Genomic DNA, 55,910 nt, shown 5'->3' with positions numbered 1-55,910 from the left:
GACGCTGAAGCCGATGACGGCATCAAGGTGCTCGTCTTCAGCAGTGCCGATCCCGACTATTTCATCTCGCACGTGGATGTGACGAAGGTCAAGGAGTATCGCGAGGAAGCCGCAAAGTTGACCGGCGAACCTTCAATCGCGCTGCTGTTTCGCCATCTGAGCGCCAGCCGGCTTGTCTCGATCGCGCAGATCGAAGGACGTGTGCGCGGCGCGGGCAGCGAATTCGTGCTGGCGTGCGATATGCGCTTTGCCGCGCGGGAATCGGCGGTGTTCAGCCAGATGGAACCCGCCTTCGGATTGGTTCCTGGCGGCGGCGCCGCCCAGTTCCTCACCCGCCTGATGGGCCGCGGCCGTGCGCTTGAAGTGATGCTGAGTGCGTTGGACTATGACGCCGACATCGCGGAACGGTATGGATGGATCAATCGGGCGCTCCCCGCCGGGTCGCTCGGCGACTTCGTCGCATCGCTTGCGCGGCGCATCTCGCGCTTTCCGGCGGCCGGACACGCTGTGGTCAAGGAACGCGTCAATGCCATCGCGTTGGCTCCCGTCGAAGATTTTCGCCGCGATTCGAGTCTCTTCGGGGAAAACGTGCGGTCGCTGCCGGCGCAACGCCGGATGGAAGCCGCTATGGCGCGCGGGTTTCAGACGCGCGAAGCGGAACTTGACCTGAGCCGGCTGCTTGGCGATCTCGATGATTAACAACCAGGAGTGCATTCATGTATCAGAAGCATCACGTACGATTCCCTGTCGATGGTGGCATCGATTTGTCGGCATGGCTGTTCGTGCCCGAGCACCACGACGCGCCATTGCCGGCCGTTACCATGGCGCACGGTTTTGCGGGGACGAAATATCATGGTATCGAGCCGTTTGCCGGCGCTTTCGCTGAAGCCGGTTTTGTTGTCCTCGTACACGATCACCGCAACTTTGGCGAAAGCGGCGGCGTGCCAAGGCAAGACATCAATCCCTGGCAACAGATCGAGGACTGGCGCCGTGCTGTCTCCTATCTGCAGGCGCGCCCGGAAGTGGACGAGAACCGCATCGGCATCTGGGGGACGAGCTTTGCTGGCGGGCATGCCATCGTGCTCGGTGCGACGGATCGGCGCCTGAAGGCAGTGGTCGCGCAGGCGCCCACAGTCGACGGTCATGCCACCGGTCTGCGACGGATTCCGCCGGAGGCCGTTGCCGCCTTCGAGGCGAGGTTGGTGGCCGACGAGCGCGCGCAACTCGATGGCGAACCGCCGGCGACACAGCAGATCGTCAGCGGCGATCCCGCGGTGCCGGCCGCCTACAAGGCCGCGGATGCCGTGAGCTTCTACCTTCAGCCGGTGCCGGACGGTGTCTGGGAAAACAGGCTCACGCTGCGTTCGACGCGCTGGGCGCGCATGTATTCGCCAGGCGTGTTCATCGATCGTGTATCACCGACTCCGCTCCTGATGCTGGTGGCACAACATGACCACATCGCCGTCACCGATCTGGCGCTCAAGGCGTACGAGCAGGCACTGGAACCGAAGCGGCTGGTCATGCTCAAGGGCGGTCACTTCGACCCCTACCTGGCGGAATTTCCGACCTCCTCGCGCGAGGCCGTCGACTGGTTCAGGATGCACGTCTGATGGCGCGCGGGCGGCTCTCCACGAGAGCTTCCCTGCATCGCTCAAGTTCTGTCGTTTTATCTTTGATCGTTAAGATTACTAAAGTTAAGGAGTTGGATGTGTCAGATGTTATCGATTCCAACGCACCGTCGCGGCGTCGCTTTATTGGCGTGGCAGCGGCGTCCGTTGCTGCGGCCTCCTTAGGTCAGCTCGCTTTTGCGGAAACGACGCAATCAGTGACTGAAGTTGCACCGCCCCCGGCGGGCAGCGACAAGGCCGCTATCCGTTCACTTAGTGTGCACGTGCCTGAGTCGCAACTCGCCGATTTGCGTAGACGCATCAAGTCGACACGTTGGCCGGAACGCGAAACGGTGACGGACGCGTCGCAAGGCGTGCAGCTTGCTACGATGCAGAAACTCGCGCGCTATTGGTCGACAAATTACAACTGGCGTACGGTCGAAGCGAAACTGAACGCGTTACCGCAATTCGTCACCGAAATCGACGGGCTCGACATCCATTTCATCCACGTTCGATCGAAACATCAGAGTGCGTTACCCGTCATCGTCACGCATGGGTGGCCCGGCTCGATCATCGAACAGTTGAAGATCATCGATCCACTGACCAACCCGACGGCTCACGGCGCGAATGCAGCCGATGCTTTCGACGTGGTGATTCCGTCGCTGCCGGGCTACGGTTTCTCAGGCAAGCCGAATACGACTGGCTGGGATCCTGCGCGAATCGCGCGAGCGTGGGTCGCATTGATGAAGCGTCTTGGATACACGCGCTACGTGGCGCAAGGAGGCGACTGGGGCAATGCGGTCACCGAGCAGATGGCGCTCATAGCGCCGCCGGAACTGCTCGGCATTCATACCAACATGCCAGCTACCGTACCGGACGACATTGCCAATGCATTGAAATACGGAAACCCGCCGCCAGCCGGCCTCTCGCCGGATGAGAAGCATGCTTTCGATCAACTCGACCACTTCTACAAGCATGGTCTAGGGTATGCGCAGGAGATGGCGAACCGTCCGCAGACGCTGTATGGAATCGAAGATTCGCCTATCGGCCTCGCCGCATGGATGCTGGATCACGACGCCGCGAGTCAGGCAATGATCGCGCGCGTGTTTGACGGGCAGACCGAGGGACTGACACGGGACGACGTGCTCGACAACGTCACGCTCTACTGGTTGACGAATACGGGCGTTTCGTCCGCGCGGCTTTACTGGGAAAACAAGCTCAACTTCTTCGCACCGAAGCACGTTGCAATTCCTGTTGCCGTGAGCGTGTTTCCGGATGAGATCTATGCGGCTCCGCAGAGTTGGGCGGAGAACGCGTATCCGAAGCTGATCCATTACAACCGTCTTGCGAAAGGCGGCCATTTCGCGGCATGGGAGCAGCCGCAGGCGTTCGTGGATGAAGTTCGCTTGAGCTTCCGGACGCTGCGTTGACCGCCCTCGCGTACCAGTTCAGAAATCGCGGACAGGCCAGTCAGTCGATAACGTGACCTCGTCCGCATCTTTCAGCATGGCGCGGCGCCTTGAGCACCGATGTGGACAAGCGCTTCAGTGCATCCATGAAGGGTGGCGAGCACGCCACCCTTCATGCGTCTGTTCACACGGTTTCGTCTAGCAGCGGGTAGTCGTTGTACCCGGCTTCATCGTCCGTGTAGATGGTTTCCGGGTTGACCGCATAGAGCGGCGCACCGCGTCGAAAGCGCTCCACCAGATCAGGGTTGGCGATAAAAGGGCGCCCAAACGCTGCCAGGTCTGCATCGCCGCGTTCGATGGCCAACTCCGCACTCTACTTCGTCTGCCCCTCATTGAGAATATAGGCTCCTTTGAAGATGCGCCGCACTGCGCAAGGCAACGCGCCGGCTCTCGCTGCTTTACGACACGGCGCTGGCGCCCTGCTGGCTCAGTACGGCGCAGCGATCGGTCCTCGTCCATATCGAACGGGCGGGCAGCCCTACCATGACCGAACTCGCATATGCGATGGTGCTCGACCGGTCGGCGCTCGCGCGCAACATCAAGCCACTTGAGCGAGACGGTTATCTCGTGCAGAGACCCGACAATGGAGATGGCCGGAGCCGCCGCGTTGAGCTTACGCCGGCCGGACGAGCCAAACTCACCGAATCCAATCGCCTGTGGCGCAAGGCTCAGAACCGATTTGAAGCGGTGTATGGCGAAGAACGTGCGGCGGCATTGCGCGTCGCGTTGGCTGAAATCTACTCAGACGAATTTGCGGCGGCATTCGGGCAGCCGTGACCGGCGGCGGCCGTTGAAGATCGCAGACGCTCGCGCCCTGATGTGCGCGTCGCGATATCAGACGGCGGGGGTGCATGCGCGTCGGAGGCGGTAATACGCATGCTTCGTTTGCAGGAGAGTTTTGGTTGATTGATGCGGCGGGAAGAGATGCGGCGTTGCTTGCTCTTGCGGCCAGGCTCGAAGCGCAAGGCGTGTTGCAGCGCATCGATTGAATAATTCTGGCGCCGGTTCGGCAGGCGCTGGCGCGTTTGCCGGTCAGTAGGTCCTATCGGCGATAACACGGGCCACTACTTCCAGCGATCGCCTGAGCGTGGCCAGATCCACAGACCCGATTGCCAACCGGATGGCATGAGGCACATGAGCCGACGTCGAGAATGGCTGGGCTGTCGATACTGAAATCCGCTCGCGGATCAGCGCCATCGCAATCTCGTCCGCGCGCAGCTCCTGCGCGAGAGGCAGCCACACGAAGTAGGAACTGGGATGGCTGACCCTTGTAAGCCGGCTAAGAATGTCTGCGACGAGGCCCTGACGCATCGCGGCATCCCGTCGCTTATCTCCTTCAAGCCGTGCCACCGTGCCATCTTCCATCCAGCCGCAGGCGATGCCCGTCATGATCGCCGGGGTGTGCCAGACCGTGGCCCGGATCGCCCGTTCGAGTTTGGGAACCCATTCGCTCGGCGCGCAGACGAAGCCGACGCGTAGCCCCGTAGCGACACTCTTCGACAGGCTCGATACATAGACCGTCGTCTCCGGCGCAAGCGATGCTAACGGCGGCGGAGCATCTTCAGCCAGGAAGGCGTAAGCGCCGTCCTCGATGATGATCAGTCCCTGTTGCCGGGCGATGGCAACAAGCTCCCGACGTCGCGTCGCGCTCATTACCCAGCCAAGCGGATTGTGTAGCGTCGGCATGGTGTAGACGGCGCGGACTCGCCGTTGCTTGCACAGGGCCGCCAATGCGTCCAGATCTGGGCCGTGCCCAGCGGCCGGGATCGGCGCAAGTTCCAGTCGACTGGCCTCGGCGGCCAGCTTGAATCCTGGGTAAGTCAGCGTGTCCACGGCCACCACGTCGCCGGGCTCGAGTAACGCCATGGCGGTCGTCGTCAGCCCGTGCTGCGCGCCGCTGACGAGCAAAGTCATTTCGGCCGTTGCTGCCAGCCCCCGGCTGCCGAGGTGGGCCGCGGCCGTTGCGCGCTCATGCTCGCGCCCGCCGTGGGGCTGATATCGAAGTAACGACTCCAGATCTCCCGCTGCCGCAAGCTGGCGCAGCGCCGCCCGCAGAAGATCAGTCTGGTCCGGCGAAGCCGGATAGTTGAAGCTGAGGTCGACCGTCTCCGCGCTCCAGGCATGCAGGTCGATGCCCTGTCCGCGTGGAAGGGCCTCCTTGACGAATGTGCCGCGGCCGGTTTCGCCGCTCACCAAACCCATATCCTGCAGCTCCGAGTAGACACGCGAGGCCGTGACCAACGCCAGGCCTTCGCGAGCAGCGAGGTCGCGGTGCGTTGGCAGACGCGTCCCGGGACGCAGACGGCCGGCGCGGATGTCGGCCGCGAGGCGGTCGACCAGCTGTTTGTAGCGTGGTTGTGGCATGTCTAAATGTATCCATGACAATTATTTGATTGTATTGATTATCGGGCCTACGATGGCATAACACAACGTCTCCACCTCTCCGAGGGCGCCATGCACATTGCCATTCTGACCTTTGAAGGCTTCAACGAACTCGACTCGCTGGTCGCGCTCAACATCCTTAACCGGGTCAAGAAGCCTGGCTGGAAAGTTTCGATCGCCAGTCCGACGGACAAAGTGCGTTCAATGAACGGCGTGGTGATAGAGCGGCAAGCGTCGCTCGCGGAGGCATGCGAAGCGGACGCCGTGCTGGTGGGTAGCGGGATAGGGACCCGTAACGTCGTCGCGGATGCCGCGTTGATGGCGCAACTCAGGCTCGACCCGACGCGCCAACTGCTCGGCGCGCAGTGCTCGGGCACGCTGATACTCGCGAAGCTAGGCCTGCTGAACGACGTTCCGGCCTGTACGGACGTGACCACCAAACCGTGGGTCGAGGAGGCAGGTGTGGCGGTGCTCAACCAGCCGTTCGTGGCGAAGCAGAACGTCGCGACCGCCGGTGGTTGCCTGGCATCGCAGTATCTGGCGGCCTGGGTTATCGCGCGTCTGGAGAGCGTCGAGGCCGCACGCAACGCGCTTAACCATGTCGCCCCGGTGGGGGAGAAGGAGACCTACGTGACGCGCGCATTGGCGAACATTTCGCCTTTCCTCTAAGACGCGACGCGTTGGCGCGTCCTTCAAAGTTGTCATTTCCGAAGTGGTACCGCTAATCATGGATCTTGTTTTCAAGCTCGTCATTACACCGCTGCTGCTGTTGGCTGCAACCCTTGCAGTTCGCCGCTGGGGCGAGGCGATCGGCGGGTTGCTCGTGGGGCTGCCGCTCACGTCGGGGCCGATCTCGGTGTTCCTCGCACTGGAGCATGGATCTGCATTTGCGGCGCAGGCTACGGCGGGGTCGCTTGTCGCCACGGCTGCGCAAGCGGCCTTTTGCGTTGTTTACTGCAAACTGGCGACGCGGGGATGGCCCACGGCCTTCGCCGGCGCAGGTGCGACGTTTTCGTTGGTGGCGGGCTTTCTGCAGTGGAGCGCGCTGCCGCAAAGGGGCCTGTTTCTAATCGCCCTGCTAGCCATCGCCCTTGCGCTCAACCTCATCCCCAGCGAAGCGGTCAGAACCGGCCGGCTGGCGACGCCGCGGTGGGACTTGCCCTCGCGTATGGCGCTCATTGCCGGCCTCGTGGTCGGTGTGACGCTCTTTGCGCCTTATGTCGGGCCCAAAGCGAGCGGCGTGATTGCTTCGTTTCCGTTCATGGCGATCATTCTTGCAGTGTTCTCTCATCGCATGATCGGCCATGCAGCTGCACAGCAGGTGTTGCGCGGCATGGTGACAGGACTGCCGGCCTTCGCCACTTTTTTCTATGTGCTGAGCCTCGCGTTGATGCGGTTGGACTTGCCTGCTGCTTACGGCGGCGCGATTCTCTGCGCGCTCGCGATACAGGCTATCTCGCTATACCGGATGCGCTTACCAGTGGCCCTTTCAACAAAGTAAGTCCATCCGTGTTCGTGTGAACCTTCCGTGCATCTTGAAACTTGACTTGCCGCGCTCAGAACGTCCCGTTACTACGGGCTGTCATTTTGAGTGGCTGGTTGAAAACCTCCGCGCTCCTATCAGGACCGGCAAAAAGTTGTCTTGCCATCCCTGAGTCAATCACGTCTCTCCCGGCAAGATACCTAGCTCCTCCGTCAATAGCCGTTTCCGCAAAGTCGCTGTAAAGGATGCGCGGCGGACAGGGATGCCCCTTGGGAGGTCGGTTCGCTGCAGATCATGCTCGACAAAGGCAAGGACCTCGACTGGTTCAATTCGCCGGTGATCATTGCGCTGACGGTGTTCGCGATTATCAGCTTCGTGTTCTTCCTGATCTGGGAGTTCACCGAAAAGAATCCGATCATCGACATCCGCCTGTTCGCGGGGCGCAATTTCCTCGGCGGTACCGTGGCGATCTCCATTGCCTATGCGGTGTTTTTCTCGAACCTCGTGATCCTGCCGCAGTGGATGCAAGGCTTCCTCGACTATCGCTCGGTGGACGCCGGTTTGGCGACCGCGCCGCTCGGCATCTTCGCCGTGCTTCTCGCGCCGGTGATGGCGAAGCTCATGCCGAAGTCCGACGCCCGTGTGCTGGCCACGCTTGCGTTCGTCGGCTTTGCGGCGGTGTTCTTCATGCGCTCGCACTATACAACCGGCGTGGATACGTGGACGCTCGTTTTGCCCACGCTTTTGCAAGGCATTCCCACCGCACTGTTCTTCGTGCCGCTCACCGCGATCATTCTGTCGGGTCTCGCACCGAACAGGATACCGGCTGCGGCCGGCCTGTCGAACTTCGTGCGGGTGTTTGCCGGCGCCGTGGGCACCTCGCTCGTGAGCACGGGCTGGAACAACCGGACCATCCTGCATCATTCGCAACTTGCCGAGCAGACCAGTGTGAATAACCCGGTGTTCACTCAAGGACTCGATGCATTGCAGGCTACCTTGGGCGGAAGTCCGGATCAGGCGATGGCGTATTTCGAGCATTCGTTGAACGCGCAAGCGGCGATGCTCGGATTGAACGATATCTTCTGGATATCGAGCGTGATCTTCATTGCGATCGTGCCGCTGATCTGGGTCACGAAACCGTCGAAGGACGCCTCTGCGGCGGCCGCCGGTGCGGGCGGGCACTGATGGCGAGCGCCGGCTACAGATGCAATCTGATCCGTGCCGCGAAGGCGTCGATCACGGCTTCGTTGCGTGTCAGAAACACCCATTGACCGACGCGGGTGGCGACCAGCAGTTCCGCATCGACCAATGCCGCGACATGCGCCGAGACGTTCGATTGCGACAGTCCGCTGCGCGCCTGAATCGCATTGACGGGCACACCGCGACCCAGATCGATGCAGCCTCGCGCGAAGTGTCGGTCGGGCGTCTTCAACCAACGCAACACGTCGCGCCGGAACGGATTGGCGAGCGCCTTGTGAATCAGATTTTCGTCGACCGTGGACATAAGCGGGTACCTCGATGGAAGCCGAACGTTTCAACTTGGGGAGCGGCACTTGTGGCCGCGCCCATGGAAGCCAAGTCTAAACAGCGGGGGTGAGAGGGGAAACCGCTGAATCCGACCATGTCGGGCCAATCAGCACGAGATTTGGGCCAACGGCGTCGCGGCGGGCCGACGCCTGGCTGGATGAAAAAGACTCTTGCCGGCTACCGTATGCCCGTTTTCAGGCGAGTGGGGTAAGCTCGGCTGTCGCTTGGAAATAGCGGCCGGCCGGGCCGCTCCGGTCGTTCGGGGCGGTCGGTCGGACACGCCGCTATCGGCAACGGGCTAATCCACTCCACGAAGGTCACGGCATGAAAGTCGCCATTGTTATATTCGACGGTGCGCAGGCTCTCGACGTTGCGGGCCCGCTGGACGTGTTCGCCGAAGCGAATACGATCCTGTCCAAAGAGCAACGGTATGAAGTGTCTCTTGTGGGGATGCGCGCCGGCTCGGTGACCTGTTCGAACGGCATGCAGCTTGCCGTGTCGTTCGGCTATGCGGACACCGACACGCAATGGGACCTGCTGCTGGTCGCGGGCGGTCCGCAATTGCCCGACGCCCGACCGTCCGCCGAGTTTCTGACGTGGCTGCAACATCAGGCGCACCACGCGACACGCTTCGGCTCGGTCTGCAACGGTGCATTCGTGCTGGCCCATGCGGGACTACTCGACGGCAAGGACGTGACGACGCATTGGGCGGACGCGGGACGGTTGGCTCACGAATTCCCGCAAGCCAGCGTGCAACCCGACAAGATTTTCGTTCGCGACGGGCGTCTGTTCACCTCGGCGGGCGTGACGGCGGGGATCGATCTGTGTTTGTCGCTGGTCGCCGAAGACTGGGGGCACGAACTGGCGGTGCGGGTTGCCAAACGTCTGGTGGTTTATATCCAGCGGGAAGGCGGCCAGTCGCAATACAGCCCGTACGTCGGCGCGGGCCGTGACGAAGATCCGATCATCGGCAAGGTGTATCGGTACGTGACGGAGCATCTCACCGATGCGCTGTCGATCGAACAACTCGCGGGCGCGGTGGCCGTGAGTCGGCGGACCTTCTCGCGCGTGTTCGCGAAGTATGCCAGGGTGACGCCGTCCGCGTTCGTCGAACAGGTTCGTGTGGACAGTGCGCGAAAGTTGCTCGAAGACTCCGACGCGCCGCTGAAGACCGTGGCATTCAATTGCGGTTTCCGCAGCGCCACGCATATGCGCACGACCTTCGCCCGACGCCTCGACGTCACGCCGAAACAATACCGGCAGCGATTTCGCGGCGACGCAGGTACGCGGGCCCGAACAGATAGCGGAGCCGCGAAACATGCCGCTGTTCAGGGGCTCTCCGCGCTGTGAACGACGTGGGCCTTCTCCCTGCGCTCCCCGCGCTTCCCGATCTGCTCGCACCGGGTTTGTCGCTCGTATTTTGCGGCATCAACCCGGGTTTGCGCGCTGCGTCGACCGGTCACCACTTCGAGGGCCGTGGTAACCGCTTCTGGCGCGTCCTGCATCTGGCCGGCTTCACGCCCGAACAGATTCGTCCCGAAGACGACCACACGCTGCTCCGCTATGGATACGGTCTCACCACCGTCGTCCCGAGGGCGACCGCGCAGGCCGCGGACTTGTCGCGTTCGGAGATCGAATTGGCGGCCGGCGCTTTTCAGCGGAAGATCGAACAGTGCGCGCCACGTCACGTTGCCTTCCTCGGGAAGATGGCGTTCTCGGCCATCTCAGGCGCGCCGACTTTGGAGTGGGGGCGGCAGGCCGCGCGATTCGGCGGCGCGTGCGCGTGGGTCTTGCCCAATCCCAGCGGACTGAACCGGGGCTTCAGCCTCGACGCGCTGGTCGCCGCCTATCGCGAAGCGCGGATGGCGGTAGCGTCCACGCCCTGAAGATACGCGTTGTTGCGCAACGTCTCGGTCGCGAATTCCACGAAAGCGCGAATCTTGCCGCTGGTGCTTCGCCGCTCCACATGAAGCAGGCTGACCGGGGTCGACTCGGGTTCGAACGCGGCGAGGATCGGCTGGAGCTTGCCATTCTCCACTTCCGGTGCCGCCTGGTAAGACAGGAACTGAACGATCCCCACGCCGTCCACGGCCGCGAGAATGGCGGCGGGTCCGAGATCCACGATCATCCGCGGCTGAAGTCGGACCGGCAGCCGCGTGCCGTTTTCGTTAAAGACCCATTCGAGCGGCGCCGAGACGCCGGTGAAAGAGACGCAGTGATGCTGAACCAGATCCTTCGGGTGAAGCGGCTCGCCATGCGCGGCCAGATAGGCGGGCGCGGCGTACGTCCGGCGCCGCACGAAACCCAACGGCATGGCGAAGGTCGACGAGTCGCCGAGATGCCCGATGCGGATCGCGATATCCACGCCTTCCTCCAGAAGCCGCGTGGTTCGATCGTTGTACACCGCGTTGACGCTGATGTCCGGATAGCGCAGCAGGAAGGCGTTGACCAGCGGGGCAACAAACCGCTGGCCGAACAGGACCGGCGCGGAAATGGTCAGCGTGCCGACGGGGTTGGCTGAGTCGGCCGCGACGGTGGCTTCCGCATCCGTGATGACGTCGAGCACTTTTCGACAGGCTTCGAGGTAGGTCAGGCCGGCATCCGTCGGACGGACCGAGCGTGTGGTCCGGGCCAGCAGCGGCGTGCCGAGCCGCGACTCCAGCGAATTGACCGCCCGCGAGACCGCCGGCGCCGACAGGCCGAGTTTCTCGCACGCGCCGGTAAAGCTGCCCTGGTCGACGATAGCGACGAAAACTTCCATCTCCCGCAATTTGTCCATTTCGCTTCCCCACCTTTTTCAACGGATTCACACGCGCTGATTTTATGCGCTGCGCTCGGCGCTGATGAATCTCGCGCCCATACGCCGACTTTACCCGTTCGAAAAAGACTCTTTCGGCCGGTGATGGTGATCGACGCATCGATCGACCGGTTGGCAAAAATCCCTCACTCATTGGCCCAATACCGACTCGCTTGGACGCCTGCAAATTCAATCGATCCAACACAATTAAGCCAGTCGCAAGGTCTCGGTGATACGGCGACCAACCCAATGAAAGAGGTGCCCCATGTTTTCCGCAATGCTCGAAGTCAATCCTATCCCCGAACAGTTCGACGCTTATCTCGGCATGGCCAGAATGCTGCGCCCCGAACTCGAAAAGATCGACGGTTTTATCGACAACACCCGTTATGCCAGTTTGACCCGCGCCGGCTGGCTGCTTTCGCTGTCGAGCTGGCGGGACGAGAAATCGCTGGTGCGCTGGCGGACCACGACGACGCATCACAAGATTCAGCAGGCCGCGCGTGACCGGGTGTTTGCCGACTATCGCCTGCGCATTGGTCAGGTGGTCAGCGATACGCAGATTCCCGCAGGCCAGGTCCTGCTCGAGCAGCGCCTCGATGTGACGGAGACGGGTCAGGGCACGGCGGTGATGCTGCTCGACGCAAAGTGCTCGCCCGCGTGGCTCAAGGAAGCCGGCGCGGCACAGGTGGCGAAATCGCTCGGCGTCGACATCGGCGCGCCGGGTCTCGTTTCATGGGACGTGTTCGACGCGCTGCTGACGCCCGGCGACGTGATCGTGGTGGCGACGTGGCGCGACCAGGCCGCCTTCGAAGCGTTCGAACAGACCGGTTCGATGACGGGCGACTCGCGTCTGCGCAGCGTACGCATCGTTCGGGAATACGGCATGTTCGATCGCCGTGAAGCGCCGCAGTACTTCGCCGAAGTACAGCCCAGGGCTTGAGCGGGGCGCATCGCTATCGAGACTCGATCCTCACGAAACACGAGCAGCAACAGGAGTTCCCATGACTACCGGCAACCTTCTGACCACGGGTACACAAGCGCGGGCCGCCGCACAGCCGGCGGTAGCCGCGCCGGCGCTTGCGGCCGGAACCGGAGCGCCCGCACCGTCTGCCGCCCAACAGCCCGCGCTGACCCCTCGTCTCGCGTCCGGTCTGGTCGGCATGCTGCTCGCGTCATTGCTGGCCATTCTCAACGAACAGGTCACCGCCCAGTCGCTGGCGGACATTCAGGGCGCGCTCTCGATCGGCCATGACGACGGCACCTGGCTGACCACGCTGTTCGAGGCGGCCAACGTGACCGCGATGGTGTTCGCACCGTGGTTCGGGATCACCTTCACGCTCAAGCGATTCACGATCGGCGCGGTGCTCGCGACGATGCTCCTGGGGATTCTTTGCCCGTTCGCGCCGAACCTGCTGATGCTCTACCTGTTGCGTGCGATGCAGGGGATCGCCGGCGGGTGTCTGCCGCCCATGCTGATCATCGTGGCGCTGCGTTACCTGCCGCCCAAAGTGAAGCTGTACGGGCTCGCCGGTTACGCGCTGACGGCGACCTTCGGGCCGGCGCTCGGCACACCGCTTGCCGCGCTGTGGACCGAGTACGCCGGCTGGCAAATGGCGTTCTGGCAAATCGTGCCGCTCGGCGTTATCAGTTGCGTGGCGATCCAGTGGGGACTGCCGTCCGATCCGCTCAAACTGGAACGACTCGGCGCCTTCAACTGGACCGGATTGCTGACCGGATTTCCCGCCGTGGCCATGCTCGTGACCGGCCTGTTGCAATGCGATCGTCTGGACGGGCTCAATTCCGAATTCATTCGTGTCATGTTCGTCGGCGGTGGGTTGTTGCTCGTGACGTTCCTCGTCAACGAGTGGTTTCATCCGCTGCCTTTTTTCAAGCTGCAATTGCTGTCGCGTAGAAACTTCGCACATGGACTGACGACGCTCGCCGGGGCGGTGATCCTGCTGGTTGGTGTGGCGGCGATACCCGGCCAGTATCTTGCCAAAGTGCATGGCTACCGGCCGCTGCAAACCGCGCCCCTGTCTTTGCTCGTCGCGATTCCGCTATTGATCGTGCTGCCGCTGACGGCGGCCGTGCTGAACCTGCGGCGGGCCGATCACCGCTGGGTGATGGCGATCGGACTGTGTCTCATGACCACCACCTGCGTGCTGGGAAGCTTCATGACGTCGGACTGGATTCGCGACAACTTCTACTGGCTGCAATCCATCCAGATCGTCGCGCAGCCCATGGTGATCCTGGCGATCCTGATGGGCGTCACGACCGGCTTGCCGCCCACCGAAGGTCCCTTCGCTTCGGCCATGTTCAACTCGCTCAAGACGTTCTCCGCCGCCGTGGCGACCTGGCTGATCGAAGGTTTGGGAACACGCCGTGAACGTCTGCATTCGACCATGCTCGTGGACCACCTCGGCAATCATGCGCTGGTGACGAGTCAGAACATCGACGCGGCGCACGGTCTCGGCGAACTGGCCCACCGCATCCACGTGCAGGCGCTGGTGCTGACCTCGGCGGATCTTTATCGCGTGATGGCGGGTGTTGCCATCGTGCTTCTTTTCCTCGTGCCCGTGTTACCTGTGCGTATTTATCCGCCGTGGTGCAGCACGCCTTCTGCTCCCACCAAGGGATGAAAATCATGTCGACCATTGCCCGTTCTCCTCTCAAGATGATTCGTATTGCCGCGCTGGCCGTTGCCGTCGGCGTGGGTGCATGGGCCTGTACAGGATTGGTCCACGGCTCGACTAGCGAATCCACCAACGACGCCTATGTCGAGGCCGATTTCACGCTCGTCGCGCCGCGTGTCGCCGGGCAGATTGCCGAGGTATTGGTCGACGACAACCAGTCGGTCAAAGCCGGCCAATTGCTGGTGCGGATCGACGACCGCGACTTCCGGTCCGCGTTGATGAGTGCGCAAGCCGATGTGACTGCGGCGAACGCCGCCGTCGCAAACTACGACGCCGAGATCGCGCGGCAACCGTCGCTCGTCGACCAGTCGCGCGCCACGCTCAAGGCCGACGACGCGTCGATCCAGTTTGCCCGCGCCAACGCGGCGCGCTACCAGAATCTCTCGGATGCGGGCGCGGGCACGGCGCAGGAGCAGCAGCACGCGTCGAGCGCGCTCGCCGGGCAGCTTGCGCAACAGGCGCACGACCAGGCCGCGCTGGCGTCGACCGAACAGAACCTGGCGGTATTACGCACCCAGCGCGACAAAGCGGCCGGCGCGCTCGCGCGCGCCGAGGCGGCGCTGGAGCAGGCCAGACTCAACCTCTCCTACACGGAGATTCACGCGCCGGTCGATGGCAAGGTGGGGCGCCGTTCCGCACGGGTCGGGGCATTCGTGACGCCCGGTGCGCCGGTTCTGGCGATCGTGCCGCTGTCGGACGCCTACGTCGTCGCCAACTTCCAGGAGAACCAGATCACCCATATGCGGCCTGGCGAAAGCGTGCGGATCAAGGTCGACAGCTTTCCCGGCGTGGTGATTCACGGCCATGTGGATAGTCTCGCTCCCGCAACCGGGGTGAGCTTCGCGCCGATCGCACCGGACAACGCGACAGGCAACTTCACGAAGGTCGTGCAGCGCGTGCCGGTCAAGATCGCCATCGACCGCGGACAGGCGGCGGCCTCGGCGCTGAGCGTGGGGCTTTCCGTGGAAGCGGAAGTGGCCGTTGGCGGCCATGTGGAACCCTTGGCTGAAACGGGAGAAGCAAAATGAACACGAGCGAACTTTCTCTGCGCGCGTTGCTGTTGGAGATTCTCGCGTGCCTCGTCATGACGGGCTGCACCGTCGGGCCGAATTTCGAACCGCCCACGTCGGCCACGCCGCCGCAAGTCTTCGAGCGCACCGAATCCGCGCAAGCACCGAGCAAGGCCGTCGAAGCAGGCTTCAATCAGGATTGGTGGACGCTGTTCAACGACCCCACGTTGAACACGCTCGAACAGCAACTGGCCGACGCGAATCTCGATGTCGCCGCAGCGTCAGCGCGACTTCGCCAGAGCCGTGCCGAGCGGCGTGTGGCCGGGGCGGCGGAATATCCCACGCTGGACGGCGCCGCCTCGTACGACCGGGAACGCGGCAGCCCGAACGGCATTCTGGGCCTGCTCGGCGTCAGCCCGACCAGCGCGCAATCGCAATCCGCTTCGGGCGCGACGCCGCTGGGCGTCGCGCCGTTGCCGGGTTCCACGGGCTCGCCTGCTTACAACCTCTATCAGGCGGGTTTCGACGCCTCGTGGGAACTCGACATCTGGGGGCGTGTGCGGCGCGGCGTGGAAGCGGCGTCGGCTTTGACCGATGCATCTTATGAAGATCGAAACGCCGTGTTGTTGTCCGCCCGTGCCGAACTCGCGCGAGACTATATCGAGTTGCGCGATACCCAGGCGCTGCTGCGTATCGCGCGGCAAAACCTGGAGATCGCTCGCAACACGGCAAAGCTCACGCAGGTCCGCGCCCACGAAGGCGTGACGACCGATCTCGACGTGGCCAACGCATCGGCGCAGGCGGCGTCGATTGAAAGTCTGATCCCGACGCTCGAAGCGCGCTGCGCGACCACGATCAATGCGATCGGCGTGTTGCTCGCCGAGGAGCCGGGCGCGCTTCAGTCAACGCTCGGCGAAGCGCACGACGTGCCTGAACTGCCGGGCCAGGTGCCGATCGGCTTTCCGTCGGAGCTGGTGCAACGCCGGCCCGACATCAGAAAGGCGGAGGCGGAACTGCACGCGGCGACGGCTTCGATCGGCATGGCGAAGGCCGACTTTTATCCGCGTATCTCGCTCAACGGCAGCGCGGGTCTGCAGAGCCTGCAACTGTCGAGTCTCGCCAGTTGGGCGTCGGGGCAGTTCGTCGTCGGACCCTCGATCACGCTGCCGATCTTCGAGGGCGGACGCCTCAAGGGCACCTTGAATCTGCGCGAAGCGCAACAGCAGGAAGCCGCGATCGTCTACAGGCGCACCGTGCTCAATGCCTGGCGCGAGGTGGACGATGCGCTGCTTGCCTACGATGCCGAGCAACAGCGCCGCGACAAGCTCGCGGAGGTGGTGACGCTGAACCAGCGCGCGCTGGCGGTCGCGCAGCAACGCTACAAGGCCGGCGCGCTCGACTATCTCGACGTGTTGAACGTGCAGAAGCAGTTGCTCGACGCGCAGAGCAACATGCAACAAAGCCGGGCAACGGCGGATGCGAATCTGATCACGCTGTGTAAAGCGCTCGGCGGTGGCTGGGAGTCGTCGTACGCGAATCGCGCCACCGCGTCGCGTTGACGGACGGAGCGGGCGCTGCGAAGTGGTGGGGGCGGGCGGCGGGAGCGTAGTGGGGGAATGTTGTAAACTCAGCGTCCGCATAAATTTGCCGAGACGCTCACGCACGGTTTTTTTTGGATCGTGCGTTCGCGTTTTGACTCGATGCCCCCGCAACGATCGGCCATGCTTCGCCGCGCCCCGCATTTTCTGGCTTCGATTCCCCTAGATGAAGATTGAAACTTTCCACGAGCAGTGGTTCTCCGATATCAGGCAGAACGTACTGGCGGGCCTGACGTCCTCGTTCGCACTGGTTCCCGAGTGCATTGCGTTTGCACTGGTCGCTCAGGTCAACCCCTTGATGGGCCTTTACGGGGCCTTCATTATTTGCGCGCTGACGGCGATTTTTGGCGGCCGGCCCGGCATGATCTCGGGCGCGGCCGGGTCGATGGCCGTGGTGATCGTCGCACTAGTCGTGCAGCACGGTGTGCAGTATTTACTCGCCACGGTGGTGCTCGGTGGCCTGCTGATGGTGCTGTTCGGCATGCTACGGCTCGGTAAACTGATTCGCATGGTGCCTCACCCGGTCATGCTCGGCTTCGTCAATGGGCTGGCCATCATCATCGCGATGGCGCAGCTGGAGCATTTCAAGGCGGCGACGCCGTCGGGCGTGCAGTGGCTGCACGGCACGCCGCTAGCCGTAATGTGCGCGCTGGTCGTGCTGACGATGCTGATCGTCTATCTGCTGCCGCGCGTCACCAGGGCCGTGCCGCCCGCGCTCGTCGCGATTGTCAGCGTGGGCGTACTGAGCCAATCGATGCACTTGCCGACGCGCAATCTCGGCGATATGGCGCACATTGCGGGCAGTCTGCCCGTGTTTCATCTGCCGGCCGTTCCGTGGAACCTCGAAACACTGCGTATCGTATTGCCTTATGCAGTGTTGATGTCGATCGTTGGCTTGCTGGAGACATTGCTCACGTTCAATCTGACCGACGACATCACGGAAACCGTTGGGCAACCCAATCGCGAATGCGTGGCGCTCGGCGTGGCGAATATCGTGTCCGGTGTTCTGGGTGGATTAGGGGGCTGCGCGATGATCGGCCAGACCATGATCAACCTGAGTTCGGGCGGACGGTCGCGGCTCTCGGGTGCGACGAGCGGCGTGATGATTCTGCTGTTTATCCTGTTTCTGTCGCCGTTGATCGAACGCATTCCGCTTGCCGCGCTGGTGGGCGTGATGTTCGTCGTCGCGCAGCAGACGTTCGCGTGGAGTTCGCTGCGGAGCTTGCGCAAAGTCCCTCGCAATGACGCGCTGGTCGTGGTGGCTGTGACGGTGATCACCGTCTTCACGGACCTGGCGATTGCTGTCTTGTGCGGAATCGTGATTGCCGCGCTCAATTTTGCGTGGCAACACGCGCGCGAGATCCGCACGGACGTCGATGAAACGCACCGCGGTAAAAAGACGTACAGACCGCACGGCACGCTGTTCTTTGCGTCGACCGCGAACTTCGCGGCGTTGTTCACGCCGCAGCACGATCCGGCTGATGTGACGATCGATTGCAGGTATCTCCGTGTCGCGGATCATTCCGCGATCGACGCGCTCGAAACCCTCGCTGAACGCTACGGGAAATCCGGCAAGACGCTCAGGTTCGACAACCTCTCCGACCGCTGTGCCGACCTGCTGCAACGAGCTGGCGCCGCGATCGAGCATGCGTGATATCGGCGGGCGCGATACGATGGCTACGGTCATGTGAAGGCCGCGAGTGTCTTCACGACGTAACGTCGTCAAGGAGCTGAATTGAACGCGAATCTGAAGATGTTCGATCTGTCGGGGCGTCGCGCGCTGATTACCGGTTCGAGTACCGGTATTGGGTTCGCGTTGGCAAAGGGCCTGGCCGGCGCGGGAGCCGAAGTCATTCTGAACGGGCGCAGCGAAGCACGTTTGGCGGAAGCCGAGAGCCGCTTGCGTGACGATGGCGCTACCGTTCATACGGCGAGTTTCGACGTGACCTCCGCCGACGAGGTGGAAAAGGCGATTGCCCGGATCGAAGATGAAATAGGCGCGGTCGACATTCTCGTGAACAACGCCGGCATGCAGCGCCGCGCGCCGCTCGAGCAGTTTTCCCATACGCAATGGGAAGAGTTGATGAAGACCAATGTGGACAGTGTGTTTCTGGTCGGCCAGGCGGTCGCGCGGCACATGATTGCTCGCAAGCGCGGCAAGATCGTCAACATCTGCTCGGTGCAAAGCGAGCTAGGCCGGCCGAACATCGCGGCTTACACGGCGAGCAAAGGCGCGGTGAAGATGCTGACCAAAGGCATGGCGATCGACTGGGGGCAGCACGGGATTCAGGTCAATGGCCTGGGCCCCGGCTACTTCAAGACGGAATTGACCGAGGCGCTGGTCAACGACGAGACCTTCAGTAACTGGCTGATCGGGCGCACGCCGTCAAAGCGCTGGGGTGAGGTGGAAGATCTGGTGGGCGCGGTGGTGTTTCTGTCGAGCGACGCGTCGAACTTCGTGAACGGCCATATTCTTTACGTGGACGGCGGCGTGACGGCGACGCTATAGCCCACCCCTAACGAAAAATCTCCGCGATCAGATTCGCTACGGTCCTGATGCGCTCGCTATCGCGCAGCGCCGGATGCAACACCATCCACACGTCCTGATCGAGCGCCTTGATGTGTTTCTCCACGCAAACGAGGTCGCTCGTCGTATCGCCCGCCAGTTGCGCGAGCACACCGAGTCCCGAACCACCCAGCACGCCGTCGAACACGCCCATGCCGTAGCTGCTGCGCAGCGACGGCGCCGGCGCGCCGGGCAGCGTTTTTAGCCATTGCATGGCGGGATGGTCGGGCTGCCGGTCGTCGTAACCGACGAACGACAGCTTGTCCCACTCCTTCTTCGCGATCGCCGCCTTGTGGCGCAGATAGTAGTCGCGCGAGCCGAACAGCCCAAAGCGGATCCGGCCGATCCGCCGCACGTAGAGATCGCCCTCTTCGGGGCATTCCGACCATAGCGCGATGTCCGCTTCGCGCCGTGCGAGGCTATACGGGCGACGCGAAGTCAGCACTTCGATCGCGAGTCCGGGCAGCCGGTCCTGAAACGAGCCCAACAGTTTCAGCAGGATGTAGGACGGCCATTCGACCGCATTGATCCTCACCGTGCCGTGAGCGGCCGCGCCGCCGTTCACGTCCGCGGCGCGTTCGATCTTGTGAGCCAGGTCCTCCATCTGCTCCGCCCAGGCCAGCACGCGGGCGCCGAACGCCGTCATGGTGCACCCCGACGGCACCCGGTCGACTAGCGGCTCGCCCAGCTTTCGTTCGAGTTCGGTGAGCCGGCGCGACAGGGTCGGCGCGCTCAGATCGCAGGCGGTAGCGGCCGCCCGCATGGTCCCACCACGGGCGATCGCCACCAGAATCCGCAGGTCATCCCAATCGACGTGTTCCATTTTTGAAACGCTAGGTTTTGAAATTTGGCATAGCATAACCCACTTCCCAAGGATAGGATTAGTTTTGCCATGCTTGTCGGTTATCGTGCGCAAAGCCATGTGGGCTTTTGCAGGCGGCGGCAAGCGCGGCGTTCCTGCACAACACACGACTCAAGGGCTCGCAGTAGAGCGAATGAGCGACACGGAGACACTAATGATTCGCCAATTCCAACCGGCGCGCCGTCGCGCCATCGTAGCCAGCGCAGCTTTCCTCGCCGTGTCGATTTTGCCGATGCAGTCGGCATTCGCTCAGGCCGCCCATAAGCCGAAGGTCGCGCTGGTCATGAAGTCTCTCGCCAACGAATTCTTCCTGACCATGGAAACCGGCGCGAAGGATTATCAGAAGCAGAATCCCACGAAGTTCGATCTCGTCACGAACGGCATCAAGGACGAGACGGACACGGCTAACCAGATTCGTATCGTCGAACAGATGATCGTCTCGAAGGTCGACGCGCTGGTGATCGCGCCGGCCGATTCGAAGGCACTGGTGCCGGTCCTGAAGAAGGCCGTGGACGCCGGCATCATCGTCGTCAATATCGACAACAAGCTGGACACGGACGTGCTCAAGTCGAAAGACCTGAACATCCCGTTCGTCGGTCCGGATAACGCGAAGGGCGCGCAGAAAGTCGGCGACTATCTCGCGAAGCACCTGAAGTCGGGCGACAACGTCGCGATTATCGAAGGCGTGTCGACCACCACCAACGCGCAGCAACGTAGCGCCGGCTTCAAGCAGGCCATGGCAACGGGCGGCATGAAGGTGGTGTCGCTGCAATCGGGCGAGTGGGAGATCGACAAGGGCAACGCGGTGGCGAGCCAGATCCTCAACGCGAATCCGGACGTCAAGGCCCTGCTGTGCGGCAACGACAACATGGCGATCGGCGCGGTGTCTGCGGTGCGCGCGGCCGGCAAGGCGGGCAAGGTGCAGGTGGTGGGCTACGACGACATCAACGCGATCAAGCCGATGCTGGCCGACGGCCGCGTGCTCGCGACCGCCAATCAGTACGCCGCGAAACAGGCTGTGTTCGGTATCGACACCGCTTTGAAGGCGCTCGCCGAACACAAGAAGCAATCCGAGTTGTCGGGCGTCGTCGAAACGCCGGTCGATCTGGTTACCAAATAAGACTGGCATTGCGCGTGGCGGCTCCGTCGAGCGGCCACGCCGGCTGGTATCTGTCGGTTTTATCACTCTGATGTCTACTCCGATCCCCTCCGTCGCCGAAGCCGCGCCCGTGTTACGGGTGCATGGCGTCGGTAAGACCTATGCCGAGCCCGTGCTGGCCGATGTCTCGCTCGATCTGTACGCGGGCGAAGTGCTCGCGCTGACCGGCGAAAACGGCGCGGGCAAGAGCACGCTGTCCAAAATCGTCGGCGGCCTCGTTACGCCGACTGCCGGCTCGATGTCGCTGGCGGGCGCGGCGTATGCGCCCGCCAGCCGCAAGGACGCCGAAGCGCTCGGTGTGCGCATGGTCATGCAGGAGCTGAACCTTCTGCCGACCCTCTCGGTCGCCGAGAATCTGTTTCTGAATCGCTTGCCGCGACGCGGCCCGTTCGGCTGGATCGACCGCGCTAAATTGCGCGAGGACGCGCGCCATGCCATGGCGCAGGTCGGGCTCGACGCGATCGATCCCGACACGCTGGTGGGCACCCTGGGCATCGGGCATCAGCAGATGGTCGAGATCGCCCGCAATCTGATCGGCGATTGCCGCGTGCTGATTCTCGACGAACCCACCGCCATGCTGACCGCTCGCGAAGTGGATCTGCTGTTCGAGCAGGTCGAGCGGCTCAAGGCGCAGGGCGTGGCGCTGGTGTATATCTCGCACCGGCTCGAAGAATTGAAGCGGATCTCGCGGCGTGCCGCCGTGTTGCGCGACGGCCGGCTGGTGCATGTCGACGAAATGACGAATCTATCGACCGATCGCCTCGTCACGCTGATGGTCGGGCGCGATATCGGCGAGCGGATCGACCTGGGCGAGCGGCGTATCGGCGAGGTGGCGTTCAAGGTCAGCGGGATGACCCGCAAACCGGTGGTGCGCGATGTCTCGTTCGAGGTCAAGGCGGGCGAAATCTTCGGCATCAGCGGATTGATCGGCGCGGGGCGCACGGAATTGCTGCGGCTCGTCTACGGCGCGGATCGCGCGGACGCCGGCACGGTGTCGATTGGGCGCCAGGGCAATGCACCCGTTCCCGTGGCGATCTCGTCGCCGGCGGATGCCGTGAAGCACGGCATCGCCTTGATTACGGAAGACCGCAAAGGCGAGGGGTTGTTACTGAGCCAGCCGATCGCGGCCAACATTTCGCTGGGGCATTTACGCTCGGTGTCGAGCAAGGGCGTGGTGGACGGCCGCCGCGAGGCGGCGCTGGCCACCCGGCAGATCGACGCCATGCGCATTCGTAGCGCGGGACCGGCGCAGCCCGTGTCGGAGTTGTCCGGCGGCAATCAGCAGAAGGTGGTGATCGGCCGCTGGCTCGCGCGCCACTGTTCGGTGCTGCTGTTCGACGAACCGACGCGCGGCATCGACGTCGGCGCGAAGTTCGACATCTATGCCTTGATGGGCGCGTTGGCGCGGGAAGGCCGCGCCCTCGTGGTGGTGTCGAGCGATCTGCGCGAATTGATGTCGATTTGCGACCGGATCGGCGTGATGTCGGCCGGCCGCATGACCGGTCTGTTCGAGCGCGGCGCCTGGACCCAGGACGCGCTGCTGGCCGCGGCGTTCGCGGGCTACGCGAAGCGTGACGACATGCTGCACGCGGCTATCGAACCCGACGCGAAAGCGCCCGACGAAAGAAAATTAGTGGAGTATTAAGCATGACCGCACCAACCAGCCTGCCCACGCTGCAAGACGAACCGCCGAAGAAAGCGCCGATCGGCACCCGTCTCGGCTTCTCGAACTACCTCGGACTGCTCGGCGCGCTCCTTGGCATGATCGTGCTGTTCTCGCTGCTGAGTTCGCACTTCCTGAGCTACGACACGTTCAGCACGATTGCAAACCAGATTCCCGACCTCGTCGTGATGTCGGTCGGCATGACCTTCGTGCTGATCATCGCGGGCATCGATCTGTCGGTCGGCTCCGTGCTGGCGCTCGGCGCGGCCCTGACCAGCGTCGCGGCCTTGCTGTGGCATTGGCCGCCGCTGCCGTCGGCGCTGCTCGGCATGGCCGGCGCCACGCTGACCGGTTGCGTGACCGGCGCGATCACCGTCGCCTGGCGGATTCCGTCGTTCATCGTGTCGCTCGGTGTGCTCGAAGCGGCGCGTGGCGTCGCGTATCAACTCACGAATTCGCGCACCGCTTATATCGGCGACGCCTTCGATTTTCTGTCGAACCCGATCGCGTTCGGCATTTCGCCGGCGTTCCTGATCGCGATCGCTGTGATGGTGGCCGCCCAGTTTTTGCTGACGCGCACGGTGTTTGGGCGCTACCTCGTCGGTATCGGCACGAACGAAGAGGCGGTGCGTCTCGCCGGTGTCGATCCGCGGCCCTACAAGATTGCCGTGTTCGCCATGATGGGCCTGCTGGCGGGTCTCGCCGCGCTGTTCCAGATTTCCCGGCTGGAAGCCGCGGACCCGAATGCCGGGCAAGGCATCGAGTTGCAGGTGATCGCGGCGGTCGTGATCGGCGGCACGAGTTTGATGGGCGGGCGCGGTTCGGTGACGAGCACCTTTTTCGGCGTATTGATCATTTCGGTTCTGGCCGCGGGCCTTGCCCAGATCGGTGCGACCGAGCCGACCAAACGCATCATCACGGGGGCCGTCATCGTGGTGGCGGTCGTGCTGGATACTTATCGAAGCCGGCGTCGCGCCGCATAAATCGACCATTCGCGCAATGGTGAGCAGGAGAATGAACGTGTCAAAAGAGACGAAACCGGGCCGCGTCCTGGTGGTGGGCAGTATCAATACCGATCTGGTCGCGCGCGCGCCGCATTTGCCGCGTCCCGGCGAGACCATCGGCGGGCATGAGTTTTCGCAGGTGGCCGGCGGCAAAGGTGGCAACCAGGCCGTCGCGGCCGCGCGGATGGGCGCGCAGGTGGCGATGGTCGGCTGCGTCGGCAAAGACGCGAATGGGGCCCAACGGGTCAAGGATCTGGAAGCGGAGGGCATCGACTGCAGCGGGATCGAGGTGCATGCTAGCCAGCCAACCGGTGTCGCGATGGTGACGGTGTCGGACGACGGGCAGAACACCATCGTAGTGGTGGCGGGCAGTAATGGCGAACTGACGCCTGAGGGTATCGCTCGTCACGAAGCCGCGATCAAGGCTTGCGACATCGTGGTGTGCCAGCTGGAAACGCCGCCGGAAGCCGTTCACGCGACCCTCGCGCTGGCTCGCCGGCTGGGCAAGATCACCGTGCTGAACCCGGCGCCGGCCACCGGACCGCTGCCGGCGGAATGGCTGCCGTTGGTCGATTTTCTCGTGCCGAACGAGGTCGAGGCCGCTATCCTGGCCGGCCTGCCGGTCGAATCGGAAAGCGGCGCGCGACGGGCCGCGACCGAATTGCAACGTGGCGGCGCGCGCAATGTGATCGTCACGCTGGGCGCGCAGGGCGCCTATCTGCTGGTGGACGGCGGTGAAGGCCAGCATTTTCCCGCGCCGCAAGTCCAGGCAGTCGACACGACCGCGGCCGGCGATACCTTTATCGGCGTGTTTGCCGCGCAGCTCGCCGCACGCCAGCCTCTCGAAGGCGCCATCAGCCTCGCGCAACGCGCGGCATCGATCTCCGTGACGCGCGCCGGTGCGCAGCCGTCCATTCCGAATCGCGCTGAAGTGGATAGCGCAGCCTGACACGGGCGCCTGTTGTGTGATGTGAGGCTGTCCGTACCGCCACCCTGCCCGGGTGGCTCGACGTCGATTTATCGACACCGTCTCGCGATGGTGTCGCTTCGATAATCACGCTCTAAACTGGACGAAAAACATGAAATCACAATGTCTAGGTATCCTGATGATGTCCACGGTTCTGGCCAGTTGCGGAGGGAGCGTAACGGCTACCGATCCGCTGGCCGGCGCGCCGAAAATCATCATCGACTCGGACTTCAACACAATGGGCGACGACGGCCAGCTCTTCGCCATGACCACGCAGTTGATGGGGCAAGGCAAGGTCAATCTGCTCGGGCTCACGGTCGTCACCGGCAACGACTGGCTGCTGCAGGAAGAATCGGATGCGTTGAAAGCCGTGGAACGCATGGGCGTGCAGAACGTGGTGGGCGTCTACGGCGGCGCGGACTATCCGCTGCAATACGACGTGGCGGCCATACGCGCGCAGCAGGCGGCCAATCCGCAAGGCTATTTCGGCGCATGGAGCCGGCCCGAGCCGACGCAACAGTCGCAACTCGTCCCGCCGCCGGACGGCTTCGCGGTGTCGACCAGGCTGCAGACGCAAAGCGCCGCCGACTTCATGATCCAGACCATCAAGGGCTACCCGAATCAGGTGACGATTCTCGAAGTCGGGCCACCGACCAATCTCGCCACGGCCATCATGAAGGCGCCGGAGATCGTGCCGCTGATCAAACAGATCGTTTACATGGGCGGTGCGATGGCGGTGCCGGGCAACGCGAACGCCGTGGCCGAGCTTAACTGGTGGTTCGATCCGCTTGCCGTGCGCACTGTGTTGCAGACCACGATTCCGCAAGCCGTGATTCCGCTCGACGTGACGAACACGGTGCCGCTCACGCAAAGCGTGTACGACCAGATCGTCAACAACCCGACCAAGCAGACCGCAGTGACGAAGGCCTACGGCATTGCGAATGCGGGCGCGTTTGCCGACAACACCGACCTGTTCGACACGTTGACGATTGCCTACTTCCTCGATCCGACGTATGCCACGCAGACCAAAAGCGCTTACCTCGATATCGACACCACGAGCAGCGAAAATCAAGGGCATGTGACGGTCTATCCGGATCAGCCTGCGTCCGGCGCTTCGCCGAACAAGATTACGTATGTCACACAGTTCGATAACAACCGGTTCTTTAGCCTCTATGTCGATCTGCTGACGCGCCCGGTGCCGATTACGCTGCCGTGACACGGCGCTGTCGAAGCGGAGCAGAAGCCCATTAGCCTTGAAAAGACGAGATCTGCCGCAGCAGGAAGAAAAGCAGTAAGGTAGCGTCGGTGACGACGAATGACCTAAGTAGCTTCTCTTCAAACTCGTGCAGATAAAGTCTTTCAAAAGGCATATGAACAATAAGAACCTGCTCCGCATTGGATTGTTTTTCTGCGCGCTAACGCTCGCGCTATGGCGATGTTCCGCTATCGCGGGAGAATTGGACCCGACGGCGACGGACCTGCATGAAACCGTCGTGTCGGTGCCGACGACCGAAAAAGGATTCTTCGGCATGGGCCAGCGCGAGCTCGTCGCGACGACCTATATGCCCGACGGCGCGGGTCCATTCCCGCTCATCGTTCTCAGTCACGGCAATCCGCCGAACGCCCGTGACCGTGTGAAGGTCGGCCGCTATCGCAAGCTTGCGCAGATTCGCGAGTTCGTCCGGATGGGCTTTGCGGTCATCGTGCCGATACGCCGCGGTTATGGCGCGACGGGCGGCACGTTCGCCGAAGACGCCGGCTCGTGCAAGCGGCCCGACTTCGTGGCGGCCGGTAACGCGGCGGCCCAGGATCTGCTGGCCACGATCGCGTTTGCCGACACATTGCCGCAAATCGACAAAAATCATGTGATCCTGGTGGGGCAGTCGGCGGGGGGATTCGCGTCTCTCGCGGCCGCCAGTTTTTCTCCGCCGGGCGTTATCGCCGTGGTCAACTTCTCCGGTGGACGTGGCGGCCGCCCCGCCACCCATCCCGGCGATCCATGCGCGCCGGAGAGAATGGCCGAGACGATTGGGCATTACGCGTCGACAACGCATGTTCCGGTTTTCTGGCACTACGTCCAGAACGATATGTTTTTCGCACCCGATGTCGTGCGTAGCTGGTTCAGCGCATTTCAGGCGGCGGGCGGTCAGGGGCAGTTGGTGATCGAGCAACCGTTTGGCCGGGATGGCCACGGCATGTTCGCGGTCGACAGTGCGATTCCGATCTGGGAGCCGGGTTTCCAGACCTTTGTTTCTTCCGTGCTGCACACGACCAACGCGGGAAACGACAGCACGCTGGACGCGGTGAAATCGAAGCAGTAGGCTAGACGTGCTGGATGACGTAGCTTGATGCTGCTGGCCCTAACCGACAACGTGGAGCCGAAACATGCAAGTAAGCACGGAAACGCTCGTTGAGATGCTGCGAGAGGTCGAAGCCGACGACCCGATCGATTACGCGGACCTTCCATTCGGAGAGCAGGAACTCAGGCAGCTCGTGATGAGTTCTCTGGTTGAGCGTCACCACCAGGTCGAAGCGGGCAACATGGCCGTGTCCGATATCCACGCGCTTTACCTGTTGAGTACCGCGAAGCTGGTGCTGGAAAACACGGTGCTTCACGCGCGGCTGCTTCTGCTTCAGGGGCAACGGGTGGATGTGCAGGCACTGCTGGCTCCGTTCACGCTTAAAGGCAAGCCGTAGGCGGCGTACGGCCGCCGTGAATTCTGTCGTGAATAGGGCAGCCACGTAAAGCAGCCACCTGAAGCCGGAGCGGACCGCTATTTGCGGACCGTCCGCCTGGCTGGTGCGCTGCCCTTTCTGCATTCGACACACAAACCGGCTAACACCAGGCGTCGCCCCGACACCGCGAATTCGAATTGCTCCGCGACAGCTTGCTGCCGCGCCTCGATTTCAGCATCGAAGAATTCCTGAACGCCGCCGCATGCATTGCAAACGATGTGATCGTGCGGATTGCCGTCATCCAGTTCATAGACCATGCGGCCGTCGCCGAAGGCTACGTTGGACAATAACCGCGTGTCCACCAGTTGAGCCAGAACCCGGTAGACGGTTGCCAGACTCATGTTGCGCGAATCTTCGTTGAGACGCAGGTAAACCGCTTCGGCAGCGAGATGTTCATGAGCGTGTTCCTGAAAAAATTCCAGCACCAGGACACGAGGAAACGTGGGTCGCAAACCGGCTCGCTCAAGAATTCTGTGAGTGTTCATGGATTGGGTGGAAACGGAGGGCGGCGGGGCGGCGCGCCTGAAGCGACGCCTTCAGGGGCATCGTCGAGTCGAGGAGTTCGGGGAATGCCTTCGCTTCGCGGGTGCAGGGCGAGCCACCCGTGGCGCGAACTATGCGTTCGAGCTCCTTGAGGGAACCTTAAGCGAGCGTTTCGAACGTGGGAAAGCCGCGCGCATTGAACAGGGCATCAAGTCTTGCCGCGCATTCTGTCCGTGATCGCCAGAAGATCGGCAAGGGACTGTTTGCATTCGACTGCATTCGACTGCGTTCGGCGTGCTCGCGCGCAATGCGCTCAACGCGCGGTCGATGGCTTTGTCGACGGTGTGCCAGTCCGCGGCGGCACATGGCTTCAACGACGGCTCGGCGTCGTCCCATGCGAGTTCGAGATCCTTGATACGTGCTTTGCCAACCGCGAGATCGCCTTTATCGACCAGCGCCCTGGTGTGCCTTATGTTCGCAATGGCGAGTCTGGCGTCACTTCTGGGCGGCCGCCGACGGGCTTTGATACGCTATGAGGCCATGCGCCGCCTGCGCGCCTTATGGTCGACAATCGCTATTAACGCGCCGCACGAGATTGCTTAGACTGCGTCTTTAACGCTAATCACTTTCCCATTCCACTCGCCGCATGCCTCGACAGTCCAATTCGTCGCCGGTTAAACCGCGCAGGGCGCCCAGCCAGGCCCGCTCCGAACGCATGGTCGCCACCCTGCTCGAAGCCGCCGCCCAGGTCCTCGAAAACAAGGGGCTCGAAGGTTTCAACACGAACGCGGTGGCGGAGCGCGCCGGTGTCAGCATCGGCTCGCTATACCAGTACTTTCCCAGCAAGGACGCGCTCACGTTCGCGCTGATGCAGCGTGAAAGCGAAGGCTTCTATCAGGAGGCGCTAGCGGCTCTCGACCACGCCAACGGATCGGTCGCGCTGGATTACCTGATTGGCGTATCGGTGCGGCAGCAGTTCGCGCGGCCCACGCTCGCGCGACTGCTCGACGTCGAAGAGAGCCGGCCGCACATGCGCGCGGCACTCTCCACGAAAGGCTCGATACGTACTTTGCTGACCGAAATCCTTGCGCGCGACGGTCTGCCGCCGCAAGAGGACACGTTGCTCGCCTCGCGCGACCTGCTGGCCATGATTCGCGGCCTCGTGGACGCGGCAGGCGAGCGGGAAGAGACGGACATGGCCGGACTGATTCGCCGCGTGACGGCCGCCGTATTCGGCTACCTCACGTTGATGTCGACCACTGGCGTCGAGTCGACGCGCGTTTCTTCGGTTGCGCGTACGGACGAGTCGCCGCCAACGCAGGACAAACGCGAGCAAGCCCCGCGCAAGACCTCGCCGCGCGCCCGGAAACGCCCGTAGCGCGGGCTCGCGCGGTCATCCGTACAGGTGCGGGCGACGCGAGTATTGAACGCGAGCTTTTACTCGTAACATTCTCCGTACGGAACGCAACGAGCGATCCGGATCAACGGAGATCGACATGACCGATATCACCCCCATGAAGCTCAATCACATGAGCATCCCCTCGTCCGACGTGAGCGCGACGGCGACCTTCTTCGAACAACATCTCGGCTGCACGGTTACCGGACGGCACGGTAGCTGGATTCTGAAACGCCCCGGTTTCGACATCGTGATCGACGACGCTGGCGACCATCCGGTTGCGTGGCCGCACAACTTTCACATCGGCTTCGAACTGGGAACGCTCGACGACGTGCGCGCGCTTTACGACCGCATGGCCACGGCCGGCGTCGTGATGAAAACCAGCGTATTCAAACACGAACGCGGCTCGCGGTTTTTCTGTGAAGTACCGGGCGGCGTACTCGTCGAAATCAATACCCGGTCTGATGCGGAAGAACAGTATCGCGGCACCTTCGACCTTTGACAATTTCAAACGAGTTTCCGCCGGACCTGATGGCCGCGCGGGCGCGCAGGAGTTTCAGTCTATGCAAGTATTCGTAACCGGCGCCACCGGATGGGTCGGCTCCGCCGTGGTTCGTGAGTTTCTCGACGCGGGCCACCAGGTGACGGGCCTCGTCCGTTCCGACGACAAGGCGGCCGCGCTGGCCGCGAGCGGCGCGCGGGTTATCCGCGGCACGCTCGACGATCTCGACGTGTTGCACAGCGCCGCGTCGGCGGCGGACGCGGTGATTCACACCGCTTTCAATCACGATTTTTCAAAGTTCGTTGAGAATGCCGAGCAGGAACGGCGCGCGATCGAAGCATTCGGCAGTGCGTTGCAAGGCTCGGACCGTCCGCTTCTCGTGACCTCGGGTCTCGCGCACCTCGCAGCGGGCCGGGCCGCGACCGAAGAGGACGTGCCGGACCCGTCGTTTCCCCGTAAGTCGGAGACCACCGCGAGAGCGTTGGCGGAGCGCGGCGTGCGCGCCGCGACGGTCCGGCTCGCGCCGTCGGTTCATGGCACGGGCGACCATGGTTTCGTGCCGATGCTGATTCGCATGGCGCGTGAAACGGGTGTGTCTGCCTATCTCGGCGAAGGCCTGAACCGCTGGGGCGGCGTACATCGACTCGATGCCGCGCGGGTCTACCGCCTGGCGGTCGAGCAGGGCGCGACCGAATCCGTCTACCATGCGGTCGCGGACGAGGGCGTGTTGTTCAAGGATCTCGCCGGGGTGATTGGACGCCGGCTCGGCGTGCCGGTCGAATCGCGTGGCCGCGAGCACTTTGGCTGGTTCGCTGCCTTCGTCGGCGCGGACATGGCCGGCACCAGCGCGCGCACCCGCTCGCTGCTCAGCTGGTCGCCGACAGGTCCGGATCTGCTCACCGATATCGATCAACCCGGCTACTACGCCGTCTGATGACGTGGCGCGGCGGCTCATATGCCGCTTTGCGCCACAACCTTCCCGGCCGCTGTTCGGCAGGCGCCAAAAGATTCTTCAAACGGCCCACAATATCCGCGACCCTGAAACGTCTTCAGACGCATGGAACCGCAGCCCACCCCGGATACGATGAAAGACCGAGATAGCGATATCACCGCGACCGTGGTGCGTGAGCGCACGAAGCTCGGGAATTTCATTCGGCGCCGGGTGCGCGATCCCGGCGAGGCCGAGGACATCTTGCAGGACGTCTTCTACGAGTTCGTGCAGGCGTACCGGCTTCCCGCGCCCATCGAGCAGGCGAGCGCATGGCTGTTTCGCGCCGCGCGTAATCGCATCATCGACCGTTTTCGCAAGAAGAAAGAGCAACCGCTATCGGAACTCATCGACGACGGCGACGAAGCCGATCACGAGTATCGGCTCGATCTCGCGCTACCGGCGCATGACGCCGGCCCCGAAGCGCTATACGCGCGCGCCGCGTTGCTCGAGACCTTGCAGGATGCACTCGACGAATTGCCGCCCAACCAGCGCGACGTGTTCATCGCGCACGAACTGGAGGGGTGCACGTTCAAGGATATGGCTGCGGAAACGGGTGTGGCGGTTAACACCCTGCTTGCTCGCAAACGCTATGCGGTATTGCATCTGCGGGCCCGTCTGCAAATGGTTTATGACGAACTGGATCTTTAAAGGAGTCGACGGATGAAATCTCGAATCAAATGTATTGCAATCGTGCCGCTCGTGGTGGTCGGCGTCGCGGTGCTCGGCTGGGCGGTGATGACCTTGTGGAACTGGGTGGTGCCGGCGCTGTTCGTCGGCGCACGCTTGATCGATTTCTGGCACGCGTTGGGTCTGCTGGTCTTGAGCCGCATTCTGTTCGGCGGGTTTCGCGGACACGGCGGCGGCTGGCGCGAACGGCGGCACTGGCGCAAATGGCAGGCCATGACGCCGGAGGAACGCGAGCAATTCCAGGCAACCTGGCAAATCCGTTTCGGTCGACGCAAGGGAGAATGAGCATGCGTCAGAAAGCGACGGCCGAGTGCAAGCAGGAGGCGGGCGTGATTGTGCCCGTGGTCGACCTGCGGCGTTGTGAAGGCAAGGGGGACTGTCTGGAGGTGTGCCCCGAGAACGTGTTCGAGATCCGCCGTATCGACGACGCCGACTACCAGAAGCTGGGCGCAATGAATCGCTTCAAGCTGCGGGTGCATGGCATGAAAGTGGCCTATACGCCCAACGCCGATGCTTGCCGTTCGTGTGGACTTTGCGTGACGGCCTGCCCTGAACGCGCGATCAAACTGGCTAGAGGGTCATAGCAAAGCGCGCTACGCCAAAGTTTTTTCTGTCGTTTTCCTCTCAATGCGCGCACATGGCCAATCCGGCCATGTGCGCGTCAGGTTCGCGCCATCTCGATTGCGTATGCTCGAAAATAGACAGTCGAGCTTGATATCTTTCTCTTCCAGAATGGCCACTCGGCCACTCTCTATCTCGTCGTCCCAATACGCGACGTCCCACGCCCGAATCAACCCGATTCATTGTGTTTACGTAATAATCGCGCACCATAGGGGTACCGATCCATCAATCAACAAAATGCGCAGGTCATGGCTTTCAGCGAACCAAGGTCTCCATTTTTCAAGTGGGTCGTCTCTTCCGCTCAGAACCTGAGCGCGGACAATCGGCAGGTACTGCTTGCCAATCTTTTCACGCGTACCGCGTCGATTGTGTTCGCATCGATCTGCGAAATCAGCGTCTGCGCCACGGCGTTTTATCTCTATCCGAACGCGCTCTACGCCGGCTGGGGGATTGCGGTCGTCGCGCTGCTGATTGCCCGCCTCACGATTATCTGGTTGTGCTGCACCCGCAGCGCTCTTGGCCAGCCGACTCCGACTTCCGCGTTTCTATTCGCCAGCCTGCTTTGGAGTGCGCTATTTGGACTCGGCACGTTGCTGTGCAACATGAGCGGGGACGCGACCTTATTCCTGCTCGGAAACGTTTGCGCTGTGGGTGTGGTTGGCGGTCTGGCGGGACGCAATGCCGGCACCCCAAGGCTCGTGCTGTTGCAGATTACTTTCATTCTTGGGCTATTGGGTCTGGGCGCAGCGCTCTCGCCGGGCTCCGGCAAACTCGTATTGTTGTTTCAGGCGCCATTCTGCGCAGCCGGATTTTTCACGGTAGCGCTGCGCAGCAATCGTGACACGGTGGCCTTGCTGCTGGCGCGCGAAAACAGTCATCGTCTGGCCCGTCAGGACAGTCTCACGGGCTTGCCGAACCGCGCACGACTCAGCGAACTGCTGCTGGAGCGCACCGAATTGGGCGCGCTGCGCGAAGATCAACAATTCGCGGTTCTACTGATCGATCTGGACGGTTTCAAGGCGATCAACGACAGCCTGGGCCATGCGGCGGGCGACCAGATCCTCCAGGAGGCGGCGATCCGCTTGCGCGAAGTGCTGCCGGGCGGCGATCTCGTCGGACGCCTGGCGGGCGACGAGTTCGTCGCCATCTCAGACGCAACGCGCCAGGCGAGCGACGTTCGTATGCTGGCGGATCGCATCGTCAAAACGTTGGCGCGGCCGTTTGCCTTGCGTGAGGCGCTGGTGCATATCGGCGCCAGCGTGGGCGTGGCCCTCTATCCGGAACACGCGAAGACCGGACCGCAATTGCTGATCTGCGCCGACCGCGCGCTGTATTCGGTCAAACGCAGCGGTAAAAGCGCGTTCGCGCTGTTCGATGCCGGCAAGCATGCGTCGGACGAGAGCCTGAGCCTGCTGCGCAGCGACCTGGAAGGCGCACTGCAGTCGTATAGCGGTTTGCGCATGGAGTATCAGCCGATCGTCGATCTCAGCAGCGGCGTGGTCTCCGGCCGCGAAGCGCTGATTCGCTGGACGCATCCGACGCGCGGCGAACTGCCTCCTTCCGCATTTATTCCGACTGCCGAGCGTACCGGCCTGATTCTGGCTCTTGGAGAATGGGCGTTGCTGCAGTCTTGCAGGGAGGCCGTGACGTGGCAAGACAAGGTCGTGGTCGCCGTGAACGTGTCGCCGGTGCAACTGCGGGAGGAATCGTTCGCTTCGAGCGTGGCGGTGATTCTTCGTAAAACGAAGCTCCCGCCCGTACGACTGAATATCGAGGTGACGGAAACCGTGCTGTTGAATGACGACATCGTCACCCGGCGCAACGTCGCGCGGTTGCGCGCATTGGGTATCGGACTCGCGCTCGACGATTTCGGTACCGGCTTCTCGACCATGTCGACGCTAGTGCGTTTCTCGTTCGACAAGCTGAAGATCGACAGTTCGTTCGTCAAGGAGTCGGTGCATCGCCGCGAATCCGCCGCGGTGGTTCGCGGAATCGTTGCGCTCGCACGCGAAATCGGCATTCCCACCACGGCGGAAGGTATCGAGACGCAGGAACAGTTGGACTTCGTGCGGGTATGCGGTTGCACGCACGCCCAGGGCTTTCTGCTCGGCAGGCCCGTGCGCGGCAGCGAGATTGCACGAATCGACGAGCCGGTGATTGCGCATCTGGCGGATAAAGAATGAGGCAAAGATGGAATCCACCTTGCAGTTCCAGCTCAGAATAACGTTGGCATCCGAACTGGCCGATGCTTTGCGCACCGACCCGGCGTGTGCATCGCACCCGGCGTTGCGTGACGTTCTGCACAAACACGACGCCACGTTGAAATGTCAGTTCGATGCATTCGCCGATTATGTGCGTGAGGCAGAGAGACTCGGCACGGAAAACTATCCGCTATATCAGTGGACTCGCGAGACGATCGAAAATCCGCAGAAGAAGGCGAAGTATCTTCAGTCATTCACGGTCTATGTGAACGGCGAGGATATCTATAGCAAGCTCATTGCGGATGACATGGAGGCCGATCTCCTGAAGCTGGTTGGTGACGACGGAATCAAAGGCGTTGCCCGGTTCGATACGAATCCTGGGAACAATCCGCAGCCGCCGAAGCGGTAGCGCTTCGCCGCCGGTTTAGCCGCCAATCGTCATGTGCAATTTACATTTGACGACAAGCCGCCGAGTTCGTGAGAGGATGCTAATTCACTTTTTTTCGAGGAGAGCGCCATGGGACTCTTGGACGAAGCAGGAAAGATTGCAGGGGCATTTGCCGCCGTTGAAGCAGCAGAAAAAGTGGATCCGGGCACGGGCTTGCTGACGAAAGGCATTGCGGCAGTAGCCGGTTTCGAAGGCGCCGGTAAGCTGGAAGAAATGGTCGAAAAGAAAGACGACCAGCCGCAAGACACGGCAGCAGACACGCAAGCCACGGACGACTCGGCTCCGCAGGCGTGAGCAAATGCAGGCCGCCGGAAACGTGATCCTTATGACGGATTGAGGCCCCGGCGGCCTCGCGATCAACGTATCACTTCGCATCACCTCGCATCACTTCACCACACCCACGCGCCCGTCAATTTCCCTTTCATTAACGTGACTGTCGCAGTATCAATGTCGTTCATCTGTAAGCATTATTCGCCTTACATCAAAGCGGCCTGTTCTGGCTCGCCATTCCCAATCGCACGCTGATTCAAAGTACTTTTCGTACGACTGTTTTCATCCGGCTGTCATAGCTTCACGGCTAGGATCGCGGGTCACCTTCGTGGTGCGCATTCAGCAGCCTCCCTGCCGCCTACGCCGCAGCACGGTCTCTCCGCGTAATCGCCGGCATCCTTCCACCCCATAGAAAAATATCCGACATGTCGAACAAGAAAACCGCCAATGCCGTGCCGTCCGAACAGGGCGCTTCGATCGTTTCGCGTCGTGGGTTTCTGAAGTTTGCCGGTGCCTCCAGTCTCGCCACCGCCGCCAGCACGTTCGCATCGACGGCGCGAGCTGCGAGCAGCACGCCCGATGGCACGCCCGAGCAGATTCACCTGACGTGGGGCAACGACCCGTCGAGCGAAGCCACCGTGTCGTGGGCGACGCTGGCGCAAGCCGTGAAGCCGCAAGTGCGTTTCGGCGCCGCGGGTGGCGCGAAGCACACGGTGCATGCGGTGCAAAGCACGTACACCGACGGCATCAACGGCGAGGTGGTGTTCGCCTATCACGCCCGTTTGCGTGACCTGAAGTCCGACACGAGCTACGAATACGAAGTCACCGCCGAGAACGACAGCAACGCGGCGCAGCCGTTCACGGCAAACTTCCGCACCGCGCCGCGCGGCCGTGCGGCGTTCCGCTGGACCAGCTACGGTGATCTCGCAACGCCTAATACCGGCTGGGTCCTGTCGTCGCCGCAAAGCCGCTTCGCGGTGCAAGCGGTCGAACGTTTCGAGCCGTTGTTTCATTTGCTCAACGGCGACCTCTGCTACGCGAATCTGAACCCGATGCATCAGCCGGATGTGTGGCGCGACTTCGGCAACAACTGCCAGACCTCGGCGGCCAACCGGCCGTGGATGCCGTGTCCCGGCAATCACGAACTTGAATTTCACAACGGCGAACAAGGCCTCGCGTCGTACCTCGCACGCTATACGCTGCCGGACAATCACACGCGTTTTCAGGGGCGTTGGTACAGCTTCCGCGTGAGCTCGGTGCTGTTCATCTCGCTCGACGCGGACGACGTCGTCTATCAGGACGCCGCCGCTTTCGTTGCAGGCCCGGACCCGCTGGTGCCGGTGGCCAGCACCGGCAATCCGCCGATTCAACCCGGCACTTCGCTGTACGTACGCGGTTATAGCGACGGCGAGCAAACCCGCTGGCTCGAAAGAGTTCTTCGTCATGCCGCCGAGGACAGCGAAGTCGACTGGATCGTCGTGCAGATGCATCAGGACGCGTTGAGTTCGTCGAAGACCGGCAACGGCTCGGACAAGGGTCTGCGCGAAGCGTGGTTGCCGCTGTTCGATCGCTACGGCGTGGACCTCGTGTTGTGCGGTCACGATCATGACTACGAGCGCAGCTACCCCGTGCGTGGTTGCAATCACAACAAAGGCACCGACATTGCCACGGGCCGTCCGGTCGATACGTTGCAGCCGAAGCCGGTGATGTCGGCGGTCTCGTCGGGGGCATCGACGTTCGATACCAGCCACGGCACGATTCACCTGATTCTCGGCGGCGGCGGCACGAGCGCGCCGCTGGACGTGTACGGCGTGGACGCCGGCACGGGCATGCCGCAGGCGCGCCTTTTCACGCGGCCAAACCGTCCGGTTCCCGGCACGACGGCGGGCACCTTCGTACGCAACGGCGCGGATGCGGTTGAAGACGCGATCTGGTCGGCGCAGCGCGACACCGGCACGGGCTACGGCATTGCGGTGTTCGATCACGATCCGGGGGAGCGCGGCGGCGAGACGACGATCACGATGAACTACTATCACGCACCCGGCGCGGACCAGACACCGACGCAGAACTACGAGCTGTTCGAGACGATCGAGTTGAAGAAGAAACGGCGCGGATAAGATCGGCCGAGCGCCATTGATCTTTTGTTACACGTCTTACGGACGTGTGTTTGGGTGGTTACAAAAAGCTTTCAAATTGCCGGTTATACTCGGCGCCGTCCAAACACAAAAGAGCTTTTTTATGTCGAAGAAACTCGTTCAGATGCTCGCTATCGCAGTGCTTGGCGCTGCGGCCTCTGTGCCGGCAATGGCCGGTGACATGAATAACGCCCTTGGCGGCGCGCTCGGCGGGGTGGCCGGCGCTGCCCTGGGCGGTGCGGTCGGCGGCAGTACCGGCGCTATTCTCGGTGGCGCGGTCGGCGGTGGCGCGGGTGGTGCGGTCACATCGAATCGTCGTGAACGTACCGGTGCGATTATCGGCGGCGCACTGGGTGGCGGCGCGGGTACCGCGGCCGGCAATGCGATGGGCGGCCGCAGCGGTGGCCTCGTCGGTGCGGCGTTGGGCGGCGGCGCGGGCTCGGCGCTCGGCGGCAACATGTCGCGTTCTAACTCGTACTCGGACGACTATTCGCGCGGCTCTCGCTCGGACAAGCGGCGTCATCGGCATCGTCACTACGATTAATGCGGTGAAGGGCGCGCGGCGAGGTACGCTTGGCGTCCTCGCCTGAGCGACAAATCCGCGCGACAGGTGACCTGATTTAGCGTGTTGTTCGTCGGCGCGTTAAGCTCTTGGCAGTGGGACGATTCACGCGGCGAATGCTGCAAAGGCGTCTCGCGATTCAGGCCACTCTTCAGGAGACGCAAAAAAATGCTACGCGTGTATTGCGCCGGTCCGCTGTTCAATGCAGCCGAACGTGCGGAAATGGATTCGATTGCACACACGTTGGAAGTCGCGGGTTTCGCAACGTTTCTGCCGCATCGCGATGGTCTGGAATTCGCGCGGCTCAGACCCGAGCTGGAGAAGCTGGGTGCATCGGCTGAAGAGGCCGCGCAGATTCTCGATCGCGCGATCTTCAGTCTGGATACGTATCAATTGCTCGAACGTTGCGACGTGGTGGTTGCCAATCTGAACGGCCGTGTCGCCGATGAAGGCACGGTGGTGGAAGCGTCGCTCGCGTGGCACGCGGGCAAGCCGCTAGTGCTCTTCAAAGCCGATGCGCGTTCGATGCTCAGCGGTTCCGACAATCCGATGCTCTCCGGGCTCGGCGATTTCCAGGTTGTCGATCAGATTGCGGCGTTGCCGCTGGCGATTCGGGAAAGCGTCGAGCGAGATTGCGCGCGCCGAGCGGAGAAGACGCTGGCCGTCGGCGCCGGGATTGCGTCGCTGCGCGAGGGCGGCGACGACATGAGCGCGCTGGCGAAGACTTTGTTCAGCAGCTTACGAAACGCGTAGCGAGATTCACATCGGCGCGCTACATCGGCGGCCGATATGGACGTACCGGTTGCCTGGTCAACGGGCGCGTCCACGCAGCACCCCGCTAATCGGACACTAATCCGGCGGCAACACCAACGCCCCACACCCCGTATCCGCCACGAACGTCGCCAGCAGTTTCGCCGGATGAACCGGATCGGGGTTTTCCGCGAACACGTGAAGCGTACCCGGCGGTTCGAACCACGTCTGGCCCACGGTGTAATTGATCGCAGCCCCTCCGCCGAGTTGCGAGCGCACCGTTCCCTGCAGCACGACCGCCGTGACGGAACCCGGATGACGATGCGCCGGCGTGAACGCGAGCGGCGCATAGTCGACGGTGATCGTCGTGATCGATTTACCCGGCGCATTGGGCAACGCTTCGCACGACAACACCTTGATGACCGACGCAGGCCGGCTCGCGGAAGCGCCATTCGTATTCAACGAACCGCTCGACAGCAACGGACCGCTGCGCTGAGTACCGCCGCAAAGCGTAGCGAACCAGTCGAACGCCGAATGCGGCGCTGCCGGACCGAGCGACAGTACGGTCAAGGCGAGCGCGGCAACTAGTGCGGGTTTGCCGGCGCTCAGATTCGGCCGATACGACAGCACGCGCGCGTTCATACGCTTGCCTCCCGACGCATGCTCGCTTGCCAGCGCAACTCGCGTTTCGCCTTGGCGCTGCTGACTTCAGCGTCGTCTTGCGCGATGTTGTACACCCCTGCGGCACCCTGCTGAAGCGCCAGCAATGCGGCGTACGCCGCAGCCTCGACGTGCAGCGGGCTAGACCCCTTCGGCGCATCGGCACCCGTGCCGGGGCCATAAATCTGCCCGTATCGCAGCACCGTGCCATTCAGCGGCGCAGCTTCCAGCACCTGACGTTCCAACGCCGCGACGCCACGCACGCTGATACCGCGCGCGCCTTCGGCGCCGACGTCGAGCGGCGCGGTTTCGTCATACGGCGTAGCGCCGGGCCGATACGCCCACGCAATGCTCTGCGCGATCAACCGGTTGCTGCCGGCCGCGATGGCGGCGGCGATCAGGTTGCGCGTACCCTCGTCGCGGATCCGCGCATTGTTCTGTACGGCCTCGGCCATCCGGGCGGGATCGAGACCGGCCGGCAGATCCGTGAGTTGATGGATCACGCTATGCGGCGCAATGAGACGCAAGGCGTCCCGCAGTGCATTCGCATCGAACACGTCGACGACGACCGGCACGACGCCCACTGCTTCCAGGTGTTTCGCGCGCTGCGCATGCCGCGTGCCGCCGAATACCTCGTAGCCTGCCTCGACCAGCAACGGCGTCAGCACTCGACCAATCGCGCCGGTTGCGCCCGCAACAAATACCTTGTGTGCCATTCCTCTTCTCTCCCGTAAGCGATGGCGAACGTCCGCCATTGCATGGCGTGCTTCCCATGACGAGCAGAATAGGGTTTTTAATGGTCGTTAAAAAGGTCCATTATTGAGAAATTGATTGAGCCAATTCGACGAGGAAACAGGTGCGGCAGGCAGAACACATTGAACTTGCATTAGCGCCGCGACCGGACGGCGTGTCGCTGCAGCGCTGGCTCTATGACGAACTGCGCAACGCGATCCTGGGCGGTCGTTTGCCGCCGGGCGCGCGACTGCCTTCCACACGCGATCTCGCGGCGCGTTTCGAGCTGTCGCGCGGAACCGTGCTGGGCGTATTCGCGCAGCTCGACGCGGAAGGGTATCTGGCGGGCGCGGTAGGGCGCGGCAGTTTCGTCGCCGCCGAGTTACCGGATAGGCGCATCGACAGTGGTAATCGCGGCGAGTCTACGTCGAGCAGGAAACGCGACGGACGCCCGTCGGTACGTGAAGGTAAAACCAAAACCAAAGACGACGACAGCGGTGCGCAGCGACCCGCCGTCGTGCTCTCCAACCGTGGACGCCTGCTTGGCCGCAGCGCATTTCAACTGAGCGGCCGCGCGGTCCCGGCGCGGGCTTTCCGCGCGAGCCAGCCGGATCTCGACGCGTTTCCGTTCGATCTCTGGGCGCGCATTGCGGCCAAACGCGGGCGCCGCACCCAACGCGAACTACTCGGCGATGGCGAGGCGCAGGGCTACCGGCCGCTGCGCGAAGCAATCGCCGGCTATGTGGGCATGTCGCGCGGCATCGCGTGTTCGGCGGATCACGTCGTGGTGCTCGGCAGTGTCCAGCAGGCGATCGATCTGACCGCGCGTCTGCTGCTCGATCCGGGCGACGCCGCGTGGATCGAAGACCCCGGCTACGTTGGCGCGCGCTTCGTGCTCGAGGCCGCGGGCGCGCGCGTGGTCGGCGTGCCCGTCGATCCGGGCGGACTCGATGTGGAATGGGCGCGCCGGCATGCGCCCGAGGCGCGCCTCGCGTTTGTGACGGCGGGGCGGCAAGCGCCGCTAGGACCACCGCTTGCGCTCGAACGCCGCTTGTCGTTGCTCGAATGGGCGCGTGAGCGCGGCGCGCTTATCATCGAAGACGACTACGACAGCGAATACCGTTTCGCCGGCAATCCGCTCGCCGCGTTGAAAAGCCTCGACGACGACGGCCACGTGATCTATTGCGGCACGTTCAGCAAGCTGCTATTTCCCGCGCTGCGCACGGCATACGCGATCGTGCCCGACCGCCTCGTCGAGCCGTTCGTTGCCGCGTTGTCGCTGACGGCGCGGCACGTTCCGCTGGATCAGCAGTCGGTGCTGCACGCGTTCATCGCCGATGGCCATTTTGGCCGGCATATCCGGCGCATGCGCGTGATTTACGGCGAGCGCGCCGACGCGTTGACGGCGAACGTAACGCGATATCTTGCCGGTTTGCTGGAGGTGCCGCCGATCATTGCCGGCCTCGACGCGCCGGCTTTCCTGCCGCGCGACGCCGACGATAACGAAGCGATGCGCCGCGCCGCGCTCGAAGGGATCGAAACGCGCGCACTATCGCGCCATGCGGTCGACCGACCGGCGCCGCCTGGCCTGGTGCTTGGCTTTGCCTCGGTCGGTGTCGACGAAATCGCGTCAGGAGTGATCGCATTGGCGCGTGCGCTGTCGTGACGCCGCGCCACGCCGAATCACACCGCTTGCATTCGGCGCTGCCACGTCTTACTCATCGAGATGGTTCATGACGACGCACTCGAGATTGCCGGCACTGGCGGCCGCTGCCATCGCTTGCGGCAATGCGTTCAACGGATAGACAAGCGGGCGTAGCGGCGCGATGTCGAGTAGTCCGCTGCGGATCAGGTCCAGCAGACGCCGGTATGCGTCGCGCGGATACATGAACTGGCCGAGGATCTCCCAGCCGTTCAACATCACTTCCGTGTATGGCACCGGCAGCGGCACGTTCATGCTGCCCATCACGACGAGGCGGCCGCCTCTCGACAGACTGCGCAACGCGGCGAGCGTCATGTTGGGATCGCTTGCGTTGCCGACCATGTCGAAGGCGAGATCTGCGCCGCCACCGCAGAGACGGCGGATCGCGTCGCGGTCTGCGTCGACATCGCCGGTTGCCGCGACCGTCTTTACGCGTCCTTCAGGGGCGAGTCGCGCGACGGCTTCGAGCGCACGCGCATTGCGCCCGAGCGCCACGACGCGTGACGCGCCCATCGCCAGGGCGACCATGATCGCCGCCGTGCCGTAAGCGCCTGTCGCGCCGGAGACGACGACCGTTTCGCCGGCCGCGAGCCTGCCGCGCAAGAGTCCACCGAACGGCACGATGCAGCGCGTCGTCATGGCGAGCTGGATGGCGCTCAGTGGCGTCAGGTCGTCAGCGGGGGTCACGGCGCTGGCGGGAAACGATGCGTAGTCTGCCAGCGTGCCATCGGGCCAATCCGACTGCATCGGGCCCGAGTCGGGGCTGATTGACGTGATGCCGAGCAGTATTTCCGCAGGCGTCCGCACGTTTTCCTGCGCAACGAAATGGGACGACAACACGACGCGCTGACCGGGCTTCAGATGCCAGACGCCCGCGCCCACCGCATGGACGATGCCGATGCCGTTGCCGCCGGGAATGAACGGGCGATCAGGCGTGTGATAGATCGACAGCTTGCCGTCCACGTAGTCTTTCATATACGACAGCAATGACGACGCCTCGACGCGTACCACCACACCACCGGCGCGCGGTTCGGGAATGGGTAAGTCGATCAGCTTGAGCGTTCCACCGAGACGTTCGAGTTGCCAGGCTTTCATGCGGGTGCTCCTTGATCAGGGTTGGATAACGACGCCGACGGCGTCGTGAAAGTGATCCCATGATCGCGCTGCCTTTCGTTGCTGGCTATAATCAAAACGGTCTGATTCTTATTCGATCGTACATTTATGGATGCTCTATCCGACGTACTCTCGATGCTGCGCGTGAGCAGTATCCTGACATCGCGATTCGAGGGACGAGGCGCATGGAGCTTCCGGTTCCCTGCGTATCAGCACATCAAATTCGGCGGCATGCTAGAAGGGCGCTCCTTTCTGTGGATCGAAGGGAGTGCGGAGCCGGTCGTGCTTGAACGCGGCGACTTCTACATGCTGACCGACGGTCAGCCGTTCTATTCCGCGAGCGACCCAAACCGGCCCGCGCTCGACGGTCCCGCCGCGTTTCAGCCGATTCGCAGCAGCAGTGGCGTGGTGCGTTTTCAGGGCGAAGGCGATAACGAAAACGTCAGTCTGGCGAGCGGTCGCTTTACGTTCGAGAACGACGTCAGCGATCTGTTGCTGCGGCACTTGCCGCCGCTGATTCATCTGCGTGCGTCGGATGTCGGCACGCATGCACTTTCGCGCGTACTTGATCTGCTCAACTGGGAAACGGACGATTTGCATGTGGGCGCGGATGTGGCGCGCAGCGGTCTCGCGGCGCTCGTGCTGGTTCACGTGCTGCGCGCTTATCTGGCGTCGGCGCGACAGCCCGAAGGCTGGCTCGGCGCGTTGGCCGATCCGAAGATCGGCGGCGCGCTGTCGATGATGCATGCGCAACCCGGCGAGCGCTGGACGGTGGAGAGTCTGGCGTCGGCGGTCGGGATGTCGCGTACGGCATTTGCGCAGCGGTTCCGGAGTCAGGTGGGGAGTGCGCCGGTCGAATATCTCGCGCAGTGGCGTATGACGATCGCGCGTTCCGCGCTCAAGCATTCCGACGAATCGCTGACGGGGATCGCGTCGCGAATCGGTTACCAGTCGGATACCGCTTTCAGTATCGCGTTCAAGCGGTATACGGGGGTGAGTCCGGGGCGATTTCGGGTAAATGAACAGACGGCGCAGGGCAGGGTGTGAGAGAGGGCGCTGGGGCACTAAGAGCTTTTTCGACCTAATAGCACGCCAACAATGTATTGGACGCACGCATCGCGCCGCTGCATCCTTCCGGCATGAGTTCGAACCCGTAGGCTTGCGGTACGGAACGTGACGAAGGAAAACAATGACAAACGAGAGACTGGCCGGCGTTGGCTATGGATTGATTGCGGCTGTGATCTGGGGCGGGTTTCCGGTCGTGACGCGTCTTGGCGTCACGCATTCGACGCTGGATTCCTACGACGTCGTCTTCATCCGTTTCATCGTTTCCGGCATTCTTCTATTACCGGTATTGCTTCGAGGCAAGCTCAACGGACTCGGTCTTGTGCCCGCTTTGGTGATGATCGTTGGCGTGGGTGCGCCTTATATCCTGCTCGTGGCCACGGCGTTGAGCCGCGCACCGGTCGGCTATTTCGCGCTGACGCCCGGCAGCATGATTGCATTCACCGCCATGCTCGGCAGATTTGCGATCAAGGACACGCTTTCCACCGCGCAGAAAATCGGCATTCTGACCGTATTGTTCGGCATGAGCATGGCCGCGTTCGATGTACTGTCTAACACGGGCGGCGCGTTTTCCATCACGCTGTTCGTGCTGGGTGGACTGCTGTGGGCGATCTATAACGTCACCACGAAACGATATGCCGTCAGCGCAATGCGCGCAACGGCGATCGTATCGGTCGGCTCGGCGCTCTTCTATTGTCCGTTCTATGTTCTGAGCCGGGGTTTATCGCCGCTGTTGCATGCGCCAATTGCCGCCGTCGCTATTCAGGCGGTCTATCAAGGCGTACTGGTATCGATACTGGGTCTCTTCTTCTTTAGTAAAGCCGTCTCCATCCTCGGACCGGCTATTGGCGCGACGTTTGCCGCGCTCGTTCCGCTCCTCGCCACGATCGAGGCCGCGATGCTGTTGAAGGAGCGGCCGCATTTGCTCACGCTGGCCGGTATCGCGGTTGTGACGATCGGGATGGTCGTGAGTTTAGTCAAACGCTGGGAGCGCCCGCCAACGACAACTACTGAACCGGCCGCCGCATTTACAGCGGAGGGCGTTCCAGTTCCAGCCAGCGCTGCACTGACGGACGTTGCCACTGGCGGGTAGCGTAGTCGGCCAATTTCTCGGGCACTGCATCGCCGTTCAGCAGCAGACGATTAAGCATCAACGCAAGATCCAGATCGGCAATGCACCAGTCGCCGAACAGATTTGGTGAATCGCTGGAGAGCAGCGTCTCGGCCAGCGAGAACAGCTTTTGAGCGGCGGCGCTAGCGGAAGCGGACAGCGGCGCGGCCGGCGCGCGATAGAACACGACCAGGGTGGAGCGCTCCGCCCGGATCGGCATCAGGTCGCTGCGAAGCCACGCCTGGACCTGGCGTGCTCGCGCTTTGTGAAGACGCGCTTGCGGATAGACGGGCGTTTCGGGAAACGCCTCGTCGAGATATTCAGTGATCGCCGACGACTCCGACAGAGCAAAGTCGCCGTGTATCAGCGTGGGAACGCGCTGCGTCAACGATTGGGCGGCATAGCCCGCTTCATGATTGGCGTTGGTGGCGAGATCGACCGTTGAAAGCTCGAACGGCAGCCGCTTTTCGTGGAGCGTCACGAAGACCGACATGGCGTAAGGGCTGGCAAATTGCGTGTCGGTGTAAAGACGAAGAAGACCTTCTGGCAAAACTCTCTCCTTGGGCGTTGAATTGGGCTGTTACCGGTAAAACACGTAGTCGGCAAGATAGGGCGAGCTGCCGATCTGATGCTCGGTCGAACACGGTGCTTGCGGCGCCAAACCTCCAACGGTGTGCAGACGCTGCACATAGCGGACATCCGTCAGTGCGCCGCTACCGCCCGTGCCATGCGTTTCAAGCAGCAGTTGGGGAATGCTGGCCGGTGTTTCGCTGGGTTGCTGTGCAAGCACATGGCCCACGATTTTGCTGCCGTCTTCCGCTTCCCATGACGGCCCCGCGCCGTGACGAACCGCGGCATGACCGCTCAGGTCGAACAGCATGGCTTGTGGACTCTTGAACACCCATCCCAGCCGATGCTGCGCGTCGAACTCGCACGAATAGTTCTGCACGCCGGACGCGGACAATGTCATCGCTCGCGTACCTTGCGGCGGCGTAATGGAGTTAATGGAAGTAATGGAAGAACTGACGGGCGCGGACAGCGGCGTCGCGCACGCGGCCAGCATAGAGAGCATGGCGGTTGCGATAGACGGCTTCAGAAAATGCTGGAACATGGATCTCACCTTGACGGGACGGCGTGCAACGCGGAAGGACAACCCGGCGGAGAGTCGGCTGGGCGATTTAGTTAGTCCAGATAGTACGCGATGACAAGGTATCCGCGTTGAGCGCGCGCTTTGCCGCGAGTCTGCGCGACTCGAGTTCGTGACGGCGGCGGAGGACGACGGCCGAACGTCGGCATACCGCTTCGAACGTGTTCTTAACGCCTGGCATGCACGGTGTTAAGTCTGTATGTCGATTCTGATGTCCCAGCGAAAGTAACCCCGTACCTTCTCGTCATTGCCGACCACGATGAAATCCGCCGCACACGTCACGCTACCCGCGGCCAGAACTTCGCTACGCCAGAAATGACCGCCTATCTGCTGGGTTTTCGGCTGCAGCAGATCGTCGGGATTCGGCACGGACAGCGTTGCATTACGCGCCACTGCCTCTAAGGGACTTATGACGTTTGCGTCCGCCAAAGTGAAACAGTAAAAGACAGCGCTTTCTTCCGCTCGCAACGACAGCGCGCTCTCGCGCAGATGCAGTTCATCTCCCGCCTTGAGTCTGGCCACGATCCGGCTATCGTTGCGACCGATCTGTTGCGTGTCGCCGGCGTTCATGACGTAGACGTGCCGGCCGTCGATCGGCGTTGGCGCGTCGGCATCGAGGCTGGCGTCGGGATGCGCTGCGAGCAGCGCAGCGGCGTCGACGATGACGAGTACATCGTCATGCTGAGCTGGCATGGGCACTCTCCGGCGTGACAAAAGAAGGAAGCGGACGATCGCCGTGCAGCAATCGTCCGCCCGTCAGCATCAGTTGTGGATCGAGATAAACGGATCCCACGAGAAGCAACCGTTGGACTGGCAGTTACGGTCGATGATCTGGAAGTTGAAGTGGTAGGTTACGCGGCCCACCTTCAGCATTTCCGACGACCAGTAATAGTTCGCGACCTTCTGGCAAGTCGGCGTGGCCGGCGAGCTTGTATTCGGCACCGGAATGGAGGCCTCGGCCATGCGCGGCGTCGGCGTCGAAATCAGTTCGTTGCCCACGTTGCCGATGAAGCGATAGAAAATCGCCTGCGTCTCGAAGCCCAGCGAGAGGCTCGTTTCGCGCCACCGGATCAGATCGCCCACCTGTGCCTTGATATCGAGTTCGCCGCCGGCCTGTCCCGAGATCACGTTGTCCTGATTGGTGATCATATAGACATAGCGCGGATCGATCTGCGTGGGGGCGTTGGGGTTCTTGCTAGGGTTGGGGTACTTTTGCAGAATGGTCGCTGTATCGAATGAGACGAGCACATCGGTCACGCGTGACATAGGAACTCCTAATAAATGTAGAGGGTCTTGCCGCAGCACGAACTCGCATCGCGCGGCCGCCAAGGCATGCTGATCATGCGTACCGGAACGTTGTCGCGGCGGGGTCCGGGCGAACCGCAAACGAAATATAGGTCGCCCCTCCAGGGCTACGTAGCTGCCAAAACAGAGAGGTACGCGAGAGGTGTAATTGGCCTATGTGCGGCGATCGAGGCCTGCACTTCGCGCCGCATAGTTTCATTTCGCGACCGGCAGATGCCGTTCGTCGCACGGCCATGGCGTGTGACGGGCGTGCCCGCGAAGATAGCGTCACTGCAGGTTCACCACCACAGCTAGCGGGACGCCAACATGCCATCGACGAACTTTCCTTGCAGCACGCGACGACCAAGATTCGTCGGTATGGCCGGAAATGTGATAAGCATGGATTTGCTATCTGAGTTATTGATCAACCTCCGGATTCGAACCTGCGCAATGAACTTACTCCCTACCCCACCCCGATGGCTGCTGCGAACGCTTCGGGTGACGATTCCGACCACCGTCGGCAGCGCGTGGCTGTACAGCACGATCTACGAGGAGTCGTTCATGAAGGATCTGATGTACGCCTTCCTCGTGGTGTCGATCACTCAGGCGCTGATCGTCGCGGGACGTCACGGGCTGTCCCACTGGTTGCGTAAGCGCTTTCCCGAGAACCTCGACGCGAAGCGTAATTGGCCAGGCTGGGGATTGATGGCACCGTGGATCATCGGCTCTTTGATCGTGGGGTACTTTGCGGGCGTCGCGCTCGGCGATCTGCTCACGCGCACTCATCGCGAGCCCCTGATCATCGCGGCGGATACGCGAACGCTTCTTCTCAGCATTGCCGTGGCGTTGGTCCCGGCCATCGGCATCAATTATTTTCTTTACGCACGTGCTCGCATGGCTGCCATGGAAACCCGTACACAAGCGGCACTGCGCACAGCAGCGGAAAATCGCCTGAAGTTGCTGGAGTCGCAGCTCGAACCGCATATGTTGTTCAACACGCTGGCTAACCTGCGAGTTCTGATCGGCCATGACGCACCGCGAGCGCAAGGCATGCTCGATCATTTGATCGCTTATCTGCGGGCTACGCTCGAGGCGTCCCGTACCGGACTGCATCCGCTTTCAACCGAATTCGAGCGCATTTCCGATTACCTCGCGTTGATGCAGATCCGGATGGGTTCGAGGCTGCAAATTCGGCTTGAACTGCCGGCGGAACTCGCCGCGCTACCCTTGCCGCCCCTGCTTCTGCAACCGTTGGTTGAAAATGCAATCAAGCACGGGCTGGAACCCAAGGTGAAAGGCGGACGTGTCGAGGTAACGGCCACGCTTCAGGGGGCGTCGCTGGTACTCAGCGTACGCGACACGGGAGTGGGACTCGACGCATTACCGGAGCATGGTGCCCGCTTCGGCTTGCAGCAGGTCCGCGAGCGCCTCGAAGCACTCTACGGCCGCGCCGGTCAGATCGAACTGATGCCCGCAACGGACAAGGAAGGGGGCGTTCTCGTGACCGTCACGCTTCCGTATCAACGGTAAAACCATCATGAAAACGACAGCTTTGATTGCGGAAGACGAGGCGTTGCTGGCCGCTAACCTGCAAGCTGAATTGCTCAGACTGTGGCCTGATCTGGAGATCGTTGCCAGTGTCGGCGACGGCGAAACGGCGACGGAACAGGCGCTGATTTTGCAGCCGGATATGCTGTTCCTCGATATTCGCATGCCGGGTATGACGGGTCTGGCGTGCGCCGAGGCGCTGACCGAAGACTGGCCTGAAGACGGCAAGCGGTTTCCGCTGATCGTGTTCGTGACTGCCTACGACCAATATGCGCTGCAGGCATTCGAACGCTCGGCCTTCGACTATGTGCTGAAGCCGGTGCAGACCGAGCGCCTCGCGAAAACCTGCGCGCGTCTGCAGGAGCGTCTGCTGGACCGCAAGCCGCCGCGAGCCGCGGTCGCTTCGCTGGACGCTGTTGTCGAGCAGATGCGCGAACTGCTTGCAGCCGGTCAGCCGGAATCGTCGCGCGGAATGCCTGCCGCGGCGCCGCTGCGAGTGATTCAGGCGAGCGCCGGAAATACCATCACGATGGTGCCCATCGACGACATTCTCTTCTTCGAAGCCGCCGACAAATACATTCGTGTCGTGACGGCGGCACGCGAGCATCTGATCAGGTTGTCGTTGCGGGAACTGTTGCCGCAACTCGATCCGCAGCGATTCTGGCAGATCCACCGTGGCGCCGTGGTGCGCTGCGAGGCCATCGAGACCGCCCAGCGGGACGATGCGGGCAAATTGACGCTGACTTTGCGCGGCAATCCGACCCGGCTGGTGGTTAGTCGCCTGTACGCCCATTTGTTCAGAGGAATGTAAGGTTCGGATTTTTTGATCGCCGAAAAATAAGTGGGAATAAAGCGGCGATTCGATATGTTTACCCTTGCATGAACGGCGGCAAACACAGCCGCCGCGAACGAAGGCACAAGGGCAGAGCGGTGTCTTCGCCTCGCGAGCAGTACGCAGCGGTAAGCGAGCGAGGTGGATGTATCAATCACGTAGATAGGTATCTTCAATCTCTAACTAGTTAGGCATACAGATGAAGAATAAATTTTTGATCGCGCTTGCTTTAGTCGTCGCTGCTTCGGCCAGCGTCATGACGCCGGCTTCGGCAAAGGAAGTCGCTCACACGAAAACGCAGCAGTGTGTCGGCCCCGCAGGTTACTGCACCCCGTACTTCGGTAGCTAAATTCGGTAGCTGAAGTTTCACCTTCATTGGGGCAATCGTTGCCCGTTAATTCACAACGTCTCAAAGGAAACTGAATCATGAAAAACGCTCTCGTTTGTTTTGCTCTCGCCGCTGGCGCATTGGCTACTCCTGTTCTGAGCTTCGCGCAATCGAATGCGCCGGTGACGCGCGCCGAAGTGCGCGCTGACCTCGTGCGTGTCGAACAGGCCGGCTACAACCCGTCAACTAGCGACGACGCCACCTACCCCGCCGACATCCAGGCAGCCGAAGCGAAGGTTGCCGCGCAAGACCCGCAGCAATCGGCGCAATCTTCGTATGGCGGCATGGCCCAGAACGGCACTTCTTCGTCCGGCCGCCCTGCGCATTCGACGATGAACGCCGGTTGCGTTGGGCCGGTCAGCTACTGCAATCCGTACTTTGGTAGCTGAATAGTGCGCACACAGGATCCTGCTACGCAGTCTATGTAAGCAGGATCCGTCAGCGAGCTATTCGCTACGCTATTACGTAGTTTCAAAGCTTGAATCCACGTTATTCCGCATAACTTCCGTAAGAGCTATAAAGATCCCGTATTAACTGCCGATATAGCGGTTGATAAAGCGGATGTCGGTCGGACGTCCTCTGCCAATAGCAAAAAATAAGGCCCGTTCTCCATGACCACGTTGTCGCCGTTGAACGCACTTCAAACACTAGCAGTGACGCCGTTGCCGAATGCAACCGCCAGCGTTGCTTCCGTAAGCGCGACTGCATCGCAAGAATCGGTCACGGCAGCCGCGTCGACCATCGTGACGATCCCGTCGATGATCGGCGTCAATGCCCCCGTGGTCTACACGCCGGAGGGCAAACTCGCGAATGTAGCGCCGACTGTGGTGACCTGGGCTCAAAACGGCACGGATGCCGTGACGTTGGCGATGGCGGGCAATGACATATCGCAGTCCATTTCCGGTCAGTTCTATGGTTTAGGGAGTGCGCTGCTGGATCGCTTCAAGACGACAGGCAGCGACTTCTCGCAATCGGTCAATGTCGCGTCGACCGGTGGAGTCGGTGGGTTTGGACAATCGGCACAGGGTCCGCAAGGCGACATCAAGCTGACGGTTAAGACCGCAAGCGGCGTTGAAGTAGATATCGCGCTGGATAGCGGGGGCGGCACACTCTCGGTCAGCATGCACAGCAGTGGCAAGCTCAGCGATGCCGAGCGCAGCGCGCTGGCCAAAATGGCCGACGGTTTTCAGCAGGCTATCAACGGCCTCAGTGCAGTACCGCCCACGGTCGATCTCAGTGGTCTGATGGACACGGACCCGTCGGTATTGTCGTCGGTGAAGCTGCAGTTCAACGTCACCAATGACGGGGCAAACAATCTGGCGGTCGACTTTTCCACGAGCAGCACCGCCAGAACCCTGAGTATCTCGGGCGCGGCGGGCAAGATGGACGTCGACGTCGACACCAGCAATTCCGCGCTATGGGGCTCGGACGCGCAGCGCAGCCAGGCCATTGCAAGTTATCTCAAGCAGATCGACAATGCCACCGCACGCGGTCACGGCAATGCCGCGTTGATGAGCATGTTCAAAGATGCGTTCTCGCAGATGAACAGCAATGACGGAACGCCGTCGCAACAACTTGCCGGCACCACGTACGCCCCCTGGTTAGCGCAGTCGGATCACGCCATGTTGACAGGCCTCGCCGATTTCAGCGCTTCGGTTACCGAAACGCCGGTGTCGTCGAATCCGTACCGTTTGGGCGAGGTGGATGCGTTCTCGTATCAGCTATCGCAAAGCACCCGCAGCGAAGGAAATCTGCTGAAGGGCACGATCTCGCAAACCCAGCAATCGCATCTGAGCGCGAGCTATCACCAGGCGCTGACGGGCACCAGTGCGCCGGTGCTCAACGCGTCGAAGACGTCGCAGAACTACTACTACATGCAGATCAACGACGACGCCGATAGCACCACCCAGATCGCTACTGAAAAAGGCAAGTTGCTGAGTGCGTCATTGAGTCAGTCGTCGAGTCAATCGACGCGTCAATCCGAATATGTGCGAGGTGTGTTGACTTCCGATGTGACCACGCCTTCGAGTTCGTCGCAGTCGAAAGATCTGCTGGCGCTGTTGAAGCCGCTATTCGAAAACGGACAGGCGGAGCGAAACAGCGACGCGTGGCAGCAGGCTCTCGCCGGCATACACAGCATGGTTCTGCTGGGCGCGACGACGAATTGAAAAAGATGCAGGCATGGTGGGAACCCCTTTATAGCGAAGGGTTCTCCAGCACGTAGAACAGTCCCGCCGACAGGCCGATGGTGACCGGCAATGTCACCAGCCAGGTGAGCACGATGCGCACCAGCATCCCACGCTGCAAGCCTTGACCGCCTGCCGCCATCGTCCCCGCAATGCCGGACGTGATGATATGTGTCGTACTCACCGGCAGGCCGGTCAGTCCCGCAGTGCCGATCAGCAACGAGCCGACCAGTTCGGCGCTGGCGCCTTGCCCCGGTGTCATGTGCTGCTTGCCCAGCCGTTCGCCGAGCGTGCGAACCACGCGCCGGTAGCCGACCATCGTACCGATGCCGAGGCAAAGTGCGCTTAGCAGCCGCACCCAGAGAGGCGCGTACTGCACGGGTTGGCTCATCTCTTTGAGAAGGCTGGCGGCCTGCTTCTTGTCTTCCGCACTCGCACTCTTTACTTCACCCACGTGCTTCAACTGCGCGGCAACGTCGTAAATCGCGCCGCGCAATTGCGCGCGCGTTGCGCGTTCGCCCGGTTGCTGCGGACTATGGGATTGCAATTCCGTGGCCTGCTGTTGCAACTCGGGCTGCGCGTTTTGCAACGCGGCCGCGGCCTTTAGCGCTTGCGACTTGACGTCATCGCCGTATTTCTGGATCAAGGGTATGGCCGCTGCGGCGCGCGGGCCCAGCTGTTTCAACTGATCCGTAGCGTCGGGATTGAGCGCATAAGTGGCGGGCAGCAGACCGATGACCGTCAGCATGATCAGGCCGATGCTCTTCTGGCCGTCATTGGTGCCGTGTGAGAAGCTGACGGAAGTGCAGGTGAGTACGAGGAGGCCTCGCAGCCACCAGACGGGCGGCTGCCCCTCTTCAGGCGGCTCGAACAGATGTCCGCGGCGAACGATCAACCGTAGCAGGCCATACAGTAAGCCGGCGAGGACGAACCCCAGCACCGGAGAAATCGCCAGGCCTTCGAGGACGGTGACGATCTGCTTCCAGTCGACACCTTGCGCGACGCTGCGGGATTTGAGCAATGCGTCGGCGAGTGCCACGCCGATCAATGCACCAATGATGCAATGGGAACTGCTATTCGGTATGCCGAAGGCCCAGGTGAGAACATTCCAGAACAATGCGGACACGAAGATTGCGAGCAGCATCGGCACGGCGGGCGCGCCGTCGGGTGGCGTGAGTACGTCGGGCGGAAGAATCTGCACGAGTGCATACGCAACTGCAATGCCGCCGACCAGCACGCCGATAAAGTTCATCAACCCGGACCAGACCACCGCCTGAGCCGGCTTCAACGACTGCGTGTAGATGACGGTCGCGACGGTATTGGACGAATCGTGAAAGCCGTTGGTCGCTTCGAACGCAAGGACCAGTACGAGGCATATCACCAGCATGGCAACAATAATGCTGGACGACGGCATGAAGTGAACGAGCATCCGGGCTCCCGCATGAGGTGGGGAAAAAGTCGCGGATGTCGGACAGTTGCTCCGTGAATGCGAACCTTTGAAGTTAGTCGGCGTTCGTGACAATTTCAAGTCAGCAGCGTGCGGCGCGCTGCGTGTCGATGCTATCGGTATTGGATTGTTGGTCCGCCATTCTTGCCTTCGATCGGACACTTTTCCGACACGCGCGTGTCGTAACGTTCTACGTTTGCAACGAACGCCGTTGCCCGTCTGATTTCCGACCGATCAGTTTGAAAGAGGCGCATATGCCGGCAAAACGCGAGTCGAAGAAGAACGATCCGAAAGACAGTGGTAAGAAAGAGAAGCGAAAGGAGCCGAGCGAAGGCAATGCGGCCCGTCGCAAAGCGTCGGTTGCTGCCGCCGTGTCGGTGGTTCAGCCGGGCGGTGTCGACGCGCCCGTTGCGCTGCGCGAGCGTGCTTTGACGCATCCCGTGTTCGCGCAGCCGCAGCCGACCGCCGACCCGACTGTGTTTCGCGTTGCGCACCCATCGGACGACGCGGCGTACAAAGAGATCGATAAGCTCAATGCCGAGCACAAACTTTTTCCGCTGCCATTTCCCGCGCCGCGCGGCGGAGTCGAGCCGCAACTGTCGCTCGCTCAGGTTTTTGGTGGCAATACCGGCGCGGTCGACACGGTAACGTCGTCGGGACAGCTCGTCTTTCACGCGCTCGGCGATTGCGGCAACACCACGGGGCCCGCCACGCAAAATGAAGTGGCCGACAAAATGACGGCTGACTTCGTCGAGCCGAACGCGGCCGAGATCCCGCAGTTCGCGCTATTACTCGGCGATGTGGTCTACAGTTTCGGCGAGAGCAAGTATTACTACGATCAGTTTTACGAGCCCTATCGCAACTATCCCGCGCCGATTCTCGCGTGCGCCGGCAATCACGACGGCATGGTCTCGCCCGAGGCGTATGCGAAAAGCCTCGCGGCATTTCTGCGCAACTTCTGCGCACAGGATTTTGTTGTCACGCCGGAGGCGGGCGGTTTGTCGCGTACCGCGCAAATACAACCCGGTGTGTTCTTTACGTTCGAAGCGCCGTTCGCGCGCGTGCTGGTGATCTACAGCAATACGCTCGAAGACCCGGGCGTGATCTCGGATTCGCACATTGGCCGCGCTCAGCTCGACTACCTCGATGCCGCGCTCAAACGCGTGAAAGCGGAAAAATTCAAGGGCGCGTTATTGATCGCCGATCATCATCCACCTTATTGCGCGGGTGGTCACGGATCGAGTACCGCGATGCTGCAACAGATCGATGAGATCTGTGAAGCCAATGATGTTTGGCCGCATGCGTTTCTATCCGGGCACGCGCATAACTATCAGCGCTTCACGCGTACCCGTCGCACTGACGGCACGCAGATTCCCTACATTGTGTGCGGTAACGGCGGGCACGGTTTGATCAAACTGGCGCCGAACGGCACCGCGCCGATTCGTGCGCCGCAGGTGTTGCAGGCGGCGTCGGCGAATAGCGACCTGGTAGTGCTCGAGAACTACGACGACACCAACTACGGTTATCTACGGCTCGTCGTCACTGCTTCACAGCTGCGTATCGAATACCATTCGGCGTCGGACGGGCTGAGCGCGAAAGCACCGAACGACTACGTGGCGGTCGACCTCGGCGCGCGCAAGATTGCGCATTTCGTCGCCACGGATATGGGCCGCCCGGGCGCCGCGAAAGCGGCCCGCGCGATGCTGAAGCGCTGAATCATGGGTGCTCGTAGCCGGTCGAGCCAGATCGCACGCGTAATAGGCGCTATTCACCCAACGACCTTGCCACGGACGCTCTCTTGACGAAGCCGCTTGCATTAGGTGTGACCGTACTTCTTGCCATCGTGGGTGTCGTTTTTGCAATTGGCGCGCCGTTCCTGCTGGGTGTTCATGCGACGTTGACCGGATTGCAGGCGGCGTCGCCCCGTCTGATCGTCATGCTGGCGGCGAGCGCGATCGCGAGTGCCGCCGCGAAGGCAGGCAAACAGCAGTTGATGCAAACGGCCTTGGGTCTTCGCATCCGATTCCGGCGCACGCTCGCCATCACCTTCGTCACCGATGCGGCGTTCCTCGGTTCACCGTTCGGCGCAGCGGGATATGGCGTGAATCTCGGCTTGTTGCAACGTG

General features: G+C 62.1%; 57 protein-coding genes and 2 pseudogenes (2 of these 59 cut by a window edge). 44 read left to right on the top strand and 15 right to left on the bottom strand.

What is annotated here, in order from left to right; all coding sequences use genetic code 11:
* The 3 genes in view from BX591_RS11935 to BX591_RS11925 are tightly spaced (at most 17 nt apart) and all read left to right on the top strand, a layout consistent with a single transcriptional unit that may run on beyond the window.
* Positions 1–699, top strand: partial view of an enoyl-CoA hydratase/isomerase family protein gene (locus BX591_RS11935; RefSeq protein ID WP_167444536.1) — the 3' portion only. Its footprint begins 99 nt before the window's first position; the window shows 699 of its 798 coding nt (coding positions 100–798); its start codon lies beyond the left edge, outside the window; the stop codon is at positions 697–699.
* A gap of 17 nt (positions 700–716) precedes the next feature.
* Complete coding sequence (locus BX591_RS11930; RefSeq protein WP_111931469.1) at positions 717–1,610, top strand: alpha/beta hydrolase; 894 nt, start codon at positions 717–719, stop codon at positions 1,608–1,610.
* On the top strand, positions 1,610–3,037 hold the full coding sequence (locus BX591_RS11925) for an epoxide hydrolase family protein (RefSeq protein ID WP_176343062.1): 1,428 nt from the start codon (positions 1,610–1,612) through the stop codon (positions 3,035–3,037). The genes BX591_RS11930 and BX591_RS11925 overlap by 1 nt, the downstream gene beginning before the upstream one ends.
* 163 nt (positions 3,038–3,200) lie before the next feature.
* Here the strand turns inward: BX591_RS11925 and BX591_RS11920 are convergent, their stop codons facing one another.
* Positions 3,201–3,380 carry a hypothetical protein gene (locus BX591_RS11920; protein ID WP_420849366.1) on the bottom strand — a complete coding sequence of 60 codons (180 nt, stop codon included), beginning with the start codon at positions 3,378–3,380 and terminating at the stop codon, positions 3,201–3,203.
* Between the two features lie 62 nt (positions 3,381–3,442).
* Here BX591_RS11920 and BX591_RS11915 point away from each other — a divergent pair, with 62 nt between their 5' ends.
* Together BX591_RS11915 and BX591_RS36445 are read left to right on the top strand one after the other, a co-directional pair.
* Positions 3,443–3,853 (top strand): MarR family winged helix-turn-helix transcriptional regulator, encoded by a 411-nt coding sequence (locus BX591_RS11915; protein ID WP_111931467.1) that lies wholly within the window; start codon positions 3,443–3,445, stop codon positions 3,851–3,853.
* 74 nt (positions 3,854–3,927) lie between these two features.
* Complete coding sequence (locus tag BX591_RS36445; protein WP_167444535.1) at positions 3,928–4,065, top strand: hypothetical protein; 138 nt, start codon at positions 3,928–3,930, stop codon at positions 4,063–4,065.
* A 43-nt stretch (positions 4,066–4,108) separates the two neighbouring features.
* On the opposite strand, the gene BX591_RS11910 is transcribed toward BX591_RS36445, so the two are convergent.
* Entirely contained in the window at positions 4,109–5,440 is a 1,332-nt protein-coding gene (locus tag BX591_RS11910) for an aminotransferase-like domain-containing protein (RefSeq protein WP_111931465.1), read from the bottom strand.
* A 90-nt stretch (positions 5,441–5,530) separates the two neighbouring features.
* On the opposite strand from BX591_RS11910, the gene BX591_RS11905 reads away from it, so the two are divergent.
* From BX591_RS11905 to BX591_RS11895, 3 genes and pseudogenes are all read left to right on the top strand, one after another.
* On the top strand, positions 5,531–6,127 hold the full coding sequence (locus tag BX591_RS11905) for a DJ-1/PfpI family protein (protein WP_111931463.1): 597 nt from the start codon (positions 5,531–5,533) through the stop codon (positions 6,125–6,127).
* Positions 6,128–6,185: 58 nt separating this feature from the next.
* Positions 6,186–6,959 (top strand): hypothetical protein, encoded by a 774-nt coding sequence (locus BX591_RS11900; protein WP_111931461.1) that lies wholly within the window; start codon positions 6,186–6,188, stop codon positions 6,957–6,959.
* Positions 6,960–7,217: 258 nt separating this feature from the next.
* Positions 7,218–8,126 (top strand): annotated as a pseudogene (locus tag BX591_RS11895) (efflux MFS transporter permease); the annotation flags it as partial.
* A gap of 13 nt (positions 8,127–8,139) precedes the next feature.
* Here BX591_RS11895 and BX591_RS11890 read toward each other — a convergent pair.
* Complete coding sequence (locus BX591_RS11890; RefSeq protein WP_111931459.1) at positions 8,140–8,445, bottom strand: ArsR/SmtB family transcription factor; 306 nt, start codon at positions 8,443–8,445, stop codon at positions 8,140–8,142.
* A 347-nt stretch (positions 8,446–8,792) separates the two neighbouring features.
* Here BX591_RS11890 and BX591_RS11885 point away from each other — a divergent pair, with 347 nt between their 5' ends.
* Positions 8,793–9,818 (top strand): GlxA family transcriptional regulator, encoded by a 1,026-nt coding sequence (locus BX591_RS11885; RefSeq protein ID WP_111931457.1) that lies wholly within the window; start codon positions 8,793–8,795, stop codon positions 9,816–9,818.
* A 5-nt stretch (positions 9,819–9,823) separates the two neighbouring features.
* Entirely contained in the window at positions 9,824–10,354 is a 531-nt protein-coding gene (gene mug / locus BX591_RS11880) for a G/U mismatch-specific DNA glycosylase (protein WP_111931553.1), read from the top strand.
* On the opposite strand, the gene BX591_RS11875 is transcribed toward mug, so the two are convergent.
* Complete coding sequence (locus BX591_RS11875; protein ID WP_111931455.1) at positions 10,315–11,247, bottom strand: LysR family transcriptional regulator; 933 nt, start codon at positions 11,245–11,247, stop codon at positions 10,315–10,317. The two genes, mug and BX591_RS11875, sit on opposite strands and share 40 nt — an antisense overlap.
* A gap of 283 nt (positions 11,248–11,530) precedes the next feature.
* On the opposite strand from BX591_RS11875, the gene BX591_RS11870 reads away from it, so the two are divergent.
* From BX591_RS11870 to BX591_RS11845, 6 genes are all read left to right on the top strand, one after another.
* Positions 11,531–12,205 carry an antibiotic biosynthesis monooxygenase gene (locus tag BX591_RS11870; RefSeq protein WP_111931453.1) on the top strand — a complete coding sequence of 225 codons (675 nt, stop codon included), beginning with the start codon at positions 11,531–11,533 and terminating at the stop codon, positions 12,203–12,205.
* 61 nt (positions 12,206–12,266) lie between these two features.
* On the top strand, positions 12,267–13,904 hold the full coding sequence (locus BX591_RS11865) for an MFS transporter (RefSeq protein ID WP_111931451.1): 1,638 nt from the start codon (positions 12,267–12,269) through the stop codon (positions 13,902–13,904).
* A 5-nt stretch (positions 13,905–13,909) separates the two neighbouring features.
* Positions 13,910–14,986: an HlyD family secretion protein gene (locus tag BX591_RS11860; protein WP_111931551.1), complete on the top strand. Its 1,077-nt coding sequence runs from the start codon at positions 13,910–13,912 to the stop codon at positions 14,984–14,986.
* Complete coding sequence (locus tag BX591_RS11855) at positions 14,983–16,527, top strand: efflux transporter outer membrane subunit (RefSeq protein WP_111931449.1); 1,545 nt, start codon at positions 14,983–14,985, stop codon at positions 16,525–16,527. Before BX591_RS11860 ends, BX591_RS11855 begins: the two co-directional genes overlap by 4 nt.
* A gap of 205 nt (positions 16,528–16,732) precedes the next feature.
* Positions 16,733–18,220 (top strand): SulP family inorganic anion transporter, encoded by a 1,488-nt coding sequence (locus BX591_RS11850; protein WP_111931447.1) that lies wholly within the window; start codon positions 16,733–16,735, stop codon positions 18,218–18,220.
* A 99-nt stretch (positions 18,221–18,319) separates the two neighbouring features.
* Entirely contained in the window at positions 18,320–19,075 is a 756-nt protein-coding gene (locus tag BX591_RS11845) for a glucose 1-dehydrogenase (RefSeq protein WP_111931549.1), read from the top strand.
* A gap of 7 nt (positions 19,076–19,082) precedes the next feature.
* On the opposite strand, the gene BX591_RS11840 is transcribed toward BX591_RS11845, so the two are convergent.
* On the bottom strand, positions 19,083–19,955 hold the full coding sequence (locus BX591_RS11840; protein ID WP_111931445.1) for a LysR family transcriptional regulator: 873 nt from the start codon (positions 19,953–19,955) through the stop codon (positions 19,083–19,085).
* A 193-nt stretch (positions 19,956–20,148) separates the two neighbouring features.
* Here BX591_RS11840 and BX591_RS11835 point away from each other — a divergent pair, with 193 nt between their 5' ends.
* The 7 genes from BX591_RS11835 to BX591_RS11805 all read left to right on the top strand — a co-directional run bounded on the left by BX591_RS11835 (position 20,149) and on the right by BX591_RS11805 (position 27,484).
* A complete protein-coding gene (locus BX591_RS11835; protein WP_111931443.1) occupies positions 20,149–21,114 on the top strand; it encodes a sugar ABC transporter substrate-binding protein in 966 nt (321 codons plus the stop codon).
* A gap of 70 nt (positions 21,115–21,184) precedes the next feature.
* A complete protein-coding gene (locus tag BX591_RS11830; protein ID WP_111931441.1) occupies positions 21,185–22,798 on the top strand; it encodes a sugar ABC transporter ATP-binding protein in 1,614 nt (537 codons plus the stop codon).
* A 2-nt stretch (positions 22,799–22,800) separates the two neighbouring features.
* Positions 22,801–23,799 carry an ABC transporter permease gene (locus tag BX591_RS11825; protein WP_111931439.1) on the top strand — a complete coding sequence of 333 codons (999 nt, stop codon included), beginning with the start codon at positions 22,801–22,803 and terminating at the stop codon, positions 23,797–23,799.
* Positions 23,800–23,830: 31 nt separating this feature from the next.
* The gene (gene rbsK / locus BX591_RS11820) at positions 23,831–24,769 is read left to right on the top strand and encodes a ribokinase (RefSeq protein WP_111931437.1); all 939 of its coding nucleotides are present in this window, start codon (positions 23,831–23,833) and stop codon (positions 24,767–24,769) included.
* A gap of 130 nt (positions 24,770–24,899) precedes the next feature.
* Positions 24,900–26,003, top strand: coding sequence for a nucleoside hydrolase (locus BX591_RS11815; RefSeq protein WP_111931435.1), 1,104 nt, complete (start codon positions 24,900–24,902; stop codon positions 26,001–26,003).
* Between the two features lie 241 nt (positions 26,004–26,244).
* Positions 26,245–27,108, top strand: a complete 864-nt coding sequence (locus BX591_RS11810) for an alpha/beta hydrolase family protein (protein ID WP_167444534.1) — start codon at positions 26,245–26,247, stop codon at positions 27,106–27,108.
* Positions 27,109–27,172: 64 nt separating this feature from the next.
* Positions 27,173–27,484 (top strand): hypothetical protein, encoded by a 312-nt coding sequence (locus BX591_RS11805; protein WP_035560047.1) that lies wholly within the window; start codon positions 27,173–27,175, stop codon positions 27,482–27,484.
* Positions 27,485–27,561: 77 nt separating this feature from the next.
* Here BX591_RS11805 and BX591_RS11800 read toward each other — a convergent pair whose 3' ends face one another.
* Together BX591_RS11800 and BX591_RS11795 are read right to left on the bottom strand one after the other, a co-directional pair.
* Positions 27,562–28,008 (bottom strand): Fur family transcriptional regulator, encoded by a 447-nt coding sequence (locus BX591_RS11800; protein ID WP_111931431.1) that lies wholly within the window; start codon positions 28,006–28,008, stop codon positions 27,562–27,564.
* Between the two features lie 206 nt (positions 28,009–28,214).
* Positions 28,215–28,458 (bottom strand): annotated as a pseudogene (locus BX591_RS11795) (histidine kinase); the annotation flags it as partial.
* 263 nt (positions 28,459–28,721) lie between these two features.
* Here BX591_RS11795 and BX591_RS11790 point away from each other — a divergent pair.
* The 12 genes from BX591_RS11790 (at position 28,722) to BX591_RS11735 (ending at position 38,572) form a co-directional block, all read left to right on the top strand.
* Positions 28,722–29,384 (top strand): TetR/AcrR family transcriptional regulator, encoded by a 663-nt coding sequence (locus BX591_RS11790; RefSeq protein WP_338068892.1) that lies wholly within the window; start codon positions 28,722–28,724, stop codon positions 29,382–29,384.
* A gap of 118 nt (positions 29,385–29,502) precedes the next feature.
* A complete protein-coding gene (locus tag BX591_RS11785) occupies positions 29,503–29,904 on the top strand; it encodes a VOC family protein (protein ID WP_111931427.1) in 402 nt (133 codons plus the stop codon).
* Between the two features lie 61 nt (positions 29,905–29,965).
* Positions 29,966–30,838, top strand: coding sequence for an SDR family oxidoreductase (locus BX591_RS11780; RefSeq protein ID WP_111931425.1), 873 nt, complete (start codon positions 29,966–29,968; stop codon positions 30,836–30,838).
* A 123-nt stretch (positions 30,839–30,961) separates the two neighbouring features.
* Entirely contained in the window at positions 30,962–31,543 is a 582-nt protein-coding gene (locus tag BX591_RS11775) for an RNA polymerase sigma factor (RefSeq protein ID WP_167444532.1), read from the top strand.
* A gap of 12 nt (positions 31,544–31,555) precedes the next feature.
* Positions 31,556–31,867, top strand: coding sequence for a hypothetical protein (locus BX591_RS11770; protein WP_111931416.1), 312 nt, complete (start codon positions 31,556–31,558; stop codon positions 31,865–31,867).
* A gap of 2 nt (positions 31,868–31,869) precedes the next feature.
* Positions 31,870–32,166, top strand: a complete 297-nt coding sequence (locus BX591_RS11765) for a 4Fe-4S dicluster domain-containing protein (RefSeq protein WP_111931414.1) — start codon at positions 31,870–31,872, stop codon at positions 32,164–32,166.
* Positions 32,167–32,451: 285 nt separating this feature from the next.
* Complete coding sequence (locus BX591_RS11760; protein WP_111931412.1) at positions 32,452–34,386, top strand: putative bifunctional diguanylate cyclase/phosphodiesterase; 1,935 nt, start codon at positions 32,452–32,454, stop codon at positions 34,384–34,386.
* A gap of 7 nt (positions 34,387–34,393) precedes the next feature.
* Complete coding sequence (locus BX591_RS11755; RefSeq protein WP_111931410.1) at positions 34,394–34,813, top strand: hypothetical protein; 420 nt, start codon at positions 34,394–34,396, stop codon at positions 34,811–34,813.
* Positions 34,814–34,921: 108 nt separating this feature from the next.
* Entirely contained in the window at positions 34,922–35,146 is a 225-nt protein-coding gene (locus BX591_RS11750; protein ID WP_111931404.1) for a hypothetical protein, read from the top strand.
* 401 nt (positions 35,147–35,547) lie between these two features.
* Positions 35,548–37,239 (top strand): purple acid phosphatase family protein, encoded by a 1,692-nt coding sequence (locus BX591_RS11745; protein ID WP_111931402.1) that lies wholly within the window; start codon positions 35,548–35,550, stop codon positions 37,237–37,239.
* 121 nt (positions 37,240–37,360) lie between these two features.
* Positions 37,361–37,801, top strand: coding sequence for a hypothetical protein (locus BX591_RS11740; RefSeq protein WP_111931400.1), 441 nt, complete (start codon positions 37,361–37,363; stop codon positions 37,799–37,801).
* Between the two features lie 186 nt (positions 37,802–37,987).
* Positions 37,988–38,572: a nucleoside 2-deoxyribosyltransferase gene (locus tag BX591_RS11735; RefSeq protein ID WP_111931398.1), complete on the top strand. Its 585-nt coding sequence runs from the start codon at positions 37,988–37,990 to the stop codon at positions 38,570–38,572.
* Positions 38,573–38,668: 96 nt separating this feature from the next.
* On the opposite strand, the gene BX591_RS11730 is transcribed toward BX591_RS11735, so the two are convergent.
* Positions 38,669–39,211: a cupin domain-containing protein gene (locus BX591_RS11730; protein WP_111931396.1), complete on the bottom strand. Its 543-nt coding sequence runs from the start codon at positions 39,209–39,211 to the stop codon at positions 38,669–38,671.
* Positions 39,208–39,945 carry an NAD-dependent epimerase/dehydratase family protein gene (locus tag BX591_RS11725; protein WP_111931394.1) on the bottom strand — a complete coding sequence of 246 codons (738 nt, stop codon included), beginning with the start codon at positions 39,943–39,945 and terminating at the stop codon, positions 39,208–39,210. The genes BX591_RS11730 and BX591_RS11725 overlap by 4 nt, the downstream gene beginning before the upstream one ends.
* A 140-nt stretch (positions 39,946–40,085) precedes the next feature.
* Here BX591_RS11725 and pdxR point away from each other — a divergent pair, with 140 nt between their 5' ends.
* Positions 40,086–41,627 carry a MocR-like pyridoxine biosynthesis transcription factor PdxR gene (gene pdxR, locus BX591_RS11720; protein WP_111931392.1) on the top strand — a complete coding sequence of 514 codons (1,542 nt, stop codon included), beginning with the start codon at positions 40,086–40,088 and terminating at the stop codon, positions 41,625–41,627.
* A gap of 48 nt (positions 41,628–41,675) precedes the next feature.
* Here the strand turns inward: pdxR and BX591_RS11715 are convergent, their stop codons facing one another.
* A complete protein-coding gene (locus BX591_RS11715; protein ID WP_111931390.1) occupies positions 41,676–42,758 on the bottom strand; it encodes a zinc-binding dehydrogenase in 1,083 nt (360 codons plus the stop codon).
* 126 nt (positions 42,759–42,884) lie between these two features.
* On the opposite strand from BX591_RS11715, the gene BX591_RS11710 reads away from it, so the two are divergent.
* Positions 42,885–43,823: an AraC family transcriptional regulator gene (locus BX591_RS11710; RefSeq protein WP_111931388.1), complete on the top strand. Its 939-nt coding sequence runs from the start codon at positions 42,885–42,887 to the stop codon at positions 43,821–43,823.
* A 142-nt stretch (positions 43,824–43,965) separates the two neighbouring features.
* Positions 43,966–44,934 carry a DMT family transporter gene (locus BX591_RS11705; RefSeq protein ID WP_111931386.1) on the top strand — a complete coding sequence of 323 codons (969 nt, stop codon included), beginning with the start codon at positions 43,966–43,968 and terminating at the stop codon, positions 44,932–44,934.
* On the opposite strand, the gene yfcF is transcribed toward BX591_RS11705, so the two are convergent.
* The 4 genes from yfcF to BX591_RS11685 form a co-directional block, all read right to left on the bottom strand.
* Positions 44,870–45,502, bottom strand: coding sequence for a glutathione transferase (gene yfcF, locus BX591_RS11700; RefSeq protein ID WP_111931384.1), 633 nt, complete (start codon positions 45,500–45,502; stop codon positions 44,870–44,872). The two genes, BX591_RS11705 and yfcF, sit on opposite strands and share 65 nt — an antisense overlap.
* A gap of 30 nt (positions 45,503–45,532) precedes the next feature.
* Entirely contained in the window at positions 45,533–46,063 is a 531-nt protein-coding gene (locus BX591_RS11695; protein WP_111931382.1) for a DUF3455 domain-containing protein, read from the bottom strand.
* A 225-nt stretch (positions 46,064–46,288) separates the two neighbouring features.
* Positions 46,289–46,792 (bottom strand): AidA/PixA family protein, encoded by a 504-nt coding sequence (locus tag BX591_RS11690; protein ID WP_111931380.1) that lies wholly within the window; start codon positions 46,790–46,792, stop codon positions 46,289–46,291.
* Positions 46,793–46,861: 69 nt separating this feature from the next.
* Positions 46,862–47,365 (bottom strand): inclusion body family protein, encoded by a 504-nt coding sequence (locus BX591_RS11685; RefSeq protein ID WP_105505612.1) that lies wholly within the window; start codon positions 47,363–47,365, stop codon positions 46,862–46,864.
* 396 nt (positions 47,366–47,761) lie between these two features.
* Here BX591_RS11685 and BX591_RS11680 point away from each other — a divergent pair, with 396 nt between their 5' ends.
* The 4 genes from BX591_RS11680 (at position 47,762) to BX591_RS11665 (ending at position 52,319) form a co-directional block, all read left to right on the top strand.
* Positions 47,762–48,913 carry a sensor histidine kinase gene (locus BX591_RS11680; protein ID WP_244146946.1) on the top strand — a complete coding sequence of 384 codons (1,152 nt, stop codon included), beginning with the start codon at positions 47,762–47,764 and terminating at the stop codon, positions 48,911–48,913.
* Between the two features lie 7 nt (positions 48,914–48,920).
* A complete protein-coding gene (locus tag BX591_RS11675) occupies positions 48,921–49,742 on the top strand; it encodes a LytR/AlgR family response regulator transcription factor (protein ID WP_111931378.1) in 822 nt (273 codons plus the stop codon).
* A 447-nt stretch (positions 49,743–50,189) separates the two neighbouring features.
* Positions 50,190–50,540, top strand: coding sequence for a DUF4148 domain-containing protein (locus BX591_RS11670; protein WP_111931376.1), 351 nt, complete (start codon positions 50,190–50,192; stop codon positions 50,538–50,540).
* A gap of 222 nt (positions 50,541–50,762) precedes the next feature.
* Complete coding sequence (locus BX591_RS11665; RefSeq protein ID WP_111931374.1) at positions 50,763–52,319, top strand: hypothetical protein; 1,557 nt, start codon at positions 50,763–50,765, stop codon at positions 52,317–52,319.
* A 28-nt stretch (positions 52,320–52,347) separates the two neighbouring features.
* On the opposite strand, the gene BX591_RS11660 is transcribed toward BX591_RS11665, so the two are convergent.
* Positions 52,348–53,766, bottom strand: coding sequence for an inorganic phosphate transporter (locus tag BX591_RS11660; RefSeq protein ID WP_111931372.1), 1,419 nt, complete (start codon positions 53,764–53,766; stop codon positions 52,348–52,350).
* A gap of 272 nt (positions 53,767–54,038) precedes the next feature.
* Here BX591_RS11660 and BX591_RS11655 point away from each other — a divergent pair, with 272 nt between their 5' ends.
* Complete coding sequence (locus BX591_RS11655; RefSeq protein WP_111931545.1) at positions 54,039–55,499, top strand: metallophosphoesterase family protein; 1,461 nt, start codon at positions 54,039–54,041, stop codon at positions 55,497–55,499.
* A gap of 83 nt (positions 55,500–55,582) precedes the next feature.
* A protein-coding gene (locus BX591_RS11650) for a flippase-like domain-containing protein (protein ID WP_111931370.1) crosses the window boundary here: on the top strand, positions 55,583–55,910 show its 5' end (the start). It continues 671 nt past the right edge of the window; only the first 328 of its 999 coding nucleotides appear in the window; its start codon is at positions 55,583–55,585; its stop codon lies beyond the right edge, outside the window.

This window comes from Paraburkholderia bryophila, from assembly GCF_003269035.1.
Lineage (GTDB): Bacteria > Pseudomonadota > Gammaproteobacteria > Burkholderiales > Burkholderiaceae > Paraburkholderia > Paraburkholderia bryophila.
The sequence above is the reverse complement of the archived record's forward strand: the minus strand, read 5'-3'. Positions and strand labels throughout refer to the sequence as shown.

Excerpts from the sequence above, each read along its gene's own strand:
- BX591_RS11930 (WP_111931469.1), top strand. The coding sequence starts at position 717 with ATGTATCAGAAGCATCACGTACGATTCCCTGTCGATGGTGGCATCGAT.
- BX591_RS11925 (WP_176343062.1), top strand. The coding sequence starts at position 1,610 with ATGGCGCGCGGGCGGCTCTCCACGAGAGCTTCCCTGCATCGCTCAAGT.
- BX591_RS36445 (WP_167444535.1), top strand. The coding sequence starts at position 3,928 with ATGCGCGTCGGAGGCGGTAATACGCATGCTTCGTTTGCAGGAGAGTTT.
- BX591_RS11910 (WP_111931465.1), bottom strand. The coding sequence starts at position 5,440 with ATGCCACAACCACGCTACAAACAGCTGGTCGACCGCCTCGCGGCCGAC.
- BX591_RS11905 (WP_111931463.1), top strand. The coding sequence starts at position 5,531 with ATGCACATTGCCATTCTGACCTTTGAAGGCTTCAACGAACTCGACTCG.
- BX591_RS11900 (WP_111931461.1), top strand. The coding sequence starts at position 6,186 with ATGGATCTTGTTTTCAAGCTCGTCATTACACCGCTGCTGCTGTTGGCT.
- BX591_RS11890 (WP_111931459.1), bottom strand. The coding sequence starts at position 8,445 with ATGTCCACGGTCGACGAAAATCTGATTCACAAGGCGCTCGCCAATCCG.
- BX591_RS11885 (WP_111931457.1), top strand. The coding sequence starts at position 8,793 with ATGAAAGTCGCCATTGTTATATTCGACGGTGCGCAGGCTCTCGACGTT.
- BX591_RS11875 (WP_111931455.1), bottom strand. The coding sequence starts at position 11,247 with ATGGACAAATTGCGGGAGATGGAAGTTTTCGTCGCTATCGTCGACCAG.
- BX591_RS11870 (WP_111931453.1), top strand. The coding sequence starts at position 11,531 with ATGTTTTCCGCAATGCTCGAAGTCAATCCTATCCCCGAACAGTTCGAC.
- BX591_RS11865 (WP_111931451.1), top strand. The coding sequence starts at position 12,267 with ATGACTACCGGCAACCTTCTGACCACGGGTACACAAGCGCGGGCCGCC.
- BX591_RS11860 (WP_111931551.1), top strand. The coding sequence starts at position 13,910 with ATGTCGACCATTGCCCGTTCTCCTCTCAAGATGATTCGTATTGCCGCG.
- BX591_RS11855 (WP_111931449.1), top strand. The coding sequence starts at position 14,983 with ATGAACACGAGCGAACTTTCTCTGCGCGCGTTGCTGTTGGAGATTCTC.
- BX591_RS11850 (WP_111931447.1), top strand. The coding sequence starts at position 16,733 with ATGAAGATTGAAACTTTCCACGAGCAGTGGTTCTCCGATATCAGGCAG.
- BX591_RS11845 (WP_111931549.1), top strand. The coding sequence starts at position 18,320 with ATGTTCGATCTGTCGGGGCGTCGCGCGCTGATTACCGGTTCGAGTACC.
- BX591_RS11840 (WP_111931445.1), bottom strand. The coding sequence starts at position 19,955 with ATGGAACACGTCGATTGGGATGACCTGCGGATTCTGGTGGCGATCGCC.
- BX591_RS11835 (WP_111931443.1), top strand. The coding sequence starts at position 20,149 with ATGATTCGCCAATTCCAACCGGCGCGCCGTCGCGCCATCGTAGCCAGC.
- BX591_RS11830 (WP_111931441.1), top strand. The coding sequence starts at position 21,185 with ATGTCTACTCCGATCCCCTCCGTCGCCGAAGCCGCGCCCGTGTTACGG.
- BX591_RS11825 (WP_111931439.1), top strand. The coding sequence starts at position 22,801 with ATGACCGCACCAACCAGCCTGCCCACGCTGCAAGACGAACCGCCGAAG.
- rbsK (WP_111931437.1), top strand. The coding sequence starts at position 23,831 with ATGAACGTGTCAAAAGAGACGAAACCGGGCCGCGTCCTGGTGGTGGGC.
- BX591_RS11815 (WP_111931435.1), top strand. The coding sequence starts at position 24,900 with ATGAAATCACAATGTCTAGGTATCCTGATGATGTCCACGGTTCTGGCC.
- BX591_RS11805 (WP_035560047.1), top strand. The coding sequence starts at position 27,173 with ATGCAAGTAAGCACGGAAACGCTCGTTGAGATGCTGCGAGAGGTCGAA.
- BX591_RS11800 (WP_111931431.1), bottom strand. The coding sequence starts at position 28,008 with ATGAACACTCACAGAATTCTTGAGCGAGCCGGTTTGCGACCCACGTTT.
- BX591_RS11790 (WP_338068892.1), top strand. The coding sequence starts at position 28,722 with ATGGTCGCCACCCTGCTCGAAGCCGCCGCCCAGGTCCTCGAAAACAAG.
- BX591_RS11785 (WP_111931427.1), top strand. The coding sequence starts at position 29,503 with ATGACCGATATCACCCCCATGAAGCTCAATCACATGAGCATCCCCTCG.
- BX591_RS11780 (WP_111931425.1), top strand. The coding sequence starts at position 29,966 with ATGCAAGTATTCGTAACCGGCGCCACCGGATGGGTCGGCTCCGCCGTG.
- BX591_RS11775 (WP_167444532.1), top strand. The coding sequence starts at position 30,962 with ATGGAACCGCAGCCCACCCCGGATACGATGAAAGACCGAGATAGCGAT.
- BX591_RS11770 (WP_111931416.1), top strand. The coding sequence starts at position 31,556 with ATGAAATCTCGAATCAAATGTATTGCAATCGTGCCGCTCGTGGTGGTC.
- BX591_RS11765 (WP_111931414.1), top strand. The coding sequence starts at position 31,870 with ATGCGTCAGAAAGCGACGGCCGAGTGCAAGCAGGAGGCGGGCGTGATT.
- BX591_RS11760 (WP_111931412.1), top strand. The coding sequence starts at position 32,452 with ATGGCTTTCAGCGAACCAAGGTCTCCATTTTTCAAGTGGGTCGTCTCT.
- BX591_RS11755 (WP_111931410.1), top strand. The coding sequence starts at position 34,394 with ATGGAATCCACCTTGCAGTTCCAGCTCAGAATAACGTTGGCATCCGAA.
- BX591_RS11750 (WP_111931404.1), top strand. The coding sequence starts at position 34,922 with ATGGGACTCTTGGACGAAGCAGGAAAGATTGCAGGGGCATTTGCCGCC.
- BX591_RS11745 (WP_111931402.1), top strand. The coding sequence starts at position 35,548 with ATGTCGAACAAGAAAACCGCCAATGCCGTGCCGTCCGAACAGGGCGCT.
- BX591_RS11740 (WP_111931400.1), top strand. The coding sequence starts at position 37,361 with ATGTCGAAGAAACTCGTTCAGATGCTCGCTATCGCAGTGCTTGGCGCT.
- BX591_RS11735 (WP_111931398.1), top strand. The coding sequence starts at position 37,988 with ATGCTACGCGTGTATTGCGCCGGTCCGCTGTTCAATGCAGCCGAACGT.
- BX591_RS11730 (WP_111931396.1), bottom strand. The coding sequence starts at position 39,211 with ATGAACGCGCGCGTGCTGTCGTATCGGCCGAATCTGAGCGCCGGCAAA.
- BX591_RS11725 (WP_111931394.1), bottom strand. The coding sequence starts at position 39,945 with ATGGCACACAAGGTATTTGTTGCGGGCGCAACCGGCGCGATTGGTCGA.
- BX591_RS11715 (WP_111931390.1), bottom strand. The coding sequence starts at position 42,758 with ATGAAAGCCTGGCAACTCGAACGTCTCGGTGGAACGCTCAAGCTGATC.
- BX591_RS11710 (WP_111931388.1), top strand. The coding sequence starts at position 42,885 with ATGGATGCTCTATCCGACGTACTCTCGATGCTGCGCGTGAGCAGTATC.
- BX591_RS11705 (WP_111931386.1), top strand. The coding sequence starts at position 43,966 with ATGACAAACGAGAGACTGGCCGGCGTTGGCTATGGATTGATTGCGGCT.
- BX591_RS11695 (WP_111931382.1), bottom strand. The coding sequence starts at position 46,063 with ATGTTCCAGCATTTTCTGAAGCCGTCTATCGCAACCGCCATGCTCTCT.
- BX591_RS11690 (WP_111931380.1), bottom strand. The coding sequence starts at position 46,792 with ATGCCAGCTCAGCATGACGATGTACTCGTCATCGTCGACGCCGCTGCG.
- BX591_RS11685 (WP_105505612.1), bottom strand. The coding sequence starts at position 47,365 with ATGTCACGCGTGACCGATGTGCTCGTCTCATTCGATACAGCGACCATT.
- BX591_RS11680 (WP_244146946.1), top strand. The coding sequence starts at position 47,762 with ATGGCCGGAAATGTGATAAGCATGGATTTGCTATCTGAGTTATTGATC.
- BX591_RS11675 (WP_111931378.1), top strand. The coding sequence starts at position 48,921 with ATGAAAACGACAGCTTTGATTGCGGAAGACGAGGCGTTGCTGGCCGCT.
- BX591_RS11670 (WP_111931376.1), top strand. The coding sequence starts at position 50,190 with ATGAAAAACGCTCTCGTTTGTTTTGCTCTCGCCGCTGGCGCATTGGCT.
- BX591_RS11665 (WP_111931374.1), top strand. The coding sequence starts at position 50,763 with ATGACCACGTTGTCGCCGTTGAACGCACTTCAAACACTAGCAGTGACG.
- BX591_RS11660 (WP_111931372.1), bottom strand. The coding sequence starts at position 53,766 with ATGCTCGTTCACTTCATGCCGTCGTCCAGCATTATTGTTGCCATGCTG.
- BX591_RS11655 (WP_111931545.1), top strand. The coding sequence starts at position 54,039 with ATGCCGGCAAAACGCGAGTCGAAGAAGAACGATCCGAAAGACAGTGGT.